The sequence below is a fragment of the Clostridium sp. AF20-7 genome, from assembly GCF_003479275.1.
In the GTDB taxonomy this organism is placed as follows: Bacteria; Bacillota; Clostridia; order Lachnospirales; family Lachnospiraceae; genus Otoolea; species Otoolea fessa.
Genome location: NZ_QUGF01000011.1, coordinates 57,672 through 99,979, shown reverse-complemented (window position 1 = coordinate 99,979; position 42,308 = coordinate 57,672). Strand labels below are relative to the sequence as shown.

The window sequence follows — 42,308 nt, the reverse complement described above, 5'->3', positions numbered from 1 at the left end:
CTGGATGTAAGGGGATTACCCATAAGTATATTGTAGTAGTGATGAGTTAGGTGCGCCAAATTTTTTATCAAGATACAGAACTAGCGTTTGCCAAGTGTGGGGGCATATGGTATAATATAAACATGGAAAAAGATATATTTACTATTAAGAGAAATACACTTTCATATGGTAGAGGATATGTGTATTCTTTGCAATATCATCTTGTCTGGTGCACGAAATATCGAAAACAGGTCCTGAAAAATGGGATAGACGCAGAATGTAAAAAAATGTTGTATGGGCTTGCGGAGGAATACAAATTTAAGATTCTGGCGATGGAGGTTATGCCAGATCATATTCATTTACTTCTGGATTGCAAACCGCAATTTTTTATATCAGACATGATAAAGATTATGAAGGGGAATCTGGCACGTCAGTTGTTTCTTTCGCATCCGGAATTAAAACAGGAGCTGTGGGGAGGACATTTGTGGAATCCATCGTATTGTGCAGTCACCGTAAGTGACCGAAGCAGGGATCAGGTAGTGGCATACATTGAGGGACAAAAAGAGAAGGAAAAAAGAAAGTAGGAAATTTTATGCAGATTGTATCCAGCTATGGAGTAGAAATTAAAAAAAAGAATATACCGCTCCGCTCTACGCTGGATATTTTTCGGAAGGCAGTTTCCTATCTGATTCCGGTGTATGCAGAGACCTGGGAAGAACTTTCAGAAATCAGAAATCCACAAAAACGCTTTAATGAAGCGGAACATCTGGTACATGAGACAAAAAAGAATCATGCCAGATTTCTGTTTGACCGTCATTTCCCTAAGATGCCATCTTATCTGAGAAGAGCGGCGATTCAACACGCACTTGGAGCCGTGTCCTCCTATCAGACACGCCTTAGTTTGTGGGAAAAGGGAGAACTGAGAGGAAAACCGAAGCTGGTCTGTGAGAATCATGCGATGCCGGTATTTTATCGGGATGTCATGTATAAGGAAGCAGAACCGGGAGAAGATGCGGCACATTTAAAGCTGTTTGATGGGCGGGAGTGGAAGTGGTTTCAAGTAAAATTACTTCATACCGATATGGAATATCTGCGAAAAAAATGGAGTGGTAAAAAGGCATCTGCCCCTACTTTGGAAAGGAAACATCATAAATATTTCCTTCGGTTTTCATACACAGAGGAAGTAAGCTTATCAAAAACAGATGTAAAAGAGCAGGTGATATGCAGCGTTGATTTAGGAATCAATACGGATGCGGTCTGCAGCATCATGCGTGCAGATGGCACTATCCTGGGACGTAAATTTATAAATTTCTCCAGTGATAAAGACCATTTGTATCATGTGCTTGGCAGAATCCGCCGTTTTCAGAGGGAACATTCCTCCAGACAGGTCCAAAGCCGATGGGATTATGCAAAAAGGCTGAATATGGAGCTGTCCCGCAAAATAGCTGCGGAGATCACGAAATATGCCGCAGAGTATCAGGCAGGTGTAATTGTGTTTGAGTATCTGGAAATGCAGGGAAAAATATCCGGAAAAAAGAAACAAAAGCTTCATTTATGGAGAAAGCGGGATATTCAGAAACTGTGTGAACATCAGGCACATCGGAACGGAATTCGTGTGTCCAGGGTCAGTGCCCGGAACACCAGCAGGCTGGCCTGTGACGGAAGCGGAGCGGTAGTAAGAAATCCGGAGAACCATAGCCTATGTATCTTCCAGACAGGAAAGCAGTATAACTGTGATTTGTCAGCAACTTATAATATCGGAGCGAGATATTTTATACGGGAACTTTTAAAACCCTTGCCGGAAACGGGAAGGTCTTCACTGGAGGCAAAAGTACCTGCAGTGAAGCGTAGAACCTCATGTGTTTATGCAGATTTAAGAAAGCTTTATGTAGAAGTAAACAACTTAAAAGCAGCATAAACGCAGGCAGATATACAGCGGACTACCTGTAATGTGGAAACCAGCCGTATCCGGCGTGGAAAAAGCGCGTATCCGCACGAATTCTAAGTTACTGGCGTATCCGCCGATATTTAGTCTTGCCGTTTAAAACGGTCGAGAAGCACGTGACTTTAGCCATGTGAGGTTCACCCCCATGGACGAAAATGTTATAATTTTTATACTTTGGTTGCCGGAATCCTACGGCACAATAAATCGAAATGAGATGAATAAAATGCAAAAAAATCAAAATGATACATCATACAAGAGAGTACAGCCAAGTGAAAAGCAGGAATCCCGGATTCCACCGGAAGGTATCCGTTTAAACCGCTTTTTAAGCGATGCAGGCATCTGTTCCAGACGTGAAGCGGACAGGCGGATCGCGGACGGGCGTGTGACGATCGATGGGCGCGTGGCAGAGGTCGGGCAGAAGCTGATGCCGGGACAGCGCGTGGCGTGCGATGGCGTAGCGGTGTCCGGCAAGGATGCGCCAGTGCTTTTAGCGGTCAATAAGCCGCGGGGGATTGTCTGCACGACTTCTGATAAAGATCGGGCAGAAAATATCGTAGAATTTTTAGATTATCCGGTCCGGATTTACCCGATCGGGCGTCTGGACAAGGATTCAGAAGGGCTGCTTCTCATGACGAATGAGGGCGAGCTGGTCAACCGGATTCTAAGGGCTCGTTACGGACATGAAAAGGAATATCTGGTAACGGTGGATAAACCCATTGATAGTGAGTTTGTCCGGAAGATGAGCGCAGGAGTGAAGATTTTAGATACGGTTACCCGTCCTTGTGAGGTGGAAAAGACCGGGAAGACGAGTTTCCGGATCATCCTGACCCAGGGACTCAACCGCCAGATCCGCCGGATGTGCGAGGCGCTGGGGTACCAGGTGCAGACGTTAAAACGCGTCCGGATGCTGAACATTACGCTGGATGGGCTGAAAACAGGCGAGTACCGGGAAGTGACAGCGGCAGAGAGACAGAAATTAGAAGATATTTTGAACGGAAAGAAGAATGGCTGAGACAATGTTGTCTGGCAGTCAGTGCAGGTTCACATATGAGGTTGCATAGAAATGCTTGAAAACGCATTCAGAGGCAGTTGGAGAGAGCGATGGGAAAGGTGGAGTCAGATAGATGGCAGAGGACAAGACAAAACGGATACGGGAGCTGATTGGGACGCTGCGGGCAGCAGGGCGCGCCTATTATCAGGAGAGCCGGGAGATCATGAGCAACTTTGAGTATGATAAGCTTTATGATGAACTGGTTTCATTGGAGAAAGAGACGGGAATTGTGTTTGCGAACAGCCCGACGCAGAATGTAGGATATGAGGTAGTCAGTGCGCTTCCGAAGGAGCGCCATGAGAAACCGATGCTTTCGTTAAATAAGACGAAGAGCGTGGAAGAGCTGGCAGACTGGCTCGGCGGGCAGACCGGGCTTTTATCCTGGAAGATGGACGGTCTGACGATCGTCCTGACCTATCAGAATGGAACACTTGTCAAGGCGGTTACGCGTGGAAATGGTGAGATCGGCGAGGTTATCACGGCAAATGCAAAGGCGTTCGTCAATGTGCCGTTAAATATTTCCTACCAGGGTGAGCTTATCCTGCGCGGCGAGGCGATCATCCGGTATTCGGATTTTGAGAAGATCAATGAGCAGATCGAGGATGTCGATGCGAAATATAAGAATCCGCGAAACTTATGCAGCGGTTCGGTGCGTCAGTTAAACAGCGAAATCACAGCGCAGAGACAGGTCCATTTTTATGCGTTCAGCCTTGTAAAGGCGGATGGCATTGATTTCAAAAATTCGCGGAAAGAGCAGTTTGAATGGTTGAAAACACAGGGGTTTGAGGTCGTAGAGTACCATGAGGTGACAAAAGAGACGCTGCCGGAGACGGTCAAAATGTATTCTGAGGCGATTGCGGAAAATGATACGCCGTCGGATGGACTGGTGCTTTTGTATGATGATATTGCCTACGGCCAGTCGCTGGGGCGGACGGCAAAATTCCCGCGCGATTCGATCGCATTCAAGTGGGCGGATGAGATTCAGGAGACGAAGCTTCTCTATATTGAATGGAGCGCGTCGAGAACGGGGCTGATTAACCCGGTGGCAGTATTTGAACCGGTTGAGCTGGAGGGAACGACGGTCAGCCGCGCCAGTGTCCACAACATCAGCATCATGGAGGCGCTGGAACTGGGGGCAGGCGACCGGATTACGGTTTATAAGGCAAATATGATCATTCCGCAGATCGCGGATAACCTGACGCGCAGCGGCGTCCGGGATATTCCGGAGGCATGTCCGGTGTGCGGCGGTCAGACGGAGGTGCGCCAGCTCAACGATGTAAAATCACTCTACTGCACGAACCCGGACTGCCAGGCGAAGAAGATCAAGAGTTTTACTCTTTTTACAAGCCGCGATGCCTTAAATATTGCGGGGCTTTCAGAGGCGACGCTGGAGAAATTTATCGGCGTCGGCATGATTCATGAGTATGCGGATATTTTCCATCTGGACCGCCATCAGGAAGAGATCGTCGAGATGGACGGATTCGGGCAGAAATCGTATGACAATCTGATTGCGGCGGCTGAGAAAGCGTCCCACACGACCCTGCCGAGAATGGTGTACGGTCTGGGCGTTGCAGGCATCGGTCTGGCAAATGCCAAGATGATTTGCCGTCATTTTAAAAATGATTTTGAGGCGATGCGCCATGCCACCGTGGAAGAGCTGGTCGAGATTGATGGAATCGGGGAAGTTCTGGCGCAGGCGTGGACGGCATTCTTTTCGGATGGAAAGAATAATGCGATCGTCGATCATCTGCTGGCGGAGCTGACCTTTGAGGCAGGAGACGAAGAAAGCAGTGAGGGTGCAGATGAGGCATTCGCCGGGATGAAATTCGTCATTACCGGTTCGCTGGAACATTTCAAAAACCGGAAAGAGCTGCAGGAGCTGATTGAGCGCCGCGGCGGCAAGGTGACCGGAAGTGTGACGTCCAAGACGAATTATCTGATCAATAATGATGTGGCGTCGTCGTCCTCGAAGAATAAGAAGGCGCGGGAATTGGGGGTTCCGATTCTTTCGGAGGAGGAGTTTTTGAAGCTATAAGAGAGGTGAAAAAGCTGGACACCAGACAGTGTTTAGCTGGCTTTTTTTTGAAGCTTGTGTTATGATTAGGAATGCTGATATAGTTTTTATTGTAAGTAGAAATGAATCATATCGGTATATAATAGAATCCTAAAATTCAAACGAATTTTATATAAAAAGGGGATATATAACCATGCCAATTAAAATACAAAAGGATCTTCCTGCTAAGGCAATTTTGGAATCGGAGAATATATTTGTGATGGATGAGGATCGGGCGATGAGCCAGGATATTCGTCCGCTTGAGATTTTGATTCTGAATCTGATGCCGATCAAGGAGGATACGGAGACGCAGCTTCTGCGGGCACTTTCGAATACGCCGCTGCAGGTGGACTGTTCATTCCTGATGCTGGAAACGCACGTTTCGAAAAATACATCGCAGACGCATTTGAATAAGTTTTATGTGACGTTTGACGAGATCCGCCGCAAGCGCTTTGATGGTATGATTATTACCGGTGCGCCGGTGGAGAATATGGAGTTTGAGGAGATCAACTACTGGGACGAGCTGACGAAGATCATGGAGTGGAGCAAGACGCATGTGACTTCGACACTTCATATCTGCTGGGGGATGCAGGCGGGACTCTATTATCATTATGGAATCCAGAAACATCAGAGAAAGACGAAGCTTTCCGGCATTTACAGACATCGTCTTTTGAACCGGAAGATCCCGCTGGTCCGTAGTCTCGATGATTATTTTTACTGCCCGCATTCCCGTTACACGGAAGACCGGGAAGAGGACATTCTGAAACATCCGGAATTGCAGATTCTGGCGAAATCGGATGAGGCGGGTGTATTTCTGGTGATGAACCAGGATGGAAGCCAGATTTTCGTTCAGGGGCATCCAGAGTATGATCGCATGACGTTAAACAATGAGTACCACCGCGATCTGAAAAAAGGCTTAAATCCGCAGGTACCGTGCAACTATTACCCGGACAACGATCCATTTTCCATGCCGGTGCTGAAATGGAGAAATATGTCCAACACGCTGTACTCGAACTGGCTGAATTACTATGTATACCAGATGACGCCGTACGTGCTGAAAGAGGACGAGCAGGAGTAGGAACAGAAATCTGCTATTTATGAGAGTATAAGATATAGAAATAGAGATTTCGATAAAATTGATCGGGGAAAATATCTTCTTCGAACTGGATGGTGGGAGCCGCCGTCGGAGTGGTGCTGCTGGCAGCTGGAATGTTTTTGATTTGGAAGAACCGCAAATAAGGCTGCAGATTAATAAAACGGTAAAAAGATAGATATAATACAGATATGAAAAAATACAGGCAGGGCTGTCGGAATTTTGCACAGTGTGGTTGAAACCATGTGTGGGAAAGATTCTGACAGCCCTGTTTATGCGGATTTTTGTTTTTATTAATTCCAGAAATCGGTTTCTTCTTTCAACTCAATATCAGCTGCTTTAAAGACCGGATTCTTCCCAGCCTGTTTCTGTGCCCGGTAGTCTTCCAGGCAGCGGAGCGCCGGCTTGGCAATCAGGAAGATAATTGGTACGTTGATGACTGCCATCAGTCCCATCAGAACATCGGCGGTATCCCACACGATGCCGAGACTTGCCACAGAACCGATGAGGACAATCACGATAGCGATCACTCTCTGGGTAATCCGGACGCCCTTGACCGGAGTTTTGCCGCAGAGATAAGCCATGCCGGTTTCAGCAAAATAGTAGTTTCCGAGCAGCGTGGTAAAGGCAAATAAAATCAGGGCAAATGTGATAAATACAACACCTGCGGTGCCGAATACGTTATTCATAGCTGCCTGCACATATGCCATGCCAGCCATGTCTGCACTCGGTGCAACGCCGGAGCAGAGCAGTAAAAATGCGGTTGCAGAGCAGATGACAACAGTATCGATAAATACGGATAATACCTGAACAAGACCCTGTTTGACCGGGTGGCTGACACCCGCGGAACCGGCTGCGGTAGCGGAAGCACCGACACCTGCCTCATTGGAGAACAAGCCTCTCTTGATGCCGAGCATCACAACGGATCCCATGAAGCCGCCGAAGATAGCCTGAATATCAAAAGCCCCTTCAAAAATGCTTGCGAACATACCCGGAATCATGTTTCCGTGGAGAATAATCATCAGCAGGGCAGCTGCAATGTAAAGTCCGCCCATTACCGGAACAAGAATTCCTGTGATTTTAGCGATCTGTTTGCCGCCGCCGCTGATGCAGATGCCGAAGATAACAGCCTGGATGATACCGATGAGAATCGGAGTCAGGCTTGGATTGTAGAAACTGTATACTTTAAAAGAATCTGCCACATTGAAGGATGCAACGAGGTTAAATCCAACCATGTAAGTCAAAATCATGAAAATAGCATAGAGAACACCCAGCCATCTTTTTTTCAGAACGGCTTCAATATAGTAGGAAGGACCGCCGTAGCAGCTTCCGTCCTCGGCACGGCGTTTGTAGATCTGTGCCAGCGTACTTTCTACAAATGCGGTTGCACTTCCGAGGATCGCGGTCATCCACATCCAGAAGATAGCGCCCGGACCGCCGAAACAGATGGCGGTAGAAATGCCGGCGATATTTCCGGTGCCGACGCGCGAAGCAGTGGAAACCATCAATGCCTGAAAGGCGGAAATAGACTCATCTTCCTTGTCGGATGGCTCCAGGATAACCCGGATGGATTCAAGTAAGTAACGAAGCTGTACCCCTTTGGTGCGGATGGTAAAATAGATGCCGCCGCCTACCAGCAGGATGATTAACACGTAGCTGTAAAGATAGTTGCTTGCTGTGCCGATTATCTTTGCGTATAAATCTGCCATTTTAAAATACCCCTCTCATACAATTTACATATTGTTTTTGCTATAAAGTGTGCCGCTGCGGATCAAACATATGGAGATGCAGTTCATGTGACATATATTCAAGCACGCATTCTCCAGCGACGCTGTTCCCCTTTTTATCTAACGCCGGTCCGAAGATGCCGATTCCCATCTCGCCGTCTACCACTGATAAGATACCGCCGCCGACGCCGCTTTTGGATGGGATGCCGACCCGGACGGCAAATTCGCCGGAACCATCGTACATACCGCAGGTAAACATGAGTGTTTTGACGATTTTAACTGCCTGGCTGCTTAAAAGCCGTTTTCCCGTGTCTGGATGAATGCCATCGTTGGCGAGAATCAGTCCCAGTCCGGCGAGGCTTTCTGCCGTCACGCTGAGAGAGCACATTTTGACATAAAAATGCAGGCTGTTTTCCACATCTTTATTCTTTTCGATGTACCCCTTGCTCTCCAGCAGATAGGCGATTGCCCGGTTGCGGGAAATATGAGACATTTCCGAGTGATAAACCTTTTTGTCGAGGTTGATGTCCGGATCCATGCAGAGAGCCCGGATGGTATCAAGCATGGTATCGAAACTGATTTCGGAAGCAAGGCAGCTTGCCACTACGATAGCGCCTGCATTGATCATCGGGTTGTAGGGGGAACTGTCCGTATTTTCCAGTTTCATCAGCGAGTTAAATGGATCGCCGGTCGGCTCCATGCCTACTTTTTTAAAGACCTGGTCGAAGCCGCAGATTTCCAATGCGACTGCCAGAGTAATGATTTTGGAGATACTCTGAATGCTGAAACGGACTTTCGTATCCCCGACGGAAATCCGTTTGCCGTTCCGGCAAAAAACACTGACTCCGAGCTGACTGCCATCTACCTTTCCAAGCTCTGGTATGTAGGTGGCAACTGCACCCTCATGGGTATGTGTTTTTCCCAGTGCAACGGCCTGTTCAAGTACATCTCTCATACTTAAACGCCTCCTGTTTTTTATTCGGTGTTGCTTTCTGATAGTATGGTAGCATGGGGAAGACAGTTTGTATAATGCGTGTCAGCTTTAAGGGATATGACAAAAAGGTATAACGGGATATATATGTCAGATATGAATAAATATTTATGATGAACGGGGAAGAGGTGCTGAAAAGGATCAAAAAAACTGCCGGGACGGCTGTGAATGTCCGGCAGCTTTGATGGTGTTTTTTTAGAGAAGTTTTTTCTTTAAGTCATAAATAAATTCTTGTACGATCGCCGTCATTGGCGTGTCTTTCCGCATTGCATATCCAAATTCCAGCATAAAACCACAGTTTGGAATCGGAATAGAAGTGGAGTGGTAGGAGGCTTCTTGTTTGGCGAAATCGTGGATGCCGATGCTGTAGCAGTCACTGATCGAGATCATGTACATCAGGGTGGCGCGGCTGGAAAGATAGGTGATTTTCGAGCGCATTTTTTCTGCATCCTGATCCCCTTCGGAGAGAAGTTGGTAAATATAATCATCGCATTGTCCAAGATACCAGAGAAAGCCGTACTCTGCCAGTGTGTGCAGGTTGACCGGTTTCTGTTGCAGCAGAAGCGGATGTTTGCGGGAAATGATAATGTGTGGTTCGATGTTGGCAAGAAAATGGTATTCCAGCCCTTTTGATTCGAGCAAGGCCTCCATTTCACGCCGTTTGCGGCTGTCAAAATGAAACACGCCTACATCGACACGCCCGGATACCACATCCTCGATGACTTCGTCTGAATTGCCTTCATACAGTCGATGGGAGAAGGATGGCTGATCGCGGTGACGCAGGATTATTTCACTGAAACTTTCCATGATATGAGAAAAACGTGTCATGGAAACAGCCAGCGGATCAGAAATTTTGATTTGTTCCTTCTTTTTCTGAAACCAGAGCTGTTCCATTTCGTCAATGATTTTTTCGGAATGTGTCAGAAATTCCATTCCTTCAGGCGTTAATGTTACGCCTGAGCGGCTGCGGTTAAAGAGCCTGGCGCCGAGATTTTCTTCCAGATCGTGCATGATTTTCCCAAGATACGGCTGGGAAATATAGAGCGCCTGGGCGGCTTTATTGATGGATCCGAGGCGCGCTACCTTGATAAAATATTCTAAATGCCGAAAATTGATATCGTATTTCAAAAAAGTTCCCCCTTTGTAAATCCCCCTGAATGTAATAAGTATAAAATAAAAAAATGTAAATTGCCAGAAAATACCTAAACATATTGCATTTAAGGGATATAGCAAAATAGCATATAATTTATTGTTTGACTGTACCTGTATGTAAGAGAAGCAGTCCTCCTATATACAGCAGGCAAAGGATACCGGACTGGATGAGGACAGGCGGAAACAGGTGAGGCAGGTAAGACGCGTTTGGAATAACTTCTAACATCCCAATCGAAACCAGCAGGCAGAATGCCGGTTTTACAATGCCCTGGCTGACTGGTAGGCGGATCGGGACTTCGCAGGCGAGGGCGTGGATGTGGAGAAAGGCGAGCACCAGTTCGCTGATGAGAAGCGCCGCCAGATAGGCGAAAATCCCCCATCGCGGGATGGCGAAAAGGACGAGCGACAGGGTGAGAAGCATGGAAACCGTATGGTGGATGAAGACGGTTCCCGTTTTCCCAAGCCCGTTTAAAATACTTCCCATGGTAGTGGAGAGGTAGAGAAACGGGCAGAGCCAGGATAAAATCTGGATGAAACGTCCGGCATCGGCGTTGTGGTAAAAGGTTTCGCCCAGTGCTGGACCGAAGCGGGTGAAGAGCCCGACGCAGAGAATTCCCATGTACAGGCTGTAGCGGAGTGCCATGGAGATGGTGCGTTCGATTTTGTCCGGCTGATTCTGCGCCTGCGCCTCCGAGACTGCCGGGAGCAGGACGACGGCGAGGGAGTTGGTAATGGCGGATGGAAAGAGGACAAAGGGGAGTGCCATGCCTGTGAGAACTCCGTAAATACTGACCGATTCAACCCGCGAGAGCCCGGAGAGGAGAAGCTGGTTCGGTACAAAGATGGCTTCGAGGCTTTGGAGAAAGCTGAGCGTGAGGCGATTCGCCATGAGGGGGAGTGCCATGGTGAGGAGGGGGAGGAGCAGGGGGGGAGTGTGGGCGGATTTTTTTTGTGAGGGAGGCGTGGTGCTGGAAGTGTCAGGGGTATAAGGGGGCGTAGAACGGGATGAGTATTGAAAATGGGTGGTATTTTTTCGTGTTTGACGAGAATAGCTGGAAATATGCGTGTCTGTATTTTGCAGTGTGGCAGCAGGCTTCGAGCATCCATAAACCAGCAGACAGAACACCGCCGATGCCGCTTCCCCGATCAACAGCCCCCAGACAGCCAGCAGCACCGTGATCGGAATCCTGTTCGTGCGGCAGACATGGACGATCAGCAGGACGGAGAAAATGCGGATGCACTGCTCGACCACCTGTGAAAACGCCGGGACTGCCGTTTTTTTGAGCCCGTAATAATACCCGCAGCAGCAGGCATGGATCGCGCAGAAGGGGATCGAGAGGGCGAGTGCGGGCAGAAGCGGCGCACATTCGGGCGCAAGAAGGACGCGCGCGGCGAGAAAATCGGCGAAGGTGTAGATCAAAGAGGTCAGCGGCAGGGCGATCGATAGTGAGAGTGCGAGGCTGACCCGCAAAAAGGCGCGTCCCTTTTCCGGGGAGGCGGCGGTCAGGCGGGAGAGCGAAGTCTGGATTGGACCGGCGCAGAGAGCAAATGCGATGCCATGTATGGGAAAAATCATCTGATATAAACCCAGACCTTCGGCGCCGATCGTCCGGGAGAGAAAGATGCGGTAGAAAAAGCCGAGAATCCGGCAGAAAAATCCGACTGCCGTCAGGAGCAAGGTTCCGGTAATCAAAGGATGAAATCTTCGCATGGCAGATCTCCGGGGAGGGTATGTCAGAAAAGTATATGAGGAGGAAGATGAAAGTAGAAGAAAACCAAGATGTTTATAAAACACTGGGGACACATTTTTTGGGAAACTGAAAGAAGACCCGAGTTGGCAGAAGGGCAGAAATAGCTTAAATTAAAGGATACAAAAATAAACTGTATTTAATACATAAATTAACAGATGGACATTGAGTTAGAACAGGAATATACTAAAAACATCAAAAAATAAAAAATTACTGCGAAAAATAACTGGTTGGTAGGGAAAAGAGTGTGAAGCTATGTTAGAAGGAATTGTATTACTTGCATTTATCGCGGCGCTGGCAGGCTGCGTGTTTACCGGCGTATCGGTGCTCTGGGCGCTGGCGGGCGGCTATCTGATCTTCTGTGTGTACGGTTTGATTCGGAATCACAGCCTTGCGGAACTCGGAAAAATGTCGCTTTCCGGCGTTAAAACCGTCCGCAATATCCTGATGATTTTCGGACTTATTGGCTTTATCACAGCGCTGTGGCGGGCGTCCGGCACGATCGCCGTGATCGTGTGCTGGTCGTCGAAGCTGGTGTCGCCGTCGGCATTTCTTGTGATCGCGTTCCTTCTTAACTGTATGGTGTCGATCCTGACCGGAACCTCCTTTGGAACCGGCGCGACGATGGGTGTTATCTGTATGGCGATGGGACGTGCGATGGAGCTTGACCCGTTCTGGATCGGCGGCGCGATTCTTTCTGGCATCTATTTTGGCGACCGCTGTTCACCGGTATCGTCCAGCGCGAATCTTGTCTGTGTGCTGACGAAGACGGATATTTATGAAAATATCCGCGAAATGGTAAAGACATCGCTGGTGCCATTTGTGGCTACATGTATTCTCTATTATATAGTGGGACGTTCCATGAGTGCCGGAAACGGACGGATGGATGTGGAAGGGCTGTTTTCCAATCGTTTTGTACTTCATTGGAGCGCGGTGATCCCAGCGGCGATTATCCTGGTGCTGTCTGTGTTCCGGGTGGAGGTCAAGAAAACGATGCTGATCAGCATTGTGTTGGCGGCGTTTCTGAGCGTGGTGCTGCAGGGGCGGACAATCGAAGAAATTTTACAGATGTGCCTGACCGGTTATCAGGCAAGCGATCCGGCGCTCAATGCTATGATGAACGGCGGCGGCCTGAAATCAATGATTAAGGTGGCTGCGATTGTGAGCCTGTCCTCCTGTTATGCAGGAATTTTCGAGGGAACTGGGCTCTTGAAGCCGATTCAGGGGAAAATAGAGGCGTTGAGCCGGAAAATTACTCCGTTTGGTGCGACCTTTGCGGTGGCGGCAGTTGCTTCCATGATCGCTTGTAACCAGACGCTTTCGATCATGCTGACCCATCAGCTCTGCAAGGAAGGAAATCCAGATAATAAACGATTTGCAATCGATCTGGAAAATACGGCGGTTGTGCTGGCACCGCTGGTTCCGTGGTCGATCGCCGGAGCCGTTCCTCTGGCAGCCGTCGGTGCTCCGATTGCGAGTGTGGTGGTGGCGTCGTATCTGTACATACTGCCGATCTGGAGTTTTTTGGTTCGTCTCATAAGAAGGCCGTAGGAAAAGGAGGAAGAGCCATATGAATTTACTCGAACTTTGCAACCTACAGGGTTCTTTATTCTTGATGATACTGGCGGGTGCGGTACTGAAACGGCGCGGGATCATCAGCAAGGAAGGCGAAAAATGTCTGACGGATCTCTGCGTGAATATCGTGATTCCCTGCAATATTGTGAAATCGTGCCTGATTTCATTTGATGCTTCGATTTTTAAAACGTGCGGGTTGCTGTTGGCGGTTGGATTTGTCTTGCAGCTTGTCTGTGTGGCACTCAACAAAGTGCTGTTTAAGGGATATTCAGAGCAGCACCGGAAGGTGCTTCAATACTGTACGATCGTTTCCAACGGCGGATTCCTCGGAAACCCGGTTGCGGAAGGCGTATATGGAAGTATGGGACTTCTCTACGCATCCATTTTCCTGATTCCGATGCGCGTTGTCATGTGGTCGGCGGGTACATCCTATTTTGTTGGAGGCGGTTCTGACCGGAAAAAGGTATTGAAAAATGTCCTGACGCACCCGTGTCTGGTCGGTGTCTACATCGGTATGTTCCTGATGGCGACACAGCTGCAGCTTCCGGGCGTGCTGAAATCGACGGTTACCTACATTGGAAACTGTAACTCGGCGCTGACGATGTTTATTATCGGTACGATTCTGACCGATGTGAAACTGCGTGAGATTATTAATCCGACGGCCCTCAAATTCAGTGTGCTCCGTCTGTTCCTTCTTCCGCTTCTGGCATATGGAATCAGCCTGGCGGCCGGATTGGATTCGGTGGCAGCAGGTGTGGCAGTCATCATGACGGGAATGCCAGCCGGTGCAACTGCAGCGATCTTTGCGGCGCGCTATGACAGCGATGCACCGTTTGCAGCGAAAACGGTAGTGCTCACGACGCTGATTTCGATGATTACGATTCCGGCGTGGTGTCTGTTTATAGGATAAAAAGAATAGGTAAGAAGCAACAATAATAGAAAGAATACTAGAAAAATTGAGAAAATAATGTAAATATGGTAAATGAATATAAAAAGACCTGAAAGGTGCGGTAAATGGCTGCTCTTCAGGTCTTTTATATTTTAAAATGAATAAAAGGATAAGCAAACAGAGGTTGAAAGAATTAGTTTATGATTCTTATTCATTCGTTTCACTCTTTCGTGAAATCCGCGCTTCTTCCAGATAATTATACAGTGTATACTTGGAAATCTGCATCGCGTCGCACAGGAGCAGGCTGGTTTTTGTGATCTTGAAGACGCCTTTCTGGTCAAGATAGTCGAGTGCACGAATTTTTTCCTCCTTGTTCATCAGCATCATCGGTTTTCCGATCATGGACTCTGCCTGATAAATATAGTGCTGTAAAATATCATCGACATTCTTTTTGAGAATAAAGTCGCGGTCAGACATGGCTGCCTGATTTGCGCCATTCGTGCCGTCCGTGCTGCCAGTTCCTGAAAAGGCGCCATCAGAAGCCATTCCGGATGGTGTGCAGCCAGACATGCCGTCGATCTGTGCGCCCACAGCTGCCGATACGCCGATGGTGCCTGGGCGTCCGATCAGATTTTGCAGGGCGCTCTGTGCCAGATAGAGATCGCGAACATCCATATTTAAGCAGACAGATCCGATAATTTTGTGATGTTCGTCCTCGATGAGCGTTGTGCAGGACTTAAAAAGCCGGTCTTTCTGGCTGGTATCGAGGGAAATGATCGAATGCTTGAGCGGCTCGATATCATTGCCGAGCTGTGTGATCATGCCGCCGCGCGGGGAACCGCCGACGTCGCGCCCGCTTAGCTGTGAGTTGAATGCGTAGACGATCGTGTGATCGTAGCCTTTGCGGTAATCGTGGACGATGATCTCACAGTTATCTCCGAGAAACTTTTGAAGTCCTTCGAGAAAACGGATGAGAAACTGAAAGTCCATGTAGTTGGAAATTTCCATGAATACCTCCTTTGGGGTGCTCTGTGCCCCGAGTGTGTATCGCAAAATTTTGCGGCTTAAAATAATTCGGAAAATGAAATGCACAGGGATTGTCTTTCTTTTGTCAAAGTTCCTGAAAAAAATTTTATCGCGTTCATTTTGCTGCGTCAATCCTGTTTCTATAGAAAAAAGTTAGTAGATAGGGAACATAAATAAGAGAATGTTCTCCTTTTTTGTTTAAAAATCAAAAATTCAGGTACAAGATAACGGGAAATGAGAGCAAACCTGTTTCTTTCATCATACTCTCAGACAAACTGTTTGTCAATTAACAAACCAAACTGTAAGTTTTTCTTGACAATTTGTCAGTGCATCCCTATAATTGAGAAAAAATCAAACAGACAGTTAGTCAAACAAAAAATAAGTTTGGAAAAATACAAACTGAAAGTGAGGGAGCAGGATGGACAGGGACAGTTATGTATATAAGACACCGGCTTCAAAGCTGGTACAGGTGGCTGCGATTGCGGCGGAATACAAGGGCAGACCGGATATGCTGATGACAGTGATCATCCGGGCGCAGAAGGTTGTGTCGGCATTTTCCAAGGAGGTGGCGTCAGTTATCGCCAGGGAGATGGATATTCCGATGAACAAGGTGTACAGTTTCATCACCTTTTATGCGATGCTGTCGGTAAAACCGAGGGGGCGCTACATTGTCCGGATGTGCAAGAGCGCGCCGTGCCACGTACATGGGGCGCAGGCGGTCGTTCAGGCGCTGGAGGATCAGCTCGGCATCAGCATCGGGGAGACGACCGAGGACGGAAGGTTCACCCTGGAATACTGTCCCTGCCTGGGACTGTGTGAAATATCCCCGGCGATCATGATCAATGAGCACGTGTACGGCAACCTGACGCCGGAATCGGTGCGGGATATTATCAAACAATATATACGGGAGGATGTGGAATAGTATGGAGGAAATGCACGTATTGCTGAAAAACCGCGGCAAGATTAATCCGAGAAGTTCACAGGAGTATGCGGACCGCGGCGGATTTGAAGCGCTGAAAAAAGCACTTTCGATGGACAGTGAAGCGATTATCGATGTGATCCGCGCCTCCGGACTTCGTGGACGCGGCGGTGCGGGATTCCCGACCTACCGAAAGATGGAGTTTACCGCCCACGCATCTGACCCAACGAGATACATCGTCTGTAACGCCGATGAGGGAGAGCCGGGAACGAATAAAGACCGGATTCTTCTCTCGACCGACCCGTGTGCGGTCTTCGAGGGCATGGCGATTGCTGGAAAAGCAGTCGGCGCCCATACCGGATATATCTATCTGAGAGCCGAGTATACATATTTGTTCCCGGTATTAAAAGATGCGCTGGAGGATGCGGAAAAACGCGGATTTTTAGGAAAAAATATGATGGAGAGCGGTTTTGACTTTGAAATCAAGTTCCGCTCTGGTGCGGGTGCTTACGTCTGCGGCGAGGAGACGGCATTGTTTGAGTCCATTGAGGGAAAACGAGGCGAGCCACGTTTCCGTCCGCCGTTTCCGAGCATTCACGGACTCTTTGGAAAACCGACCATGTTAAATAACGTAGAGACGCTGGCGAATATTGCACCGATCCTCTTAAACGGAGCGGAGTGGTACCGCAGCATCGGCACGGCAAACAGCCCTGGCACAAAGCTTTTTACGGTCTGTGGAAATGTAGTCCGCAGGGGCGTATTTGAATTTCCGATGGGCGTGAACCTCAAAGATATCATTTATGAAGTGTGCGGCGGCATCGCGGATGGAAAAGGGCTTCTGGGCGTGCAGACCGGTGGTACCTCCGGTGCGATCATCAATGCCGATCAGATCGATATGACACTGGATATTGATACAGTTTCGGCATCCGGCGGACGTCTTGGCTGCGGTACGATTCTGGTCATCGACGACAGCAACTGTATTGTAGATATTGTGCGAAACAATTTGGACTTCTTCCGCGGCGAGTCATGCGGAAAATGTACACCGTGCCGCGAGGGCGGCCAGCAGCTTTACAATCTGGTTACCCGCATCAGCCGGGGGCTGGCGACTCTGCCGGATCTGGAAAAAATCGATGAGCTGACGGAGACGATGCGCCTGACTGCCCTGTGTGGTCTGGGACATTCGACCGCTGTTCCGGTGCAGACGAGCATCCAGAACTTCCGTAAGGAATATCTGGCGCACATCGACCGCGATTACTGCCCGGTCTGCGCTCAGGCAGCCGTGGCGGAAGGAATTTATGAAGCAGAAGAAGATTATAGAAACGATGGAAACAGCCGGATGGGAAGACGGCGTGCAGCAGTCGGTGAACGCGATGTCATGTATGATTCGTATGACGCGTATGCGAGACACCGCAGCCGGGGAACATCCTACGCGGGACGATTTGAGCGGAGAGGAGGAAGAGAAGCATGATGGTACATCTGACAATCGACGGGCAGCCGGTAGAGGTGGAGGAAGGAACGACGATCCTACAGGCGGCGAAAAAAGCCTGTATCCACATTCCGACTCTCTGTTATCATGAGGATCTGAGCATCAAGGCGGTCTGCCGCATCTGCGTGGTCGAGGTAGAAGGACAGAGACTGCTTCCGACGGCGTGCAGTACACCGGTTTCGGAGGGAATGGTCGTGCAGACGGCCTCCCCGAAGGTACTGAAAGCGAGAAGAAATATTCTGGAACTGATTTTTGCGAGACATCCGCAGGAATGCCTCGTATGTCCGAAGGACGGAAAATGCGATCTGCAGAAGGTAGCGCAGGATGTCGGAATGCACCTCGATATCCGCTATGACAAGCAGCTCCGCCATCAGAAGGAGGACTGGAGTTCCCCGGCCATCATGCGGAATCCGCAGAAATGTATTCTGTGCGGGCGTTGTATGGAGGTCTGCAATGAGATTCAGGGAATCAACGTCCTTTCGAAGGAAAACCGTGGATTCCATACGCTGATCGCCCCGGCCTATGGGGAAAAACTGGCTGATACCAACTGTATTAACTGCGGCCAGTGCGTGCAGGTGTGTCCGACCGGAGCATTGACGGTGCATTATCATACCTACGGGTTATATCGCCAGAAAGAATTAGGCAAAAAACTGATTATTCAGGTGGCTCCGTCCGTCCGCATTACGCTGGCGGAGGCACTGGGCGAGCAGCCGGGTGTTGTCAGCACGGGACGTCTGGTGTCGGCACTTAAGCGCCTGGGCTTTTACAAGGTATTTGATTCCGATTTTTCCGCGGATCTGACGATCCTGGAGGAGGGAACGGAACTGTTAAACCGCCTGCAGAATGGCGGAACTCTGCCGATGATCACCTCCTGCTGTCCGGCGTGGGTTAAATACTGTGAGACTTACGCGCCGGAGTACACGAAGCATTTATCGACGGCAAAATCCCCGCAGCAGATGTTCGGTGCGCTGATCAAGACCTGGTTCGCGAAGCGCGAGGGCATCGATCCGGGCGAGATCTGCAGTGTTTCCGTTATGCCGTGTACGGCAAAGAAATTTGAGTGTACCCGTCCGGAAATGAGGGACAGCGGCTATCAGGATGTGGATATTTCCATTACCGTGCAGGAGCTGGCAGCGCTGATCCGCGCGGGCGGAATCGATTTTGCAGAGCTTCCGGATACGCCGTTTGACGACCCATTTGGCGAGGGCAGCGGCGCGGGACTTATCTTCGGCGCGACCGGCGGTGTCATGGAGGCGGCACTCCGCACCGTTTATGCGGTGGTAACCGGCAAAGAGATGGAACATCTCGACTATACGCCGGTCCGCGGTTTTGAGGGAATCAAGGAATCGCAGGTTGATTTGAACGGCAGAGTCATCAAGGTAGCGGTGGCACATGGCATTAAAAATGCGAAAGTTTTGCTGGAAAAGGTAAAAAACGGAACCGCTGATTATCAGTTTATCGAGATCATGGCGTGTCTGGGTGGCTGCATCGGCGGCGGTGGAAATCCGCCTAAGACATGGTCGATCATGGAGAAGCGGAAGAAAGCCATCTATGAAGCAGAGGCAGAGCTTCCGGTCAGACAGTCGCACAAGAACCCGGCGATCCAGAGGATTTATGAGACGTATCTGGGAGAGCCGTGCGGGGAGCTGTCACATAAGTTGCTGCATACAGAGTACTGCAACCGGCAGGATCTGTTGCAATAGATTATGTTATTGATCTTCCCAAGTCTCAATCCGCGCCTTACGGTTCAAAATCCCTTTCTCCCATATCATTAAATGCATCTTAAATTCAATCGAATCCTGCGCTGTCGTAAAGGGTTCTTCACGCAGCAGTTCGGAGCGGATGCCGCGCTTTTCAAGCTCTTTCTGTCTTTTTTTGGCAAAAAGTTCGAGAGCCAGGTGACGGGTCTGCTGGGCTTTTCCGAAGGTGCGGGACGGGTAGGCGGAAGAGGCTTTTTGAAGCTTCCGGGTCAGGAGATCGACTGTCTTGGCATGGGCGTTCCGGTGCAGGAGGCGGGCAATCTGACGGGCGCGGCGCTTGGTGGGGTGCTGCTCATAGTCTTTCAGGCGATGTAGCAGTTTTGGATCACCGGCTTCGACGGCGATGGACCGGAAGACGCGCGAAGCGTCTTCGGAGAGATGCCAGGGATTTTCACGGATGACGCGGTATTTTTCCGGGACCGCCGGGTAGCAGCAGACGTTCAGTGGGGGAAATTCCGCGAGGGAGGCAAGCTCCCGCTCGTTTGCGTTGCAGGAGTTTTCCCCCAGATAGTCGAGTTTGTCGCGCAGGATGGCGATGCGGTATTCGAGCTGGCGGAGGTATTCGTAGCCTTTCATCCAGAAGTGCCCGAGCTGACTGTAGTCATAGTAGTGATTTTCGAGAGTCAGATCTTCGAAAAAGAGTGTGACAACCGAGTCTCCCTGATGGACGATCAGGGCATAGCGTTCGTTTTCATCCTGGGTTAAGAGGGCATCGAGTTCGCCCTCGTATGCCGGATCGTAGGTACCGGTCAGGCGGGCGTTGTGGAAGAGGAGGAAACTTTCGACTGCATCATTCATCAGGTAAACTAGGCGGATCGTGTCGGGAGCAGAAGTGCCGGTTTCCGGGAGAATAAGTTCGAACTGGTTTTCGGATAATAGTAATTCTAACATGGAAAAGGGATCCATTTTATAAAACTCCTTAATGTATAAAAATCAAAATGTTTTCCGACACAGGCAGAAAAACGGAGCCAGTGACTATCGTATTCTCAATACAGGAAAACATAGAACAATCATGGTAATTATAAGAGAAATAAGAAGAGGATGCAAGAGAAGAGTAATGCTGCTGCCGGATTGTACAAAATTTTCAGCTCAGAAAAATTTTTCCAGTGAATCGTAACATTTTCTATGTTTCACAAAAAAAGATAGTAAAACCGCGCGATTCGTGTTAATATAAGAAAGCATAAGAATAATCGCGGTGTTTTTGCAGCGGCGGTGAAAACCGCAAAGCTGCGTAAGAGACTGCAAGTATGAATAGAAAGGAAAATTTATCATGGAAATCACAAAAGCAACCACGATGGGCGAGATGCTTCAGTATGATATGGGTATTGCATATGTTCTGATGGAGGCAGGCATGCACTGTGTTGGCTGTCCGTCTTCGATCGGTGAGTCTCTGGAGGAGGCTTGCATGGTACACGGTCTGAACGCAGACGAGGTTATGGCAAACATCCAGGAGTACCTGAACGCAAAGAAAGAGTCTGAGCAGGCTGAATAATCGGAACTTAGATGTTCGATAAAATTTCGGATAAAAAGACGCTGTGTAAGAAGTAATGAGGCTTCTGCATAGCGTCTTTTTCGTTGTTTTATAGGAAAGAGCGTCTCATACAGTAACAGTGAAAAATGCTCGATTGTTGTTCAGAGACTGAAAATTGTGTAAAAATGGTATACATTACAGAATTGACGTGATAAAAAGAACTCGTTATAATGGCATAAAAAAATATTTTTACTTTTTTTCGGGGAGTGGCTTAAACATATAACCGGACAAAAGATAAAGTAGTACATAAAGATACAATGGAGGGATGGGAGTATGTTCAGTAAGCGTGAGTATGAATACGTGATGGAAATTGCGAAGGAAGGAAGTTTTTCAAAAGCAGCCCAAAAACTCTATATATCCCAGCCAGCGCTCAGCGGCGCGATTAAAAAGATTGAGAAAGAGTTATATGGGATCTCGCTTTTTGACCGGAATGTGAACCCGGTGGCACTGACCCCGGCGGGGCAGTATTATCTGGAAAAAACGCGGAAGATATACGAGCTCAGCAATGAGATGGAGCAGCATTTTGCAGAGCTGGCGGGTATCCGTTCCGGTGTGATTAACATCGGAAGCTCCGGATATTTCTGTGCGTATTTTCTTCCGGAGGTGATCCGGGGCTATTGCAGACTGAATCCAAAGTGCCGGATCAACGTGACGGAGACGGATATTTCAGGGATGGATGCTGGGCTTAGAACCGGGCAGTTTGATATCACGATGGATGTCGAGGCACTCGACCCGGAGATGTTTGAGAGTGTGACGCTGGGGTATGAGTATATGATTATGGCGGTTCCTGCTTCCTTTGCTGTGAATGAGAAGCTGAAAGAGTTCCAGATCTCCAGGGAATCAATCCTGGAGCGGAGTTTTCTGGATGAAGCGGTGCGTGCGGTGGACCTTTCCAAAGTCTCGAAAGAACCATTTCTGATGCTGAAAAAGAATCAGGATTCTTATAAAAGGAGTATGGATATCTGCGCCCACGCTGGTTTCGAGCCGAAGGTGATTATGTATTTTGATCAGCTTCAGACTGCCTATAATGTGGCGCGGAGCGGACAGTCCGGTATCATCTTTTTTAGGGATGCACTGCTGAAATACACAGAGAAAACGGAAAAACTCTGTTATTACAAGATTGGCGATCCGCTGGCAAAGCGTGCAATCCTTTTGTCGATGAAGCGCTATCCGGGCGTGGGGGCAACAGTAGATGATTTTATCAAATACATTCTACTGGCTAAAAAATAGTTTAAAATTTCACAAAATACTGATAGGAAATTGCTTATAGTGCCATATTTAAAAATAACTCGGATTTTTAACCAGATAAAATACTGGAGTATATCCCATAGCTGAAAAAATAGAAACTCGGATGCAGAGCCTAGGCGGCGGCTATTCCCATGACTGTGCGAAAGCGATTGCACTGGTGCCGTTTTTCAAGGCTACATATTAAAATAAGTGTTCAAATTCTCAGTGCCATGGACAGGCATAAGGATTCTCCTATGGACATCAAACATACTACTAGAATGATTAACTTATAAAAGCCATAAAGTACAGTTTACAAGGGACTACACAGGGTAGGTATCTGACGGGGGTTGCACCCGTCAGACTGTCCACCAGCTTTTCAATCTCGCTGTCCACATGGGCAAGCTCCACTTGCAGTGCTGCAATTTTCTGATTTGCCTTTGCCGCTTTCTTTCTGCCTGTCAGAGTCTTGTAGCTTGCCAGTTTCTTTACCATCTGCTGATAAACAACCGCTTCCAGCTCCGAAGTGATGATTTTCCCGCACCCGGCACAGCTTTTATTGTCCAGCCGTTTCGTACAGCGAAGGTATTGCTTGCCGGAGGAATTGAAGATACTCATAAGGGCATACCCTCAGTTCCCGCACTTGATTTTTCCCGCCAGCCATGTATGGGTGGCTTTCCGGGCAGACTGGATTTTCATGTTGTTCATCAGCTTCTTGCGGCAGGTCAGCCAGATGTAAGAGGGGACAATGCCCTCATGGGGAGCCAGTACCAGCATTTGGTCTTTCAAGTCGTTCTTTTTGCTGGGCTTCACATCCCGCCCTTGATACAGATAGCAGCCGTTCATGCCAGTAAAATCGGCAGCGTCATTGACAATGACCGTCCCTTGACTTTTGAAAAACTCATACACATCAAGGTCTGCCTGCACATAGACAGGATTGCGTAACATCTGCGCCAGCGTGGGGCGTATCAGATCTTTGCCATGGAACAAAATCCCCTGTTCGGCAAAGTACCGGGTAATGTCCCCGTAGGAGGTTGTGGGCTGAGCATACATCTCAAACATCAGCCGGATATTTGCCGCTTCGTCTGGATTTACCACCAGCTTTTTTGTATTGATACCGTCCATCTTAATCGGCTCTGTATGGAAGCCGTAAGGGGCTTTCCCACCCATCTTGAAACCTCGCTGGCTGCGGGAATAGTAAGCGTCCGTTACTCGCTTCTGTATGGTTTCCCTCTCAAGCTGGGCGAACACGATACAGATATTTAACATCGCCCGCCCCATCGGGGTGGAGGTATCAAACTTTTCCGTAGAGAACACAAACTCTACATTGTACTGCTGGAACAGCTCCATCATGTTGGCAAAGTCCAGAATGGAACGGCTGATACGGTCGAGCTTGTAAACCACGACCTTTGCAATTAAGCCCCGCTTGATGTCCCGCACCAGTTCTTGAAACTTCGGACGGTCTGTATTCTTGCCGCTGTACCCTTTGTCTGTGTATTCCTTGCAGTTACCGCCTTTCAACTCGTATTTGCAAAATTCAATTTGGCTTTCAATGGAAATGCTGTCCTTTTTGTCTACCGATTGTCTTGCATAGATTGCGTCTATTCGATTATTCATATTGTCGCTCCTTTTCTTAAAAAAGAAACGGAGCTGCTGACACCTTTATTATACCGTCAGCAGCCCCGCAAATCAACGATGGCTTTGGAAAACCTTATGCCCCGGCTTCCTCACTCTGCCGTTTGTCGGCATACTTGCGGAACACCTCATAAAGCTGCTGTTCCAGCTCCCGGCGTTTTGCCGCTTCCTGCTCCGGCGTGAACACCGGGGAGAGATTTTCCAGCGTGATTTCCTTTCTCTGAAAAGTCACGACTTCGGTTTCTTTCTTGTATCTGATATGCTCCATAGTACCTCCGTATTTAATTTTCAAAGTGCAGTGCCGTCATACCGCGGCGTGAAATGTTTTCTGTCATCGATCACCGTTCCCTTGTGTGCCGCTGCTGCCGTTTCAGTTCTGCCAGCACCTCCGGCGGGATACGGTCTACCAGCCGCTGAATGTCTTTCAGCTCGCTTTCCAGCTTTGCCCGTTCCATCGTATCTTTCATCTTGCCTTTTTCGCTGGCTTTGGCTCTGGCTTCCAACTGTTCATTTTCTGCCAAAAGGTCGTTTATCGTGACCTTGTATTTTTTGAACTGTCCGAAGAAGTTCTCCATCTGCGGAAACCACTTTTTCAGCAGGGAGAGGGCTTCCTCTTTCTTCTTTCCGGCATTGAACGGGGTAATACCGTCCAGCGTGGCTTCAATGGCTCTTGCCTGTTTGGAGAGATTGACCGCCTGCTTAAACAAACGGGTGGGGATATGCTTCCTGCCTGTCTTGCTGGCACTTTCCCCACGCTCCAAGTCGGGATATTTCTCCACCATATAGGCGTGAAAATCGTCCTGCCATTTTGTGAGGTTGGCTCTATTCCCAATAATCTCCTTTGCACACAGGCGGTTGTCCTCTGTCAACGGGACAAAGACCAAATGCAGGTGGGGCGTTTTCTCGTCCATGTGTACCACCGCCGACACGATATTTTCTTTCCCTACCCGCCCGATTAAGAAATCAGCCGCCCTCTGGAAAAACGCCTGTATCTCCTTTGGGGATTTTTTCTTGAAAAACTCCGGGCTGGCGGTTATCAGCGTATCGACAAAGCGTGTGCTATCCTTGCGGGTGCGGCATCCGGCTTGTTCAATGCGGCTCTGAATGAAATGGTAATAGCGGCTCTCCGGCTTGACGATATGGAAGTTGTATTTACTCCGGCTTGTGTCAATGTCGGGATTGCTGGCGTACTGTTCCTTTTGCCGTTCGTGATGGGCTTCCAGCGGTCTTGCCGGATTGCCTTTGTGTTTTTCAAATCGCAAGATTGCGTGTTGTGCCATGAAACTCCTTTCCCTATTCCGTTCTTTTCCGGGACTTTTCCACAGGAAAATCCCGCAGAAAATATCTCAGATAGGATAGGAATGGATAAGATATAAATAAAATCGTTTTAATCTCTGTATTTCTATATACCGTCCGGTTTTCGTACTTCAAGAGGATTGATTATCGTACTTGTGGAGTGCGGTTTTCAGTCCTCCGGCGTACCATAACCGGATTTCTTGAAGTCGGTGTTTGGAACCGCTTCATAGGATTTGGGGTAAATGCGGTTGGGTTTTCCACAGCCCTGCTTCTGGATCTCCACCAGTCCGGCATATTGCAGCTCCCGCAGGGTGTTGACCGCCTTCTGCCACCCGCAGTGGAGCAGTTCCACTACCTCATTGATGGGATAGTAGAGGTAAATGCGCCCATATTCGTCCGCCCAGCCGTTTTTCCGGGACAGGTCTGTCCGGCGCAGGATAAAGGCGTACAGTACCTTTGCTTCGTTGGACAGGGGTGTGAATGTGGGGGCTTCAAAGAGGAAATTGGGAAGCCGGATAAAGCTGACCACCTTTTCCGGCTGATGGATATAAATGGTGTTTGTCATATCGTGTTTTGTGGACGGTTAGAAGCCTGTTTCCGGGGGCAGACGGTAGTTTCTATTGCCTACCCCTGTTCTGTGCTTGTAAAGCCTTGTAAATCAAGGACTTTTCAGCCCCTAACTGTCCACACAAGACCTCCTTTTCCGTTCACTTTCTGTTTTCTGCCGCCTGTGAACTCTGGCGGCGCAGTCGGGACAGTATTTCGCCCGGTTGGACTTTGGGACGAACACTCTGCCGCAGACCGCACAGCGTTTTAGCTCCTTATCCCGGAAAACCTCCGCTTCCAGCGTTCCGATTTGCGGCAAGACCGACCAGCGGAACCACTTGCAGCAGACCGAGAAAGAAATGGTCTGGGGGCAGGCGTGGATGTCTCCATCGTCAAGGAACATACAGTTCCCGTCCTCATAACAGCAGCACTCCCGGCGGATCAGGGCGTTTGCCTGTTTCCTCTGTGTCGGTGTCATGCGGTAAAGGGAGCCGTCCGGCTTGCGCTCTATGGGCGGCAGTTGTTTATATGGGTTCTCTCTCATGTGTTCCCTCCATTTTTCCTTTGCCGTTCTCCCCGAAAAGGCTTCCTGCCCCATTCCTGCGGCGTGTTCCAGCGTTGGCACGCTCCCCGGACTTCGGGACATTTTGTCCCGAAGTGGCTCGTTGCGGTGCTTCCCCTGCCGGGGTATTCCTTTTCGGATGGTCATTCATTTTTCAAGGTGCAGTTCATCGATGAACTACCCTAAGTCTACACGAAAAAAATGCAATTCCCGGAATCTTGCGAGAATTGCATTTTAGGGCAATATTCAATTTCAAAATTGCAGTTCTGCAATTTTCTTGTATAATGGGAAATAGGAAAAGGAGGTGCTGTGTATGGCTTTACCCGGAACACCCGGACAAAGGATTTCTGATTTGTGCAACGGCAATCATATTTCTCAAAAGCAACTTGCGGAGAAGATAGGCGTATCTGCTTCCCAGTTGAGCCGCATTGTCAGTGGGGAAACAAAGACGGTCAGCAGCGATATTCTCATAGGCGTGGCAAAGGAATTTAAGGTATCAACGGACTACATATTAGGCTTGTCCACCTTGAGTGTCCGTAAAAGTTATGATATTTCTGAATTAGGATTGTCCGAGGGAGCTGTGAGAGGGCTTGTGGCAGGTACAGTCGATGTGCAAATCCTTAACCGTCTGTTGGAACACAGGAACTTCCCGAAACTGATGGATTTGATACGGATTTATTTTCAAGACACAGCGGCAAAGGGTATCATGGCACGAAATCAGCTGATTGAACTGGAAACGGCTTCCTTGTCCGATCTGATGAAAGAACACCCGGAACATCGGGCAGAAGCAAAACAGGATTTGCAACTTCTGAACGCACAGAAGATGGGAGAACATGAAGCGGAAATTGAAAAAATCAAGAATGTATTTCTTGCTATCCTGCGAGATATTAAGAAAGATATGGACAACAGAGAACAGCCAGGAGAAGCTGTGACCACCGCTATGTTCCAAACCATGCAGGAAACCATGAAAGACCACCAGCAGGAGCTGCTTTCTATGGACGATGTAACTGCTATGATTGCCGGACAGATTGGGAAGTTTCTTCCGATGGACGAGGAAACGGCGGAACAGTTCCGGCAGTTGGCAAAGAGGATGATGGAGCAGGTAGGAAAATAATTGCAGAAAAATATATGTAGTTTTATAAAACAATCAGGAGGATTACATGAGACGGGTAAAAAAAGAAAAAAGGAATAAAGTGCTTATTTTTAGTGTGATTATCTTGCTTCTTGTATGTGCAGGCATTGCGATAGCCAGTTTGCATAAAGTAAATAATATTTTGTTGGAAAACTCGTCTGAGGCAACAATAGAAATTATTGGAAATTCAAGTACAACTGAACCTGCACAAGAGCTTCGAGGAACTGTAAAAGATGCAACAATGAATACTCTAACTGTTCAAGGTGAGGATAATCGTGAATATTATTTTGGAACAGAAGGTGTAAATATTTCAACTGGTGAGACAGGAATAGTGATTGGGAATCCAGTGACAGTTTCATATCATGGCAAATTGGATTTGAATGCATCTGTACAAGAGGTTGAATTACTTTCCATTACGGTTACGGATTCCAGTTTGAATACCGAAAATCCTGAACCAACAACTGGTGAAACAGAGCCAAGTCCCCCTTCTGCTTCCGTGACACAGAAAGCACAAGAAATTCTAAATGCAATGACGCTGGAAGAAAAAGTTGGACAGATGTTTATTGCACGCTGTCCCGAAATAAATAGCGTACAGAAGGTAAAGGAGTATAATCTTGGAGGTTATATTCTTTTTAGCCGAGACTTTTCTGGAAAAACAAGAGATGAAATTATCCAGAATATTCAAAGTTACCAAAGTGCAGCAAAAATCCCCATGTTTATCGGAGTAGATGAAGAAGGAGGCACTGTCAACCGTGTTAGCACAAACCCTAATTTGCGAGCTGTGCCTTTCTGGTCCCCTCAAGAACTCTATGCTGAAGGTGGCTTTGATTTGATTCAAAGTGACACACAAGAAAAATGTGAATTATTGAATAGTTTGGGGATTAATTTGAACTTTGCCCCAATCTGCGATGTTTCGCAAAATCCAGAGGATTTTATTTATGACCGGAGTTTTGGACAGAACGCAGAGCAAACTGCCGCTTATGTCCACTTAGTTGTGCAAACCATGTTTCAAGAAGGTATGGGGAGCGTCCTAAAGCATTTCCCCGGGTACGGAAATAATGTGGATACACATACAGGTATTGCTTATGATAATCGCACCTATGAAACATTTTTGAACTCAGATTTCTTGCCGTTTCAAGCAGGAATTGATTCTGGAGCCAATATGGTATTAGTTTCTCATAATGTGGTATCCTGCATGGATAGTCAAACCTCTGCTTCGCTGTCTTCACAGGTACACAAAATCCTGCGGGAAGAATTAAAATTTACTGGAGTTATTATTACAGATGACTTAGCTATGGATGGTGTGCGCAATTTTGCAGAAGACACAAAAATTGCAGTTCAAGCTGTGAAGGCAGGAAATGATATGTTATGCTGCACAGATTTTGAGGTGCAAATTCCAGCCATACTTGAAGCAGTCAAACAGGGAGAAATTACAGAGGAACGAATCGATGAATCTGTTTTACGCATATTAGAATTAAAAATTTCACTTGGGATAATATAAAGGTTTATTTACAAATAGTCTAAAATTTCAGTTTTTACGGGAGTGTGTCCACAAGTTCGGTGTAGAACGAGGAACGGGGACTTTCATATACGCCCTGTCTGCTGATGAAACCAGTCCTGCGCTTGCGGCTCCACGTCACGCAATCACAACCCTGTTTTCCTGCTGCTTCAAACGCCTTTGCCCTCCCCGGCGGCAACCTTATTTTCGCAGCAACGCCGACAGAGCGTATAACACACTACACTTTGCAAGCAAAGTCGTGTGCCAAGGGGCAAGCCCCTTTGGAAACCCCGGACAACAAAACAGGCTGAATATCTCGCACTTTCCCGGTGCTTGATACTCAGCCTTTATTTGTTGTCAGCAGCCCCCGTTTCGTGGTCTGCGTGTAGTTCCTTGTAAACTGACCTAATAAAACGATTATATATATTTAAAATCATACGTCTGGAACAGGCATTTCCACTTCCTCCAACTACAAGGAAAGCCTGTATCCAGGCGTATTTTCGCTTATTAGGGAAGGTCAAGTATCATTTTAGACACGTTATGGTCCATAACCATTTACCTATACGTCCATATTCGAAAGAGAGTTGGAACATTTTTGGTGGGAATGGTAAAGTAATGTCAGAAAGAAACAGAGAGCTTCAAGAGGTTGGGTTTCAGACGCTGAAACAAAATGAAAAGAAACAGACAAATAGAACTTCTGAAGAAGCAATCTCTGACAGATAAAGGAGGAAACCATATGAGATTTGCAACTATCAAAGTGAACGGAACAGAAAAAGCCGGTATCGTCTTAAAGAATGGAGTGCTTCCGATTGAGGCACTGAATGCAGCAAAGGGAACTGCATGGGCCGAGGATGTCATGAGTCTCATCCAGAAGCAGCAGATTCCGGGACTGATAAAATGGTATAACGCAGGCGGCAAGGAAGAGCTGGAAAGTATTCCGGGACTGGTTCCGAGCGAGAAAGTTGTATACGGACCGCTCTACCGCAACCCGAAACGTATCTTTGGTATCGGCCTTAACTATGCAGACCACGCCGGAGACATCGGTTCTGCAGCTCCGAAGGGATTTCCGGGAAGCTTCTTCAAACAGGCAGACACCCTGATTGGTCCGGACGATGAAATCCTGCTTCCGAAGTTGAAAGAAGCACAGAAAACCACCGCAGAGGCAGAGCTTGGAATCATCATGGGCAAGGATTGCAGAGATATATCCGAAGAAAACTGGCAGGATGCCATCGTCGGTTACACCACCATCCTTGATATGACTGAGGAGTCCATCTTAAAGGGAAATGATTATGTAAGCGGCAACCCGAGATATTTAACCATCGTAAAGAACTTCCCGACCTTCTTCTCCTTCGGTCCGGAGCTGGTAACCCCGGATGAGGTACCGGATGTCAATGAACTTCTGGTCCAGAGTGTTCACAACGGTGAAGTTCATGCAGAAAACGTAGTAGCAAACATGACCCACAGACCGCCGCGTCTGGTATCCCTGCACAGCAGCATCCAGGGCTGGTACGCCGGAGACATCCTTTCCACCGGAACACCGAGAGCGTTCCATATCCAGGATGGCGATGTAGCAGAGTGCCGCATCACCGGACCGGACGGATTCGAGATGACACCACTTGTAAACCCGGTTGTTGACTTAAAAAAACATCCGGAAAAGGAAGTGTAGGAAAATAAAAAATTCAAACAGAACATTCAAATCATTTTATATATTCATTTTACAGGAGGTAACAGTATGGATTTAGGATTAAAAGACAAGGTAGTTCTCTGTATGGCATCAGCAGCCGGACTTGGCAAGGGAATTGCAACCGAGATGGCAAGAGAAGGTGCAAAGGTTATGATTTGTACCGCAGAACCGTTTAAAGATCAGCTTCTGGAAGCACAGGCTGAGATTGAGAAAGAAACCGGAAACCGTCCGGAGACCTTCCTCTGCGATGTTAACAAGGCGGAGGACATCGAGGCACTTGTAAAACACACCGTTGAAACACTGGGCGATATCTACGCACTCGTAAATATGTGTCCGGGTCCGAAGCCGGGACCGTTCGTAAGCTTTGATGATGCGGCATGGGAGGGCGCTTTTGAGATGTGCCTGCTCTCCTACGTAAGAACCATCCGTGCGGTACTCCCGTCCATGAAACGTCTCGGCGGCGGCCGTATCGTAAACTCAACTTCTTCTTCCGTTAAGGACTGCCTGGACAACCTGATTCTTTCCAATACCATGAGAATGGGCGTTGTCGGCATGAGCAAGACCCTGGCGAGTGAGGTCGGCAAAGACAATATCTTAGTCAATGTCATTGGACCAGGTCGTATCGGCACCGCAAGAATTGAGAATCTGAACAAGATGCGTGCAGACAAGGCTGGCATCAGCGTAGCAGATTACGAGAAGGAAGACCTGAAGAAGTTCCCGATGGGACGCTACGGCACCATCGATGAATACGGACGTCTGGCTACATGGCTGTGCTCCGAGGCAAATACATACGTATCTGGTCAGACCATCCTGTTAGACGGTGCGATGACAAGAGCATACTAATTGCAAAACATGGCAAAGATGCATTTCCGGAATGCAGGACATCCGGAAGAGTTCACGGAAGGCATGTTTTGCAGGTGAATTGGGAAATTTACCCGGAACTGCAGATACCTCTCTCCCGGAGGACATTTGGGGAAATGAAATCTGGGAGAGAATATAGCATAGAGGAGGTTGTTTAAAGCAGGCACTTTTGAAATAGAAAGTGCTGTGAAACAACATGGTGGTCACATATGTGTGAACAGTAAGTGAGGGTATTGCACAAGAAGGGGAATATTCATGAAAGAAAAAAAGAAATTGAGCTTGGCGACAAAGACGTTCATCGGTTTTGGCCTTGGTATTGTCATCGGACTCGTATTTGGAGAAAAAGCAACCATTGTAAAACCGCTGGGAACCATCTTTTTAAATATGATTAAAATGATTGTCGTTCCGATGGTATTCTTTTCCATCACAGCGGGAGTCGCGAGCTTAGGAGACTTGAAAAAGCTTCGGAACATTGGCGTGAAGGTGGTTGGACTGTATGCGCTGACATCTGCACTCTGTGTAGGATTAGGGCTTATCATGGCAAACATCATCAATCCAGGAAAAGGATTTGATTTAACCGCGTTATCACAATCGACTGATTATGAGGCGCAGGCGATGCCGAGTATCATTGATACGTTAATTGATATGTTCCCATCCAACATTTTCACTTCTTTTACCAACACAAATATGCTGCAGATTATCGTATTTTCGGTATTCTTAGGCGTAGCACTTATCATGATGGGAAAAGAGGGGGAACGCCTTTTAGCAGGTGTACAGAGCTGTGCCAATGCAATGTATAAAATCACAGCCATTGTTATGGAGTTTTCTCCGATTGGTGTATGTGCACTGTTAGCAGATTCAGTTGGTGCATATGGTCTGAAAATCTTTGGACCGCTCGGAAAGCTGATTCTCACGGTTTATGCTTCCGATGTAATCCTTGTTTTACTGATGTATATTCCGATGGTAGCGCTTCTGGCAAAGTTCCCGGTAAAGAAATGGCTGCAGGGTATCTGGAAAGTATGGGTTGTAACGGCCAGCACCACCAGCAGCAGCGGTTCTCTTCCGATCACAACCTCTGTTACGAATGATGAGTTTGGCGTATCTTCCGAGTTATCATCGTTCTCCCTGCCGCTTGGCGCAACCATCAACATGAATGGTGGATGTATCTACTATGCAGCGGCTATCGTAATGACGGCACAGATTTATGGAATGAACCTGACACCGTCCGCATTGGTAAACATTATTATTTCTACTGTATTAGTAGCTATGGGCTGTCCGGGTGTTCCGGGAGGCGCGATCATCATGACCACGATTCTTCTGACGAACATGGGACTTCCGCTGGAGATTGTAGGTCTGATTGCCGGTATCTTCCGACTGATTGATATGGCAAATACAACCTTTAACGTAACCGGTGATGTGGTAACTACCATGGTAGTAGCACGCAGCGAGGGCATGATGCATACGCTGGGAACTGGTGCGGAAACCGAGACAAAGGCAGCGTAAGGGCTGGAGAACAGAAAAACGGAATTCCGGCCGGCTACCAGGAAAAATAAAATATTCTTGGAAAAGTGTCAGCAGATGCGGACCAATGAGAATCTGAGAGTATATGCAGAATGAAAAGGAGATTTTATTATGGATAAATTATTCGCAAAAAGAATGGATGAACTGGTTCCGTCTGGAATCCGTAAAGTAAACGAAAAGGCGCTGGCAATGGAGCGCGCAGGAGAGACGGTCATTCACTTTGAGTTAGGACGTCCGGATTTCGATACACCGGAATACATCAAGAATGCCTGCATCGAGGATATCAAAAAAGGCGATGTATTCTATACTTCCAACTTTGGTACCATGGAGCTGCGGGAGGCGATTGCCTGGAAATTAAAGACGCAGAACAATGTAGAGTACAAACCGACTGAGATCATCGTCAGTGTAGGTCTTTCCGAGGCAGTTTTTGATGTCATGGCAGCAATTCTCGACGAGGGCGATGAGGTTCTGGTTCCGAATCCGGGCTGGTTAAACTACTTAAATGTTCCGAAGCTTCTGGGCGCGGTTCCGATTACCTATACATTGAAAGAGGAGAATGATTACCAGATTGATCTGGATGAGATTCGTGCAAAGGTTACCCCACGGACCAAGGCACTCGTTCTTATCACTCCGAGCAATCCGACCGGCGGTGTGCTGGCAGAGGATGTGCTGAAAGAACTGGCAGAGATTGCTGTGAAGAACGATATCATGATTATATCAGATGAGGTATATGAGAGACTGTTATACGATGATGCAAAACACATCAGCATCGCCTCTCTTCCGGGCATGAAGGAGAGAACCATCACATTAAACGGCTTCTCCAAAGCATACTCCATGACCGGCTGGCGTCTCGGCTACGCAGCCTGCAGCGAAGAGATTGTCAAGACTGTCAATAAGCTGCATCAGCACGTGGTTACCTGTGCAAGTTCCTTCGTACAGAAAGCCGGCGTCGTAGCGCTGAAAGAAGAGAAGAACGAAGTAGCAGACATGGTAAAAGAGTATCAGAGACGCCGCGACTATGCAGTTAAAGCAATCAACGAGATCGACGGACTGAGCTGCCGCTGCCCGAAGGGTGCGTTCTACATCTTCATCAACATTGAAAAACTCGGCATGAGTGGACAGGAATTTGCCCCGCTGCTTCTTGAAAATGCCAAGGTAGCAATGGTACCGGGCGATGTATTCGGAAGCGAAGGCGACCACTATATCCGTATGTCCTTTGCAAACAGCTATGAGAATGTAGTAGAAGGCTGCAAGAGATTGAAAGAGTTTGTGGAGAAGATTCGGAAGTAAAAGTTACTTAAAAATTTGTTTTACGAATTGAAAGACCGAGTGAATGGTCTGAATTTGGATAAGGAAGAATAGTAGAATAAAAATTCTTCAAATGTTAAATAAATTCGACCAAGAAATGATAGAAAAATATGAAATAAAACACAGGCAGCTTCGACGGATATCGTCTAGGCTGCCTGTGTCTATTAGGGGCTGAAGTCCTATTTTGTACGTTTTGTGCAAAAATTCTAAAATATATATAGAAACAGAATGCACAGAGAAAGAGCAAATTCTTATGCCTTAATCTTCTTTTCCTCCAGATTCCGGTAATACTCCTTCACCATATCGATAAAATCCTTCGCGTGTGGTGAAATAATGCTGTTCTTCTTATATAAAAGCAGCAGCGGCACGCTGAACGGTGGATTGTCTACGGTGAAGAATGCAAGTTGCTCCACGTGGGCAGTGTGGCGGATTCCGCCTTCCGGGAGGAAGGTGATGCCGAACCCTCTTGCCGCCAGGTTGACCGAAGTCGTACTGCTGGTGGTGTATAGGGCATCTTTTGGCTCCATATTCATCTTGGCAAAGAGGTTTTTCATGGCGTGTCCCATGACCTGATCCTCCTGCAGCAGGATGAAGCGTTCCCGGCGCAGCTTTTTCATGTCGATTGGAAGCGGATGGTCCGGAGTGCCTGCTTCCAGACCGCGGATAGCCGGATGGTCCTTGCTGGCTACCAGAAGGAGGCGCTCATTGAAGACGGTGTCATAGACGAAATCATCCAGATTGAGCGGCATATTCATCAGGGCGAAATCGATCTGATCCTCCTGTAACAGCTTAGAAAGCTGGGCAGTGTGGTGTTCACGTAAGGTGATGCGGACATCCGGGTGGCTTTCAGAGTAGCTTGGCAGGATATCCGGCAGCAGGACGGATCCGCGCCACAGCGTCATGCCGACATTCAGAGTACGGCTGCGTCCCGTTTTCAGCTCGCCGAGCTGTTCCTCAAACTGCCCGGTCAGGACTCCGACACTTTCCAGATAACGCATATAGATTTTTCCTGCCTCAGTTAGTTTGAGTGGCATATGGCTGCGATCGAAGAGCTTGACGCCTAATTCTTTTTCGGTTCGTGCGATACACTGGCTTAAATATGGCTGTGACAGATATAATTTTTCAGCCGCTTTGGAAATGCTTCCCTCACGGACGGTGGTAATAAAATACTCCGGGTTTTTAATATACATTTTTCTGCCTCCATTTGGCTTAATTAGCCTTTGCTTTATAGAACTATTTTTAAATGCTTATATTATTGTAAAAAAACAATATTTATATTCTCGTTCCGGGGATGGCATTTCAAGTCGATGCGTGTTATATTATAGCCATCAGGAAAAAACAAGAGTTTTCACTTAGAAGTATCCTAATAATATATAATAATATTACAATAGCGATATGTCAAGTGAAGAACCGACCTGATTCTATACCAAACCCTTTTATGTATAAGTATTGACAGGTATCCGTTACCAGTTTATTTCTTTTTATTTATGTAAACCCTATTGCATCAACCCTCCATGTGCGGTCAGAAGCCAATGACAGCACCACAGCAGTTATCCGAAGATTCCCTCTTGGAGGATAACATGCGTTTCCACGGAATTGCTGCCGATTGGGTAACGGATTTCAAGGCAGAAGTGGAGCAAAGATTTAATAAAAAACCGTTTAGTCAGGAGTTGACCCCTCCTAGCTGAACGGTTTTTTATTGTCTGGATAAGTAGGGTGGAATAGCTTGAGCACATTATATACCCCATTTTTAACTAGGTTTTTTCAAAAACCCGCTCATTCTTGCTTGTATTTTTTCAATTTTCCTATATAATAATAAAGAACGTAGATGAAGCTTTTACCTTTATTGCTACAAACTATGTACGCAGCAAATGTTTACAGGCAGGGAGTTCCTGCCGTGAGATTCCATGTGATACAATCACAATAAAGGCAGGCGTGCATACACTAAGAAGAAAGGCGGATTTATTAGTTATGAAACAGTTGATTTATCTGGACAATGCGGCGACAACCAAAACGCGTCCGGAAGTAGTGGAGGCAATGCTCCCGTATTTTACGGAGTATTACGGCAACCCGTCTTCCGTTTATGAATTTTCGGCAGAGCCGAAGAGAGCGATTGCACAGGCCCGCGAGACGATCGCGAAAGCGCTGGGCGCAAAGTCCAACGAGATTTACTTTACCTACGGCGGCACGGAGTCTGATAACTGGGCGCTGATTTCCACAGCAGAGGCATATCAGGCAAAGGGCAAGCACATTATCACGACCAAGATTGAGCACCATGCGATTCTGCACACCTGTGAGTACCTGGAGCAGAGAGGCTTTGAGGTTACTTATCTGGACGTAGATGAGTTCGGTGTTGTTAAATTAGACGAGCTGGAGAAGGCGATCCGTCCGGACACCATCCTCATCTCTGTTATGTTTGCAAACAATGAGATCGGTACGATTGAGCCGATCAAGGAAATTGGTGAGATTGCGAAGAAACACGGCATTTTATTCCACACCGATGCGGTACAGGCATTTTGTCATGTTCCGATCAATGTAGATGAGTGCCATATCGATATGCTCAGTTCTAGCGCCCACAAGTTAAATGGACCGAAGGGAACCGGCTTCCTTTATATCCGTACCGGATTAAAGACTCGTTCCTTCATCCACGGCGGCGCACAGGAGCGTAAACGCCGCGGCGGTACCGAGAATACGGCTGGTATCGTAGGATTCGGCAAGGCAGTTGAGATTGCGATGGCGACGATGGAAGAGCGCACAGCAAAAGAAAAAGCGATGCGTGACCACCTGATCGAGCGTGTATTAAAAGAAATTCCATTTGCACGCCTCAACGGACATCCGTCCCAGAGACTTTCCAACAATGCAAACTTTGCATTCCAGTTCATCGAGGGTGAATCCATGCTGATCATGCTTGACATGGAAGGCATCTGTGGTTCCAGCGGTTCTGCATGTACCTCCGGATCCCTGGATCCGTCCCATGTACTTCTGGCGATCGGACTGCCGCATGAGATTGCACACGGTTCCCTGCGTCTGACCCTGTCAGCCGAGACAACCATGGAGCAGATTGATTTCACGGTAGACTGCTTAAAGAAGATTGTAGAACGTCTTCGTTCTATGTCTCCGCTGTATGAGGATTACATTAAGAAACATCCGCAGCAGTAAGATTTAGACATTTTAAGCAAAATGAACATCTACAGATAGGTACTTTTGCAACTGAAAGTGCCGTAGGATAACGTGGTGGCAGCAGAAATTTGCCGTATTTAAAGGCGAAAGCACGGCAAATTCCGTTACTGTACACGTACACAGTGAATGAAGATATAGAGAGGAAACACCCGATGTATTCAGAGAAAGTAATGGATCATTTCCAGCATCCGAGAAATGTAGGCGAGATTGAAAATGCCAGCGGTATGGGTACCGTCGGCAACGCAAAATGCGGTGATATTATGCGTATTTACCTGGATATCGATGACAACCAGATCATCCAGGATGTAAAATTTAAAACATTTGGCTGCGGTGCAGCCGTTGCGACCAGCAGCATGGCGACCGAGATGGTAAAAGGAAAAACCATCCAGGAAGCGATGGAAGTTACCAACAAAGCCGTTATGGAGGCACTGGACGGACTTCCGCCAGTTAAGGTACACTGTTCTCTGCTCGCAGAGGAGGCAATTCACGCTGCTCTCTGGGATTATGCTCAGAAGAATGGCATTGAGATCAAAGGACTCGTAAAACCGAAGACGGATATCGGCGAGGAAGACGTCGAAGAAGAGTATTGATGAAAAAGAAAAAAGTAGTAGTCGGCATGTCAGGAGGAGTTGACTCCTCCGTGGCTGCCTGGCTTTTAAAAGAACAAGGATACGATGTGATCGGCGTTACAATGCAGATCTGGCAGGATGAGACGAATGTAGAGCAGGAAGAGCACGGCGGCTGCTGTGGTCTGAGCGCTGTCGATGATGCCAGACGGGTTGCGGAACGGCTTGAGATCCCGTATTACGTGATGAACTTCAAAAAAGAGTTCAAAGAAAATGTCATGGATTACTTTGTACAGGAATATCTGGACGGACACACGCCGAATCCATGTATTGCCTGTAACCGATATGTAAAATGGGAGTCCCTTTTGCAGAGAAGTCTGGAAATTGGGGCTGATTATATTGCAACGGGACATTATGCGCGCGTGAGAAAGCTGCCGGATGGCCGCTATGCGATCTGCAAGTCTGCGACGGCGGCGAAAGATCAGACCTACGCGCTTTATAACCTGACCCAGCATCAGCTTGCACACACTTTGATGCCGGTCGGCGAATATACGAAAGACAAGATTCGTGAGATGGCGGAGGAGATTGGACTTCCGGTGGCACACAAGCCGGACAGCCAGGAGATCTGTTTCGTGCCGGACAACGATTATGCAAAATTTATCGAGGAAAATAGTGATTGCCGGATTGACGAAGGCAATTTTGTAGATAAGTACGGCAATATTTTAGGTCGTCATAAAGGAATTACCCATTATACGGTGGGACAGAGAAAGGGCTTAAATCTGGCACTCGGTCATCCGGTGTTCGTGACGGAGATACGTCCGGAGACGAACGAGGTTGTGATCGGGGAAAATGAGGATGTCTTTTCTAACCGCCTGACCTGCCGGAATCTCAACTGGATGGCGATTGAGGATCTGGGCGATCAGGAGATGCGCGTCAGTGCGAAGATTCGTTACAGCCACAAAGGGGCGCTCTGTACGATCCGCAAGATTGGCGAAGATCGGGTGGAATGCGTATTTGATGAGCCGCAGAGAGCGGCGACGCCGGGACAGGCAGTCGTTTTTTATGACGGCGAATATGTCGTAGGCGGCGGTACGATCGAATAATTTAGAAATGAAAGAAGATTTTAATGGGGCAGAAATCTCTGTCGGCATCAAAGTTGTGCTGCGATCCGATTGATTGGAAACAGTGAATGCGCGGATCATGGAGAGGTTAGAATCTTCTGTAAGATTGGAGTTTTTTATAAATGGCAAGAGGAGAAAGCAGAAAAAGAAAGCCAGGCACACCGGATTACCGGAAACGTTTCTGGGCGGCGGTGACCGCGATTGTGGTCACGGCGGGTTCCATTGGCGTAAGCCATGCTGGATTTACCCTTCCGAATCAGGCACAGAATCAGGTGCAGATGGCGGCTGCTGAGACAGAACCGGCGGAACAGACCGCGAAGAAACAGGTGCCGAATGCGGCAAAGCGAAGTCTGGAGCTGGAAGATGCACAGGGCATTCAGGAGGCGGATGCAGCGGCGGTTGCGGACCAGAGCGAGCTGGAGAGTGACAAAACGACGGCGAGCGGCTTCCGGAGTGTCGATGAGACAGTGTATGCGACTGAGAACCTGCTCAACGTGCGTTCGGGCTGTGGAACGGAGTATGAGATTGTGACACAGCTGAATCAGGGCGACAGCGTGCAGCGCGTCGGTATCGGAGACGGCTGGAGCGAGGTGCTTTATAAGGACAAGAGCTGTTTTATCCGTTCCGAATACCTGACGACGACCGAGCCGGGCAGTGAGGAAGCGACGGTCACAGCGCAGGGGGCAGAAGCGGATGCACAGGGTGCACCGGTGTCCAACGGACGTATCGTAGCGATCGACGCGGGACATCAGGCAAAGGGCAATCCGGACAAAGAACCAGTTGGACCGGGCTCCTCGACCATGAAGGCGAAGGTGGCTTCCGGCACCGAAGGTGTATCGACGAAGCTGCCGGAATATGAGCTGACTTTATCAGTTTCGAAGAAGTTAAAACGGATTCTGGAAGAGAGAGGCTATCAGGTCGTCATGATCCGGGAGTCCAACGATGTCAACTTAAGCAATGCGGAGAGAGCGGAGATCGCCAACAAGAGCGGCGCCTCCATTTTTGTCCGGATTCATGGCAATTCGCTGGATAACACGACAGTCAACGGAACACTCTCCATGTGCCAGACGGCGACCAACCCGTACAACGGCGGGCTTCACGCGGCAAGCTATTCTCTTTCCAAGAAGATCACGGACTCTGTCTGCGCGGCAACCGGCTTCAAGAACCGCGGTGTGCAGGAGACAGACAGCATGAGCGGCATCAACTGGTGTAAGATTCCGGTTTCCATTGTCGAGATGGGCTTTATGAGCAACCCGGAAGAAGACCAGAAGATGGCACAGGATGATTATCAGGAATTGATTGCCGGGGGAATTGCGAACGGAATTGATGCGTATTATCAGTAAAATCGTTCAACAGGTAGAATAGAGATAAAATCAAAAATACCAGTTATTTGAGAAATGTTTCTTTGGAATGAAGACGCATATTTCAGGTGACTGGTATTTTTTTGGTCACAGAAAGAAATTAAAAAGGATAAGGGAAACATTTTGAATAAAAATAAAAAAGTGTTCTAAAATAGGAATTGGAGTTTCTAAAAGGTTGACAAAGAGACTGGTTTTTCGTAGTATAGAAAGAAATGACAACTATTCGACGGATTTTAGAAGGGAAAAAGGTATAATGGTTGTGAAGCGAAGGGAGAGGAGCCTATGAATTCATCGGAAAAAACGGCAACTTTATTAAAATTATTGGGACGGGCACCTTATGTACATAGTGTGACGGAGCTTGGCGAGCAGATCAGCTGTAGTAAGAGTGGGACCTTTAAATTGCTTGCATCACTGGTAAAAACAGGACTGGCAGCGCAGACACCGGAACATAAATATACATTGGGACCGGCGGTTTATGTGTTGGGACGTACATATGAAGACAAGATTGGTTTATCAAAGATGGTGAAACCATATCTGGTTCGTCTCCGGGATATGACAGGGGAAAATGCTTCATTCAGTATGCTGATCAATGGAAAGGCAATTCTGATCTACCGGGAAGAAAGTCAGCAGCTTGTTCGTGTTATGGGAAATGTTGGACAGGAACGTCCCTTATATGCAGGAGCAACCGGCAAGATTCTGGGCGCTTATCAGGAAGAAAGTGTGATTCGCAAACGTTTGATGGAAGAACCGATGAAAGCGTTTACAGAAAATACAATCTTGTCCCCAGAGGGACTTTTGAACGAATACGCGAAAATACGTGAGCAGGGATATGCGATCAGTGATGGAGAACTGAATTCAGAAACAATCGGAATCGGCGCACCGATTTATGATGAATCTGGAAATGTCTGGGCGGCGGTTTCGATCGGCGCGCCTAAAATGCGGGTGGATGCAGTCAAGATGGAACGTTATATCTTCCTGATCCGGGAAATTGCGAAGGAAATGTCGGAGCAGATGACGCAGGGAGAAAGCATTTCTGAATAAAAATACTGAATAAAAACAAAAATAGTAGATGACAAACAGGGAAAAATCGGGTATAATAGTACAGGTGTTTCGAGTAGAAGCACCTGTATAATTGGAGACGTAGCGAAGCGGCCGTAACGCGGCGCACTCGAAATGCGTTTGTCGGTTCATCCCGGCACGAGGGTTCGAATCCCTCCGTCTCCGCTTTCTATCCCCTGAACAGACTCAGGGGATTTTTTTTGTTCTTCTATAGGAAATCGTCTCTTATGAAATAGATAGTGGAAATAAAGAAACAAAAAAAGAGAAAAAGAAAATATAGAAGCATATAGGAAACAGTATACAATAATGTACTCAAATAAGAAACAAATTGAATAAAAATACTCAAAAATATATTTTTCGTATTGACTTTTTTCGTCATTAGTGATAGTGTTTCTTATATAGAAAACAAGGTTTTTTATTAGAGAACGTTCGCCAAACGATTCATGTAAATCAATTTGTAAAGGAGCAAGCAGATTAGTGAAGTTTTAGGGTCAAAGGAGAATGTAAGATGAAAAAGGTAATTTGCGCGGCAGCTGCAGTTTTGATGGTAGCATCCCTGACCGCTTGCAGCGGACAGAGTGGAGAATCAGCAGCGGCAGGAGAGGGAAACACGCAGCAGGCAGATGGATATCCGAATAAAACGATTCAGGTAATTGTACCGTTTAACGCGGGCAGTACGACCGATACACAGTGCCGATTTATTCTTCCGTATCTGGAGAAAGAACTGGGAGTTTCCATGGCAGTAGTAAATAATGGTGGCGCTTCTGGTGTTATCGGAACAACTGATTTCTTAAGCCGGGAGGCAGATGGATACAATGTTCTGTTTTCA

At 47.7% G+C, this 42,308-nt stretch carries 35 protein-coding genes, 1 tRNA gene and 1 pseudogene (1 of these 37 only partly in view); 25 read left to right on the top strand and 12 right to left on the bottom strand.

Features of this window, described 5'->3' with window-relative positions; translation table 11 throughout:
- Positions 1–122 precede the first annotated feature (122 nt).
- The 5 genes from tnpA (at position 123) to metA (ending at position 6,106) form a co-directional block, all read left to right on the top strand.
- Positions 123–563 carry an IS200/IS605 family transposase gene (gene tnpA / locus DWX68_RS12560; protein ID WP_107001913.1) on the top strand — a complete coding sequence of 147 codons (441 nt, stop codon included), beginning with the start codon at positions 123–125 and terminating at the stop codon, positions 561–563.
- Positions 564–571: 8 nt separating this feature from the next.
- Entirely contained in the window at positions 572–1,897 is a 1,326-nt protein-coding gene (locus tag DWX68_RS12555) for an IS200/IS605 family accessory protein TnpB-related protein (protein ID WP_118629707.1), read from the top strand.
- Between the two features lie 250 nt (positions 1,898–2,147).
- Complete coding sequence (locus tag DWX68_RS12550) at positions 2,148–2,936, top strand: pseudouridine synthase (RefSeq protein WP_118629705.1); 789 nt, start codon at positions 2,148–2,150, stop codon at positions 2,934–2,936.
- Between the two features lie 112 nt (positions 2,937–3,048).
- The gene (gene ligA, locus DWX68_RS12545; protein ID WP_118629703.1) at positions 3,049–5,010 is read left to right on the top strand and encodes an NAD-dependent DNA ligase LigA; all 1,962 of its coding nucleotides are present in this window, start codon (positions 3,049–3,051) and stop codon (positions 5,008–5,010) included.
- A gap of 172 nt (positions 5,011–5,182) precedes the next feature.
- On the top strand, positions 5,183–6,106 hold the full coding sequence (metA, locus tag DWX68_RS12540; protein ID WP_118467007.1) for a homoserine O-succinyltransferase: 924 nt from the start codon (positions 5,183–5,185) through the stop codon (positions 6,104–6,106).
- 308 nt (positions 6,107–6,414) lie between these two features.
- Here metA and DWX68_RS12530 read toward each other — a convergent pair whose 3' ends face one another.
- The 4 genes from DWX68_RS12530 to DWX68_RS12515 all read right to left on the bottom strand — a co-directional run bounded on the left by DWX68_RS12530 (position 6,415) and on the right by DWX68_RS12515 (position 11,702).
- Positions 6,415–7,830, bottom strand: a complete 1,416-nt coding sequence (locus tag DWX68_RS12530; protein ID WP_118629701.1) for an alanine/glycine:cation symporter family protein — start codon at positions 7,828–7,830, stop codon at positions 6,415–6,417.
- 40 nt (positions 7,831–7,870) lie between these two features.
- The gene (gene glsA / locus DWX68_RS12525; RefSeq protein ID WP_107001281.1) at positions 7,871–8,803 is read right to left on the bottom strand and encodes a glutaminase A; all 933 of its coding nucleotides are present in this window, start codon (positions 8,801–8,803) and stop codon (positions 7,871–7,873) included.
- 231 nt (positions 8,804–9,034) lie between these two features.
- Positions 9,035–9,967: a LysR family transcriptional regulator gene (locus DWX68_RS12520; protein ID WP_118467010.1), complete on the bottom strand. Its 933-nt coding sequence runs from the start codon at positions 9,965–9,967 to the stop codon at positions 9,035–9,037.
- A 118-nt stretch (positions 9,968–10,085) separates the two neighbouring features.
- Positions 10,086–11,702, bottom strand: coding sequence for a polysaccharide biosynthesis protein (locus tag DWX68_RS12515; RefSeq protein WP_107001279.1), 1,617 nt, complete (start codon positions 11,700–11,702; stop codon positions 10,086–10,088).
- Between the two features lie 292 nt (positions 11,703–11,994).
- Between DWX68_RS12515 and DWX68_RS12510 the strand changes: the two genes are divergently transcribed.
- Together DWX68_RS12510 and DWX68_RS12505 are read left to right on the top strand one after the other, a co-directional pair.
- Positions 11,995–13,290, top strand: a complete 1,296-nt coding sequence (locus tag DWX68_RS12510) for a Na+/H+ antiporter NhaC family protein (RefSeq protein WP_118629699.1) — start codon at positions 11,995–11,997, stop codon at positions 13,288–13,290.
- 19 nt (positions 13,291–13,309) lie between these two features.
- Positions 13,310–14,224, top strand: a complete 915-nt coding sequence (locus DWX68_RS12505) for an AEC family transporter (protein ID WP_118523995.1) — start codon at positions 13,310–13,312, stop codon at positions 14,222–14,224.
- 186 nt (positions 14,225–14,410) lie between these two features.
- Here the strand turns inward: DWX68_RS12505 and DWX68_RS12500 are convergent, their stop codons facing one another.
- Positions 14,411–15,211 carry a helix-turn-helix transcriptional regulator gene (locus tag DWX68_RS12500; protein ID WP_118629697.1) on the bottom strand — a complete coding sequence of 267 codons (801 nt, stop codon included), beginning with the start codon at positions 15,209–15,211 and terminating at the stop codon, positions 14,411–14,413.
- Between the two features lie 436 nt (positions 15,212–15,647).
- Here DWX68_RS12500 and DWX68_RS12495 point away from each other — a divergent pair, with 436 nt between their 5' ends.
- The 3 genes from DWX68_RS12495 to DWX68_RS12485 are packed head-to-tail and all read left to right on the top strand — an operon-like array spanning position 15,648 to position 19,337.
- Positions 15,648–16,151, top strand: a complete 504-nt coding sequence (locus DWX68_RS12495; RefSeq protein ID WP_107001275.1) for an NAD(P)H-dependent oxidoreductase subunit E — start codon at positions 15,648–15,650, stop codon at positions 16,149–16,151.
- A 1-nt stretch (position 16,152) separates the two neighbouring features.
- Positions 16,153–17,616, top strand: a complete 1,464-nt coding sequence (gene nuoF / locus DWX68_RS12490; protein WP_181986212.1) for an NADH-quinone oxidoreductase subunit NuoF — start codon at positions 16,153–16,155, stop codon at positions 17,614–17,616.
- Entirely contained in the window at positions 17,613–19,337 is a 1,725-nt protein-coding gene (locus tag DWX68_RS12485; RefSeq protein WP_347475196.1) for an NADH-dependent [FeFe] hydrogenase, group A6, read from the top strand. Before nuoF ends, DWX68_RS12485 begins: the two co-directional genes overlap by 4 nt.
- Positions 19,338–19,343: 6 nt before the next feature.
- On the opposite strand, the gene DWX68_RS12480 is transcribed toward DWX68_RS12485, so the two are convergent.
- Positions 19,344–20,300: a DUF3878 family protein gene (locus DWX68_RS12480; protein WP_118629695.1), complete on the bottom strand. Its 957-nt coding sequence runs from the start codon at positions 20,298–20,300 to the stop codon at positions 19,344–19,346.
- Between the two features lie 364 nt (positions 20,301–20,664).
- Here DWX68_RS12480 and DWX68_RS12475 point away from each other — a divergent pair, with 364 nt between their 5' ends.
- Both DWX68_RS12475 and DWX68_RS12470 read left to right on the top strand, forming a co-directional pair.
- Entirely contained in the window at positions 20,665–20,886 is a 222-nt protein-coding gene (locus tag DWX68_RS12475; RefSeq protein WP_107001272.1) for a DUF1858 domain-containing protein, read from the top strand.
- Between the two features lie 312 nt (positions 20,887–21,198).
- Complete coding sequence (locus tag DWX68_RS12470) at positions 21,199–22,155, top strand: LysR family transcriptional regulator (RefSeq protein ID WP_117795998.1); 957 nt, start codon at positions 21,199–21,201, stop codon at positions 22,153–22,155.
- 345 nt (positions 22,156–22,500) lie between these two features.
- On the opposite strand, the pseudogene DWX68_RS12465 reads toward DWX68_RS12470, so the two are convergent.
- The 5 genes and pseudogenes from DWX68_RS12465 to DWX68_RS12445 form a co-directional block, all read right to left on the bottom strand.
- A pseudogene (locus DWX68_RS12465) lies at positions 22,501–23,766 on the bottom strand (recombinase family protein); the annotation flags it as partial.
- Between the two features lie 94 nt (positions 23,767–23,860).
- Positions 23,861–24,052: a hypothetical protein gene (locus tag DWX68_RS12460; protein WP_118467024.1), complete on the bottom strand. Its 192-nt coding sequence runs from the start codon at positions 24,050–24,052 to the stop codon at positions 23,861–23,863.
- Between the two features lie 70 nt (positions 24,053–24,122).
- Positions 24,123–25,064, bottom strand: a complete 942-nt coding sequence (gene mobV, locus DWX68_RS12455; protein WP_118467026.1) for a MobV family relaxase — start codon at positions 25,062–25,064, stop codon at positions 24,123–24,125.
- 185 nt (positions 25,065–25,249) lie between these two features.
- Positions 25,250–25,645, bottom strand: a complete 396-nt coding sequence (locus DWX68_RS12450; RefSeq protein WP_118467027.1) for a replication initiator protein A — start codon at positions 25,643–25,645, stop codon at positions 25,250–25,252.
- A 111-nt stretch (positions 25,646–25,756) separates the two neighbouring features.
- On the bottom strand, positions 25,757–26,170 hold the full coding sequence (locus DWX68_RS12445) for a cysteine-rich VLP domain-containing protein (protein WP_117558696.1): 414 nt from the start codon (positions 26,168–26,170) through the stop codon (positions 25,757–25,759).
- Positions 26,171–26,501: 331 nt separating this feature from the next.
- Here DWX68_RS12445 and DWX68_RS12440 point away from each other — a divergent pair, with 331 nt between their 5' ends.
- The 6 genes from DWX68_RS12440 (at position 26,502) to DWX68_RS12410 (ending at position 34,174) form a co-directional block, all read left to right on the top strand.
- Entirely contained in the window at positions 26,502–27,302 is an 801-nt protein-coding gene (locus tag DWX68_RS12440; protein WP_118481993.1) for a helix-turn-helix transcriptional regulator, read from the top strand.
- A gap of 46 nt (positions 27,303–27,348) precedes the next feature.
- Positions 27,349–28,821 (top strand): glycoside hydrolase family 3 N-terminal domain-containing protein, encoded by a 1,473-nt coding sequence (locus tag DWX68_RS12435; protein ID WP_243027761.1) that lies wholly within the window; start codon positions 27,349–27,351, stop codon positions 28,819–28,821.
- A 733-nt stretch (positions 28,822–29,554) separates the two neighbouring features.
- Entirely contained in the window at positions 29,555–30,484 is a 930-nt protein-coding gene (locus tag DWX68_RS12425; RefSeq protein WP_118629693.1) for a fumarylacetoacetate hydrolase family protein, read from the top strand.
- Positions 30,485–30,550: 66 nt separating this feature from the next.
- Entirely contained in the window at positions 30,551–31,345 is a 795-nt protein-coding gene (locus DWX68_RS12420; RefSeq protein WP_107001269.1) for an SDR family oxidoreductase, read from the top strand.
- A gap of 273 nt (positions 31,346–31,618) precedes the next feature.
- The gene (locus DWX68_RS12415) at positions 31,619–32,866 is read left to right on the top strand and encodes a dicarboxylate/amino acid:cation symporter (protein ID WP_107001268.1); all 1,248 of its coding nucleotides are present in this window, start codon (positions 31,619–31,621) and stop codon (positions 32,864–32,866) included.
- Between the two features lie 129 nt (positions 32,867–32,995).
- On the top strand, positions 32,996–34,174 hold the full coding sequence (locus DWX68_RS12410; protein ID WP_107001267.1) for a pyridoxal phosphate-dependent aminotransferase: 1,179 nt from the start codon (positions 32,996–32,998) through the stop codon (positions 34,172–34,174).
- Between the two features lie 269 nt (positions 34,175–34,443).
- Here DWX68_RS12410 and DWX68_RS12405 read toward each other — a convergent pair whose 3' ends face one another.
- Complete coding sequence (locus DWX68_RS12405) at positions 34,444–35,382, bottom strand: LysR family transcriptional regulator (RefSeq protein ID WP_022358755.1); 939 nt, start codon at positions 35,380–35,382, stop codon at positions 34,444–34,446.
- Positions 35,383–36,163: 781 nt separating this feature from the next.
- On the opposite strand from DWX68_RS12405, the gene nifS reads away from it, so the two are divergent.
- The 7 genes from nifS to DWX68_RS12370 all read left to right on the top strand — a co-directional run.
- Complete coding sequence (nifS, locus tag DWX68_RS12400; RefSeq protein WP_022358754.1) at positions 36,164–37,351, top strand: cysteine desulfurase NifS; 1,188 nt, start codon at positions 36,164–36,166, stop codon at positions 37,349–37,351.
- A 173-nt stretch (positions 37,352–37,524) separates the two neighbouring features.
- Positions 37,525–37,962, top strand: coding sequence for a Fe-S cluster assembly scaffold protein NifU (gene nifU, locus DWX68_RS12395; RefSeq protein ID WP_022358753.1), 438 nt, complete (start codon positions 37,525–37,527; stop codon positions 37,960–37,962).
- Positions 37,962–39,041: a tRNA 2-thiouridine(34) synthase MnmA gene (gene mnmA / locus DWX68_RS12390; protein ID WP_118629691.1), complete on the top strand. Its 1,080-nt coding sequence runs from the start codon at positions 37,962–37,964 to the stop codon at positions 39,039–39,041. The genes nifU and mnmA overlap by 1 nt, the downstream gene beginning before the upstream one ends.
- Before the next feature lie 140 nt (positions 39,042–39,181).
- Positions 39,182–40,402: an N-acetylmuramoyl-L-alanine amidase gene (locus DWX68_RS12385; RefSeq protein ID WP_243027760.1), complete on the top strand. Its 1,221-nt coding sequence runs from the start codon at positions 39,182–39,184 to the stop codon at positions 40,400–40,402.
- Positions 40,403–40,702: 300 nt separating this feature from the next.
- The gene (locus DWX68_RS12380) at positions 40,703–41,461 is read left to right on the top strand and encodes an IclR family transcriptional regulator (protein ID WP_118467037.1); all 759 of its coding nucleotides are present in this window, start codon (positions 40,703–40,705) and stop codon (positions 41,459–41,461) included.
- A 93-nt stretch (positions 41,462–41,554) separates the two neighbouring features.
- Positions 41,555–41,644, top strand: a tRNA-Ser gene (locus tag DWX68_RS12375).
- 343 nt (positions 41,645–41,987) lie between these two features.
- Positions 41,988–42,308 carry the 5' end (the start) of a tripartite tricarboxylate transporter substrate binding protein gene (locus DWX68_RS12370; protein ID WP_118467039.1) on the top strand. 684 nt of this gene lie beyond the right edge of the window, so 321 of the gene's 1,005 nt are visible here — the first part of the coding sequence; the start codon lies at positions 41,988–41,990; its stop codon lies off the right edge, out of view.

What these genes read in the sequence shown, in the direction of transcription:
- tnpA (WP_107001913.1), top strand. Translation starts at nt 123, where the DNA reads ATGGAAAAAGATATATTTACTATTAAGAGAAATACACTTTCATATGGT.
- DWX68_RS12555 (WP_118629707.1), top strand. Translation starts at nt 572, where the DNA reads ATGCAGATTGTATCCAGCTATGGAGTAGAAATTAAAAAAAAGAATATA.
- DWX68_RS12550 (WP_118629705.1), top strand. Translation starts at nt 2,148, where the DNA reads ATGCAAAAAAATCAAAATGATACATCATACAAGAGAGTACAGCCAAGT.
- ligA (WP_118629703.1), top strand. Translation starts at nt 3,049, where the DNA reads ATGGCAGAGGACAAGACAAAACGGATACGGGAGCTGATTGGGACGCTG.
- metA (WP_118467007.1), top strand. Translation starts at nt 5,183, where the DNA reads ATGCCAATTAAAATACAAAAGGATCTTCCTGCTAAGGCAATTTTGGAA.
- DWX68_RS12530 (WP_118629701.1), bottom strand. Translation starts at nt 7,830, where the DNA reads ATGGCAGATTTATACGCAAAGATAATCGGCACAGCAAGCAACTATCTT.
- glsA (WP_107001281.1), bottom strand. Translation starts at nt 8,803, where the DNA reads ATGAGAGATGTACTTGAACAGGCCGTTGCACTGGGAAAAACACATACC.
- DWX68_RS12515 (WP_107001279.1), bottom strand. Translation starts at nt 11,702, where the DNA reads ATGCGAAGATTTCATCCTTTGATTACCGGAACCTTGCTCCTGACGGCA.
- DWX68_RS12510 (WP_118629699.1), top strand. Translation starts at nt 11,995, where the DNA reads ATGTTAGAAGGAATTGTATTACTTGCATTTATCGCGGCGCTGGCAGGC.
- DWX68_RS12505 (WP_118523995.1), top strand. Translation starts at nt 13,310, where the DNA reads ATGAATTTACTCGAACTTTGCAACCTACAGGGTTCTTTATTCTTGATG.
- DWX68_RS12500 (WP_118629697.1), bottom strand. Translation starts at nt 15,211, where the DNA reads ATGGAAATTTCCAACTACATGGACTTTCAGTTTCTCATCCGTTTTCTC.
- DWX68_RS12495 (WP_107001275.1), top strand. Translation starts at nt 15,648, where the DNA reads ATGGACAGGGACAGTTATGTATATAAGACACCGGCTTCAAAGCTGGTA.
- nuoF (WP_181986212.1), top strand. Translation starts at nt 16,153, where the DNA reads ATGGAGGAAATGCACGTATTGCTGAAAAACCGCGGCAAGATTAATCCG.
- DWX68_RS12485 (WP_347475196.1), top strand. Translation starts at nt 17,613, where the DNA reads ATGATGGTACATCTGACAATCGACGGGCAGCCGGTAGAGGTGGAGGAA.
- DWX68_RS12480 (WP_118629695.1), bottom strand. Translation starts at nt 20,300, where the DNA reads ATGGATCCCTTTTCCATGTTAGAATTACTATTATCCGAAAACCAGTTC.
- DWX68_RS12475 (WP_107001272.1), top strand. Translation starts at nt 20,665, where the DNA reads ATGGAAATCACAAAAGCAACCACGATGGGCGAGATGCTTCAGTATGAT.
- DWX68_RS12470 (WP_117795998.1), top strand. Translation starts at nt 21,199, where the DNA reads ATGTTCAGTAAGCGTGAGTATGAATACGTGATGGAAATTGCGAAGGAA.
- DWX68_RS12460 (WP_118467024.1), bottom strand. Translation starts at nt 24,052, where the DNA reads ATGGAGCATATCAGATACAAGAAAGAAACCGAAGTCGTGACTTTTCAG.
- mobV (WP_118467026.1), bottom strand. Translation starts at nt 25,064, where the DNA reads ATGGCACAACACGCAATCTTGCGATTTGAAAAACACAAAGGCAATCCG.
- DWX68_RS12450 (WP_118467027.1), bottom strand. Translation starts at nt 25,645, where the DNA reads ATGACAAACACCATTTATATCCATCAGCCGGAAAAGGTGGTCAGCTTT.
- DWX68_RS12445 (WP_117558696.1), bottom strand. Translation starts at nt 26,170, where the DNA reads ATGAGAGAGAACCCATATAAACAACTGCCGCCCATAGAGCGCAAGCCG.
- DWX68_RS12440 (WP_118481993.1), top strand. Translation starts at nt 26,502, where the DNA reads ATGGCTTTACCCGGAACACCCGGACAAAGGATTTCTGATTTGTGCAAC.
- DWX68_RS12435 (WP_243027761.1), top strand. Translation starts at nt 27,349, where the DNA reads ATGAGACGGGTAAAAAAAGAAAAAAGGAATAAAGTGCTTATTTTTAGT.
- DWX68_RS12425 (WP_118629693.1), top strand. Translation starts at nt 29,555, where the DNA reads ATGAGATTTGCAACTATCAAAGTGAACGGAACAGAAAAAGCCGGTATC.
- DWX68_RS12420 (WP_107001269.1), top strand. Translation starts at nt 30,551, where the DNA reads ATGGATTTAGGATTAAAAGACAAGGTAGTTCTCTGTATGGCATCAGCA.
- DWX68_RS12415 (WP_107001268.1), top strand. Translation starts at nt 31,619, where the DNA reads ATGAAAGAAAAAAAGAAATTGAGCTTGGCGACAAAGACGTTCATCGGT.
- DWX68_RS12410 (WP_107001267.1), top strand. Translation starts at nt 32,996, where the DNA reads ATGGATAAATTATTCGCAAAAAGAATGGATGAACTGGTTCCGTCTGGA.
- DWX68_RS12405 (WP_022358755.1), bottom strand. Translation starts at nt 35,382, where the DNA reads ATGTATATTAAAAACCCGGAGTATTTTATTACCACCGTCCGTGAGGGA.
- nifS (WP_022358754.1), top strand. Translation starts at nt 36,164, where the DNA reads ATGAAACAGTTGATTTATCTGGACAATGCGGCGACAACCAAAACGCGT.
- nifU (WP_022358753.1), top strand. Translation starts at nt 37,525, where the DNA reads ATGTATTCAGAGAAAGTAATGGATCATTTCCAGCATCCGAGAAATGTA.
- mnmA (WP_118629691.1), top strand. Translation starts at nt 37,962, where the DNA reads ATGAAAAAGAAAAAAGTAGTAGTCGGCATGTCAGGAGGAGTTGACTCC.
- DWX68_RS12385 (WP_243027760.1), top strand. Translation starts at nt 39,182, where the DNA reads ATGGCAAGAGGAGAAAGCAGAAAAAGAAAGCCAGGCACACCGGATTAC.
- DWX68_RS12380 (WP_118467037.1), top strand. Translation starts at nt 40,703, where the DNA reads ATGAATTCATCGGAAAAAACGGCAACTTTATTAAAATTATTGGGACGG.